57 protein-coding genes and 1 tRNA gene (1 of these 58 running past the window's edge) are annotated in these 57,327 nt (G+C 49.4%); 48 read left to right on the top strand and 10 right to left on the bottom strand.

From position 1 onward, the window contains the following. On the bottom strand, positions 1–299 hold the 5' portion of the coding sequence (locus tag HMPREF1534_RS02850) for a helix-turn-helix domain-containing protein (RefSeq protein ID WP_005944000.1). Its footprint begins 124 nt before the window's first position; only the first 299 of its 423 coding nucleotides appear in the window; the start codon lies at positions 297–299; the stop codon falls past the left edge of the window. Between the two features lie 147 nt (positions 300–446). Between HMPREF1534_RS02850 and HMPREF1534_RS02855 the strand changes: the two genes are divergently transcribed. The 19 genes from HMPREF1534_RS02855 (at position 447) to HMPREF1534_RS02930 (ending at position 9,150) form a co-directional block, all read left to right on the top strand. Next, on the top strand, positions 447–653 hold the full coding sequence (locus HMPREF1534_RS02855) for a hypothetical protein (protein WP_005943997.1): 207 nt from the start codon (positions 447–449) through the stop codon (positions 651–653). A gap of 6 nt (positions 654–659) precedes the next feature. Continuing rightward, positions 660–860: a hypothetical protein gene (locus HMPREF1534_RS02860; RefSeq protein ID WP_005943994.1), complete on the top strand. Its 201-nt coding sequence runs from the start codon at positions 660–662 to the stop codon at positions 858–860. A gap of 12 nt (positions 861–872) precedes the next feature. Beyond that, a complete protein-coding gene (locus HMPREF1534_RS02865) occupies positions 873–1,067 on the top strand; it encodes a hypothetical protein (protein ID WP_005943991.1) in 195 nt (64 codons plus the stop codon). Between the two features lie 7 nt (positions 1,068–1,074). Further along, positions 1,075–1,157 (top strand) — tRNA-OTHER (locus HMPREF1534_RS0119280). Positions 1,158–1,185: 28 nt separating this feature from the next. Continuing rightward, complete coding sequence (locus tag HMPREF1534_RS02870) at positions 1,186–1,386, top strand: hypothetical protein (protein WP_005943989.1); 201 nt, start codon at positions 1,186–1,188, stop codon at positions 1,384–1,386. Next, the gene (locus tag HMPREF1534_RS20060) at positions 1,376–1,597 is read left to right on the top strand and encodes a hypothetical protein (RefSeq protein ID WP_005943987.1); all 222 of its coding nucleotides are present in this window, start codon (positions 1,376–1,378) and stop codon (positions 1,595–1,597) included. Before HMPREF1534_RS02870 ends, HMPREF1534_RS20060 begins: the two co-directional genes overlap by 11 nt. Before the next feature lie 15 nt (positions 1,598–1,612). Further along, positions 1,613–3,670: a hypothetical protein gene (locus HMPREF1534_RS02875; RefSeq protein WP_005943985.1), complete on the top strand. Its 2,058-nt coding sequence runs from the start codon at positions 1,613–1,615 to the stop codon at positions 3,668–3,670. Positions 3,671–3,700: 30 nt separating this feature from the next. Continuing rightward, positions 3,701–4,570, top strand: a complete 870-nt coding sequence (locus tag HMPREF1534_RS02880; protein ID WP_005943983.1) for an AAA family ATPase — start codon at positions 3,701–3,703, stop codon at positions 4,568–4,570. 36 nt (positions 4,571–4,606) lie between these two features. Next, a complete protein-coding gene (locus HMPREF1534_RS02885; RefSeq protein WP_005943982.1) occupies positions 4,607–4,963 on the top strand; it encodes a hypothetical protein in 357 nt (118 codons plus the stop codon). 2 nt (positions 4,964–4,965) lie between these two features. Further along, a complete protein-coding gene (locus tag HMPREF1534_RS02890; protein ID WP_005943980.1) occupies positions 4,966–5,613 on the top strand; it encodes an ATP-binding protein in 648 nt (215 codons plus the stop codon). A 21-nt stretch (positions 5,614–5,634) separates the two neighbouring features. Continuing rightward, entirely contained in the window at positions 5,635–5,871 is a 237-nt protein-coding gene (locus tag HMPREF1534_RS02895) for a hypothetical protein (protein ID WP_005943978.1), read from the top strand. A 5-nt stretch (positions 5,872–5,876) separates the two neighbouring features. Beyond that, positions 5,877–6,155: a hypothetical protein gene (locus HMPREF1534_RS02900; protein ID WP_005943976.1), complete on the top strand. Its 279-nt coding sequence runs from the start codon at positions 5,877–5,879 to the stop codon at positions 6,153–6,155. Positions 6,156–6,185: 30 nt separating this feature from the next. Beyond that, positions 6,186–6,479 carry a hypothetical protein gene (locus HMPREF1534_RS02905; RefSeq protein ID WP_005943974.1) on the top strand — a complete coding sequence of 98 codons (294 nt, stop codon included), beginning with the start codon at positions 6,186–6,188 and terminating at the stop codon, positions 6,477–6,479. A 32-nt stretch (positions 6,480–6,511) separates the two neighbouring features. Continuing rightward, entirely contained in the window at positions 6,512–7,024 is a 513-nt protein-coding gene (locus HMPREF1534_RS02910) for a hypothetical protein (protein ID WP_004325654.1), read from the top strand. A 20-nt stretch (positions 7,025–7,044) separates the two neighbouring features. Further along, entirely contained in the window at positions 7,045–7,254 is a 210-nt protein-coding gene (locus HMPREF1534_RS20055; protein WP_005943970.1) for a hypothetical protein, read from the top strand. Positions 7,255–7,439: 185 nt separating this feature from the next. Beyond that, entirely contained in the window at positions 7,440–7,883 is a 444-nt protein-coding gene (locus HMPREF1534_RS02915) for a hypothetical protein (RefSeq protein WP_005943963.1), read from the top strand. A gap of 21 nt (positions 7,884–7,904) precedes the next feature. Continuing rightward, the gene (locus HMPREF1534_RS02920) at positions 7,905–8,555 is read left to right on the top strand and encodes a DUF3164 family protein (protein ID WP_005943960.1); all 651 of its coding nucleotides are present in this window, start codon (positions 7,905–7,907) and stop codon (positions 8,553–8,555) included. Between the two features lie 35 nt (positions 8,556–8,590). Next, positions 8,591–8,773 (top strand): hypothetical protein, encoded by a 183-nt coding sequence (locus HMPREF1534_RS20810; RefSeq protein ID WP_005846328.1) that lies wholly within the window; start codon positions 8,591–8,593, stop codon positions 8,771–8,773. 107 nt (positions 8,774–8,880) lie between these two features. After that, positions 8,881–9,150, top strand: a complete 270-nt coding sequence (locus HMPREF1534_RS02930) for a hypothetical protein (protein ID WP_007750722.1) — start codon at positions 8,881–8,883, stop codon at positions 9,148–9,150. Here the strand turns inward: HMPREF1534_RS02930 and HMPREF1534_RS02935 are convergent. Both HMPREF1534_RS02935 and HMPREF1534_RS02940 read right to left on the bottom strand, forming a co-directional pair. Next, entirely contained in the window at positions 9,137–9,610 is a 474-nt protein-coding gene (locus HMPREF1534_RS02935) for a hypothetical protein (RefSeq protein WP_005943954.1), read from the bottom strand. The genes HMPREF1534_RS02930 and HMPREF1534_RS02935 overlap by 14 nt on opposite strands. Before the next feature lie 4 nt (positions 9,611–9,614). Next, positions 9,615–10,247: a hypothetical protein gene (locus HMPREF1534_RS02940; RefSeq protein ID WP_005943951.1), complete on the bottom strand. Its 633-nt coding sequence runs from the start codon at positions 10,245–10,247 to the stop codon at positions 9,615–9,617. Positions 10,248–10,334: 87 nt separating this feature from the next. Between HMPREF1534_RS02940 and HMPREF1534_RS02945 the strand changes: the two genes are divergently transcribed. Then, entirely contained in the window at positions 10,335–10,550 is a 216-nt protein-coding gene (locus HMPREF1534_RS02945; RefSeq protein ID WP_225683884.1) for a hypothetical protein, read from the top strand. On the opposite strand, the gene HMPREF1534_RS02950 is transcribed toward HMPREF1534_RS02945, so the two are convergent. From HMPREF1534_RS02950 to HMPREF1534_RS02970, 5 genes are read right to left on the bottom strand one after another with little or no spacing between them, the layout of a single operon-like run. Further along, complete coding sequence (locus tag HMPREF1534_RS02950) at positions 10,533–11,948, bottom strand: toxin glutamine deamidase domain-containing protein (protein WP_025066775.1); 1,416 nt, start codon at positions 11,946–11,948, stop codon at positions 10,533–10,535. The two genes, HMPREF1534_RS02945 and HMPREF1534_RS02950, sit on opposite strands and share 18 nt — an antisense overlap. A 17-nt stretch (positions 11,949–11,965) precedes the next feature. Then, positions 11,966–13,354 carry a phage portal protein family protein gene (locus HMPREF1534_RS02955; protein ID WP_005943942.1) on the bottom strand — a complete coding sequence of 463 codons (1,389 nt, stop codon included), beginning with the start codon at positions 13,352–13,354 and terminating at the stop codon, positions 11,966–11,968. A gap of 1 nt (position 13,355) precedes the next feature. After that, positions 13,356–13,781 (bottom strand): phage protein Gp36 family protein, encoded by a 426-nt coding sequence (locus HMPREF1534_RS02960; protein ID WP_005943940.1) that lies wholly within the window; start codon positions 13,779–13,781, stop codon positions 13,356–13,358. An 18-nt stretch (positions 13,782–13,799) separates the two neighbouring features. Continuing rightward, on the bottom strand, positions 13,800–15,368 hold the full coding sequence (locus tag HMPREF1534_RS02965; RefSeq protein ID WP_005943938.1) for a hypothetical protein: 1,569 nt from the start codon (positions 15,366–15,368) through the stop codon (positions 13,800–13,802). Between the two features lies 1 nt (position 15,369). Then, positions 15,370–15,816, bottom strand: coding sequence for a hypothetical protein (locus tag HMPREF1534_RS02970; protein ID WP_004327418.1), 447 nt, complete (start codon positions 15,814–15,816; stop codon positions 15,370–15,372). A 198-nt stretch (positions 15,817–16,014) separates the two neighbouring features. Between HMPREF1534_RS02970 and HMPREF1534_RS02975 the strand changes: the two genes are divergently transcribed. The 19 genes from HMPREF1534_RS02975 to HMPREF1534_RS03060 all read left to right on the top strand — a co-directional run bounded on the left by HMPREF1534_RS02975 (position 16,015) and on the right by HMPREF1534_RS03060 (position 41,331). Continuing rightward, complete coding sequence (locus HMPREF1534_RS02975) at positions 16,015–17,052, top strand: head maturation protease, ClpP-related (protein WP_005943936.1); 1,038 nt, start codon at positions 16,015–16,017, stop codon at positions 17,050–17,052. A gap of 10 nt (positions 17,053–17,062) precedes the next feature. After that, positions 17,063–18,286: a BACON domain-containing protein gene (locus tag HMPREF1534_RS02980; protein ID WP_005943934.1), complete on the top strand. Its 1,224-nt coding sequence runs from the start codon at positions 17,063–17,065 to the stop codon at positions 18,284–18,286. Next, a complete protein-coding gene (locus HMPREF1534_RS02985; RefSeq protein WP_004327421.1) occupies positions 18,286–18,750 on the top strand; it encodes an N-acetylmuramoyl-L-alanine amidase in 465 nt (154 codons plus the stop codon). Before HMPREF1534_RS02980 ends, HMPREF1534_RS02985 begins: the two co-directional genes overlap by 1 nt. Before the next feature lie 12 nt (positions 18,751–18,762). Then, positions 18,763–19,149 (top strand): hypothetical protein, encoded by a 387-nt coding sequence (locus HMPREF1534_RS02990; protein WP_005943932.1) that lies wholly within the window; start codon positions 18,763–18,765, stop codon positions 19,147–19,149. Between the two features lie 27 nt (positions 19,150–19,176). Then, positions 19,177–19,656, top strand: a complete 480-nt coding sequence (locus HMPREF1534_RS02995; protein ID WP_005846354.1) for a hypothetical protein — start codon at positions 19,177–19,179, stop codon at positions 19,654–19,656. Then, complete coding sequence (locus HMPREF1534_RS03000; RefSeq protein ID WP_025066778.1) at positions 19,622–19,945, top strand: hypothetical protein; 324 nt, start codon at positions 19,622–19,624, stop codon at positions 19,943–19,945. Before HMPREF1534_RS02995 ends, HMPREF1534_RS03000 begins: the two co-directional genes overlap by 35 nt. An 11-nt stretch (positions 19,946–19,956) precedes the next feature. After that, entirely contained in the window at positions 19,957–20,517 is a 561-nt protein-coding gene (locus HMPREF1534_RS03005; protein ID WP_005943929.1) for a hypothetical protein, read from the top strand. A gap of 3 nt (positions 20,518–20,520) precedes the next feature. After that, positions 20,521–21,012 (top strand): hypothetical protein, encoded by a 492-nt coding sequence (locus HMPREF1534_RS03010; protein ID WP_004327425.1) that lies wholly within the window; start codon positions 20,521–20,523, stop codon positions 21,010–21,012. Positions 21,013–21,050: 38 nt separating this feature from the next. Then, complete coding sequence (locus tag HMPREF1534_RS21075) at positions 21,051–21,251, top strand: hypothetical protein (protein ID WP_007750682.1); 201 nt, start codon at positions 21,051–21,053, stop codon at positions 21,249–21,251. Then, on the top strand, positions 21,252–25,643 hold the full coding sequence (locus HMPREF1534_RS03015) for a tape measure protein (protein ID WP_005943926.1): 4,392 nt from the start codon (positions 21,252–21,254) through the stop codon (positions 25,641–25,643). It begins immediately after the preceding gene. Between the two features lies 1 nt (position 25,644). After that, a complete protein-coding gene (locus tag HMPREF1534_RS03020; RefSeq protein ID WP_004326780.1) occupies positions 25,645–26,109 on the top strand; it encodes a hypothetical protein in 465 nt (154 codons plus the stop codon). A gap of 46 nt (positions 26,110–26,155) precedes the next feature. Continuing rightward, complete coding sequence (locus HMPREF1534_RS03025; RefSeq protein ID WP_005943923.1) at positions 26,156–29,890, top strand: hypothetical protein; 3,735 nt, start codon at positions 26,156–26,158, stop codon at positions 29,888–29,890. 11 nt (positions 29,891–29,901) lie between these two features. Beyond that, on the top strand, positions 29,902–30,207 hold the full coding sequence (locus HMPREF1534_RS03030; RefSeq protein ID WP_005943920.1) for a hypothetical protein: 306 nt from the start codon (positions 29,902–29,904) through the stop codon (positions 30,205–30,207). A gap of 13 nt (positions 30,208–30,220) precedes the next feature. Further along, positions 30,221–36,940 carry a leucine-rich repeat domain-containing protein gene (locus tag HMPREF1534_RS03035; protein WP_005943917.1) on the top strand — a complete coding sequence of 2,240 codons (6,720 nt, stop codon included), beginning with the start codon at positions 30,221–30,223 and terminating at the stop codon, positions 36,938–36,940. A 515-nt stretch (positions 36,941–37,455) separates the two neighbouring features. Continuing rightward, positions 37,456–38,760, top strand: a complete 1,305-nt coding sequence (locus HMPREF1534_RS03040) for a reverse transcriptase domain-containing protein (RefSeq protein WP_005943911.1) — start codon at positions 37,456–37,458, stop codon at positions 38,758–38,760. Then, positions 38,757–39,242 carry a DUF4376 domain-containing protein gene (locus tag HMPREF1534_RS03045; protein ID WP_005943907.1) on the top strand — a complete coding sequence of 162 codons (486 nt, stop codon included), beginning with the start codon at positions 38,757–38,759 and terminating at the stop codon, positions 39,240–39,242. Before HMPREF1534_RS03040 ends, HMPREF1534_RS03045 begins: the two co-directional genes overlap by 4 nt. A gap of 179 nt (positions 39,243–39,421) precedes the next feature. After that, the gene (locus tag HMPREF1534_RS03050; protein ID WP_004326021.1) at positions 39,422–39,664 is read left to right on the top strand and encodes a hypothetical protein; all 243 of its coding nucleotides are present in this window, start codon (positions 39,422–39,424) and stop codon (positions 39,662–39,664) included. Positions 39,665–39,736: 72 nt separating this feature from the next. Further along, entirely contained in the window at positions 39,737–40,381 is a 645-nt protein-coding gene (locus HMPREF1534_RS03055; protein ID WP_004326020.1) for a thymidylate synthase, read from the top strand. A 95-nt stretch (positions 40,382–40,476) separates the two neighbouring features. Next, positions 40,477–41,331, top strand: coding sequence for a DNA adenine methylase (locus HMPREF1534_RS03060; RefSeq protein WP_005943904.1), 855 nt, complete (start codon positions 40,477–40,479; stop codon positions 41,329–41,331). A gap of 181 nt (positions 41,332–41,512) precedes the next feature. On the opposite strand, the gene HMPREF1534_RS03065 is transcribed toward HMPREF1534_RS03060, so the two are convergent. Both HMPREF1534_RS03065 and HMPREF1534_RS03070 read right to left on the bottom strand, forming a co-directional pair. Then, positions 41,513–44,023 carry a ligand-binding sensor domain-containing protein gene (locus HMPREF1534_RS03065; RefSeq protein WP_005943901.1) on the bottom strand — a complete coding sequence of 837 codons (2,511 nt, stop codon included), beginning with the start codon at positions 44,021–44,023 and terminating at the stop codon, positions 41,513–41,515. A gap of 398 nt (positions 44,024–44,421) precedes the next feature. Next, positions 44,422–45,027 carry a DUF5033 domain-containing protein gene (locus tag HMPREF1534_RS03070; protein WP_005943898.1) on the bottom strand — a complete coding sequence of 202 codons (606 nt, stop codon included), beginning with the start codon at positions 45,025–45,027 and terminating at the stop codon, positions 44,422–44,424. 422 nt (positions 45,028–45,449) lie between these two features. Between HMPREF1534_RS03070 and HMPREF1534_RS03075 the strand changes: the two genes are divergently transcribed. The 9 genes from HMPREF1534_RS03075 to HMPREF1534_RS03115 all read left to right on the top strand — a co-directional run bounded on the left by HMPREF1534_RS03075 (position 45,450) and on the right by HMPREF1534_RS03115 (position 57,307). After that, positions 45,450–46,019, top strand: a complete 570-nt coding sequence (locus HMPREF1534_RS03075; RefSeq protein ID WP_025066779.1) for a DUF3575 domain-containing protein — start codon at positions 45,450–45,452, stop codon at positions 46,017–46,019. Between the two features lie 13 nt (positions 46,020–46,032). Continuing rightward, positions 46,033–47,496 (top strand): OmpA family protein, encoded by a 1,464-nt coding sequence (locus HMPREF1534_RS03080; RefSeq protein WP_005943892.1) that lies wholly within the window; start codon positions 46,033–46,035, stop codon positions 47,494–47,496. 811 nt (positions 47,497–48,307) lie between these two features. After that, complete coding sequence (locus HMPREF1534_RS03085) at positions 48,308–49,204, top strand: Rpn family recombination-promoting nuclease/putative transposase (protein WP_005943890.1); 897 nt, start codon at positions 48,308–48,310, stop codon at positions 49,202–49,204. Positions 49,205–49,651: 447 nt separating this feature from the next. Beyond that, positions 49,652–51,370 (top strand): fimbria major subunit, encoded by a 1,719-nt coding sequence (locus HMPREF1534_RS03090; RefSeq protein WP_005943887.1) that lies wholly within the window; start codon positions 49,652–49,654, stop codon positions 51,368–51,370. A gap of 98 nt (positions 51,371–51,468) precedes the next feature. Then, the gene (locus tag HMPREF1534_RS03095; RefSeq protein WP_005943885.1) at positions 51,469–52,530 is read left to right on the top strand and encodes a FimB/Mfa2 family fimbrial subunit; all 1,062 of its coding nucleotides are present in this window, start codon (positions 51,469–51,471) and stop codon (positions 52,528–52,530) included. A gap of 30 nt (positions 52,531–52,560) precedes the next feature. Beyond that, on the top strand, positions 52,561–53,655 hold the full coding sequence (locus tag HMPREF1534_RS03100) for a FimB/Mfa2 family fimbrial subunit (RefSeq protein WP_005943883.1): 1,095 nt from the start codon (positions 52,561–52,563) through the stop codon (positions 53,653–53,655). Between the two features lie 17 nt (positions 53,656–53,672). Next, positions 53,673–56,678: a fimbrial protein gene (locus tag HMPREF1534_RS03105; protein WP_005943881.1), complete on the top strand. Its 3,006-nt coding sequence runs from the start codon at positions 53,673–53,675 to the stop codon at positions 56,676–56,678. Between the two features lie 24 nt (positions 56,679–56,702). Continuing rightward, positions 56,703–56,972 carry a hypothetical protein gene (locus tag HMPREF1534_RS03110; RefSeq protein ID WP_005943879.1) on the top strand — a complete coding sequence of 90 codons (270 nt, stop codon included), beginning with the start codon at positions 56,703–56,705 and terminating at the stop codon, positions 56,970–56,972. Positions 56,973–56,986: 14 nt separating this feature from the next. Next, positions 56,987–57,307 (top strand): hypothetical protein, encoded by a 321-nt coding sequence (locus HMPREF1534_RS03115; RefSeq protein WP_005943877.1) that lies wholly within the window; start codon positions 56,987–56,989, stop codon positions 57,305–57,307. Positions 57,308–57,327 lie beyond the last annotated feature (20 nt).

The raw sequence follows: 57,327 nt of genomic DNA, 5'->3' as shown, positions 1-57,327 counted from the left end.
TCTTTATCTGCTATAATTGCTAATAATTTGTCTTCTATTCCCGTACTTTCTTTTTGTGGCAGGGTAGTTTTATTATTAAAAGTGGCAGTTTGTATGTTAATCATCTCTCCCCTACCAGTCAAAAGCCATTCTGATGATATATTTTCGCATTTTGCAAAAAGAAGATCGTAGTCAAGTGTATCCCGCGACAGCCACGAGCTTATAGTTGAGGGAGCAACCCCTATTAACTTTGCAAAAACAGAGGGTTTTCCGTCACTGTAATGCTTTATAATAGCCTCTAATCTTTCTTTTTTATTCATTGTTTTTATATTTTGCGAAATTATTTCGCAGATTGTTTTGCAATTCGCGAAAGATGATTTATATTTGCCACGTGTTCAAAGTGTGAACACCGCCCCAAAGCTACAAAAAAGGCTTGAGGTGACAATGAGAAATATAAAAAGAAGAAAATGAAAGCATTGAAAGTGACTGTTGACTGGGCAGAAATGGACCTATTTGCTGCCACCCTTAAAGAGTTGAATGATGACGAAAATATTTTCGCCTACCAGATTGATACGTTGACCGGTATCGTGGTCTGCGAGAACGAGTGCGGGTTGGCTTATTGCCGTTCCTGTTTTGATTACCGGGTTGCCCCAACTATAGAAGAGGTTAAATAGAAAGTTATGAAACGGTACTATTTTGAATTGACAGACCGGAATTATAATGACCTGGGAGCCTTTATTCCGGATGGATACAATAAGGAAGTGGCTGTTAGGCGGGCGAAGAAGTGGATGGCAGAAAACAGTATCGTTTTAGCCACTTTGGTTGTGAGTAGTCTGAGAACGAGTAATGTGTTGGATGTGATTGATATTGATATACTTTAAAACGAAGATGCAATGGAAGCAAAATTTAAAAAGGGACAAAGTGTAAGAATCACCAAGAGAAACGGTGAAGTTATTGATGGCGTAATCCGCGACTGGGACTATAACATTTGTACTTTCGGTCGTGAATATAATGTCGATTATACGAAAGATGGCCAGGTCTGGACAGTGATATGTGTTCCGGAGGATGCCATACAAGAACTTCGATAGATTTTCCGGGCGGTTAGTTCAGTTGGTAGAACACGCCAAACTCCTGCAAGGGAGAGGCCATGGTCCGCGGTTCGAGTCCGCGACCGCTCGCTACAATAATTTAATTTATCAGCGAATTATGAAAGAACGAATAGTCGTAGAATACAGCGAGGTGGGTAAAATAGCCGGTTTGCTGGGTTGTTCCCGGGAAATGGTTTCCCACTCCCTTGCGTTCCGCAAGAATAGTAAGTTGGCCCGTTCTATCCGTAAGCTCGCCATTGAGCGCGGTGGAACTAAGGTAGGTGGTAACCCTCAAAAGAAGGACAGCGATGAAAAGTGAGTTGATTGCATTGTTCGGTGACCAGTTGCGCTGGTTTATGCAGCTGAGTTGTAAGCAGCGCCTTTGCGTGCTTTATTTCTGTCTGAGTTTCGGGATCCTGCTTTCCCTGGTCTTTGAGCACCCGTTGATGGAGCTTGCCGTCGTGCTGAACTTCGGGGTTTCAGCGAGACTGATAAAAAGGCATGTCCCTTTGAATAATTTGGAGGAGTGATAATCGAACAGGGAGATGGAATACTACAAGAAAACATTGTGTGTAAGCTATCAGGAACTGACTTGTGGGGATGATCCGGTGATTACCAGGGGTGCCCTTGACAAACAGTTACAACGTGGTACCATTGAACGCTCCCATCGTGGTGGTGGAGAAGGTTCCCGTGCACAAATCATCTATTCCTCCCTTCCCGATAAATACCAGAAACGTTTTGTTGCCAAGTACGGTGACCCTGAACAGAAAATGATACGTGAAATGATTTTGAGCAAAGTGAAAAAAGACGAGAATGCGGAGCGGTTCTTCGAGGAGTACCGCTATGACAAGAACGGCGAGGAAGTTCCCCTTCCCGAACGGATCCAGGCTGAGTATGTATGGAATGCCTCCGTGCTTAACGCGCTGATCAGTGAGCTGGACACGCTTCGCCCGAAACGCAACATGCTGGGCAGCAGCCGTAATGTATGGGAAACGTTGCTTCTTAGGGTTGAGGAATGGCGTGAGGAGTATGCGCATACCCTTCCGGGCAGCGAGGGCCGCCTGAAGAGCCTTATGAAGCAATACAGGCCGCAGAACTACGCGATACTGGTCAGCGGTAAATATGGTAACAGGAACACGCTGAAGATCGAAGAGGAAGCCGGACGTTACCTCGTGGCGCTGAAACGGAGCCGCGTCCCTGTCTATACCGACATGCAGATTTTCGAGGAATACAATCGTGTTGCTCCGGAACGTGGCTGGAAACCCCTGAAAAGTGCCCGCAGCCTGCGTGAATGGCTTAACAGCCCCCGTATCGAGCCTTTGTGGTATGATGCGGTCTATGGGGAGATGAAGGCGCACCAGCGTTATGGCCGTAAGCACAAGACCGAGCTTCCCTGCCGCCGCGACAGCCTGTGGTACGGTGACGGTACGAAGCTGAACCTCTACTACAGGGATGAACACGGCAATGTCCGCACCATCGGCGTGTACGAGGTCATGGATGCCTATAGCGAGGTGCTGTTGGGCTTCCATATCAGCGAGAACGAGAATTACGAAGCGCAGTACCATGCTTACCGCATGGCACTCCAAACCAGCGGGCACAAGCCTTACGAGCTGGTCCATGACAACCAAGGCGGTCATAAGAAACTGGAGCGCTTGTCAGACGGTCTACTGTCAAAGATCAGCCATATCCACCGGCCGACCGCTCCCTACAGCGGTCAGTCGAAAACAATTGAGTCGGCTTTCGGCCGTTTCCAGAGCCAGGTCCTGCATAAGGACTGGCGGTTTACTGGGCAGAACATCACCACCAAAAAGGCATCCAGCCGCCCGAACCTTGAGTTCATCGAGGCTAACAAGGACAAACTTTATACCCTTGCCGAGCTGAAGGAGAAATATGTCGAGGCACGCCGGGAGTGGAACGAGATGAAGCATCCGGCCACCGGCATTTCCCGGATCGAAATGTACAACACCAGCGTGAACGAGGAGACGGAAGCGGTGACGGCACGTGACATGGTCGATATCTTCTGGGTGATGACTTCCCGCCCGAGCACGTTCACTTCTTCCGGTATCGAGGTCACGATCGGCGGAAAGCCCCGTACCTATGAGGTCTATTCCTCCCCGGGCGTTCCGGATCATGAATGGCGCCGCCGGAATACCTACAAGCAGTTCTATGTCAAGTATGACCCGTATGATTTCGGCAGCGTCCGGCTGTACTGGAAGGACAAGGGCGGCGAGTTCCGCTTTGAGCGTGTCGCCGAGCCCTACATGGTCATCCACCGTGCCATCCAGGAGCAGGGGGAAGGCGAGGCCGCCTTCATCCGCCGGGAACAGGAGGCCAACATACAGGACCGTGTGGAACGTCAGGTGGTCGCCAAGGAAATAGAGTACGAGCACGGAGTGGCCCCCGAACAGCACGGTCTGAACACTCCGAAACTGAAAGGTATCACGGCCGAGGTACAGCGGCAGATAGACCGTCGTACAAAGAAATACAGCCAGCCTCCGGAAGAAATCGCCCTGGGGCGTTCCACCAAAGTGATCAGCAATATAAGCTGGGACCAGCTCGGTCGCCGCGAGGTGGACAAACGGAAAATAGTCGGAAAATTTTAAAGAAAATTGATTATAAAAATAGGATTGATTATGGAAATTACAATGAAAGAAAAGAATGCCATTAGCGAGCGTCTTCGCGCTTACGTGGCCAAATACCCGAGCCAGACGAAAGCTGCGGGCAGTTTGAAAGGTGTCAGTGTGGGCACTGTCAGCAATATTCTGAACGGCCGTTTCGAGAACATCAGCGATGAGATGTTCCGTAACGTGGCCTCCCAGGTCGGAGGTATGGGCACACCCGGCTGGCAGATCGTTGAGACGGGCGCATACCAGGAGATTACCGAGGTGCTTTCCGACGCGCAGCGCTGGCGCAACGTCCGCTGGGTGACCGGCGAGGCCGGCTGCGGCAAGAGTACTACCGCTCGGGTGTACCTTCAGGACCACAAGGAGGTTTTTTATATCCTTTGCTCCGAAGACATGAAGAAGGGTGACTTTGTCCGTGAGATTGCCCGCACAGTCGGGATCCGAACCGAAGGCTGTAATATCCGCGAGGTCTGGGGGCTTATCTTGGATGACATCATTCAGATGGACGCGCCCCTGCTCGTGTTTGATGAAGCCGACAAGCTGACCGAACCGGTGTTCCACTACTTTATTAGCCTGTACAACAAACTGGAGGAGAAATGCGGTGTCGTTTTCCTGAGTACCGATTATATAGTCAAGCGTATCAGTAACGGGTTGAAGTACCAGAAACCCGGTTATAAGGAATTTTTCAGCCGTATCGGACGCAAGTTTTTCACGTTGGAACCGACGGACCAGAACGATGTCTATACCATTTGTACGGCAAACGGGCTGACTTCCCGGCAGGATATTGATATCGTGATGAAGGAGGCTGCCGCTTGCGATTATGACCTTCGTCGTGTGAAGGATTCCATCCACAAGGTGAAGCGCATGAGTGATTTGTAACCCGTTCAAATATCGTTCAAACGTAATTTTAAGGATATGGAAAATAAATTTGAATACCTGAGGATAGACGGTCGTGGCCAGCTTCCTGTTCCTTGGAGTGACTATCCTGTTCTGACAGAGTACGAGACTGTGCCCGTTTACCGGAACGGTCGCGATTACCTGGATGTTCTTGTGGGGCAGCAGGACGGCTGGTGGACTTCCGGTGTGCACATGCAAGTGAACAATTCCGGCGGCGGCTTCAATCCGGGACGCAAATGGGGACAGTTTTCAACCCGTAATAATGCCCTTCTGTGGGCGCTCGGCTGGATGCTCTGCCAGAGGAAGATGCAGGGTGCCGCCCGCCAGACCGTTCTTGACAAAATTGACGATATCCGGCAACTTAAACTTTTCTGACTATGGAAGAGGGAAAAAAGGATAATAAGAGGGCCGGTATAAAACGCGCATTGAGTGTAAAGGACATCCTCAGCAAAAAGTATGAGGTGTTCCCCTTCGAGGGGAAGTGGAAGGAAGCCTTCGATACCCCGGAACGTACCGGAGTGTGGTTTATCTGGGGTAACAGCGGTAACGGAAAGACTTCTTTTGTGATGCAGTTGTGCAAGGAGTTGTGCAAGTACGATCGTATCGCAATCGATTCCCTGGAAGAGGGTACGCGCCTGACGGTCCAGAACAACCTGAGGCGCTTTGGTATGGCGGGAGTGAGCCGTCAGCTGGCTTTCATCAAGGAGGATATCCCGACGCTTAGGGAGCGCCTGCGTCGTCACAAGAGCTATAATATCATTGTAATTGATAGTTTCCAGTACACACGGATGACCTACGGTGACTATATCCAACTGAAAGAGGAGTTTCCGGACAAACTGTTCATCATCATCAGCCACGCGCGTGGCAAGAACCCCAAAGGTGACGCCGCCACGAGTGTGATGTATGATGCCGACCTGAAGATATGGGTGGAGGGTTATGTGGCGTACAGTAAAGGGCGGTACCGCGGTTCCACCAGCAAATATGTAATTTGGGAGCTGGGGGCTTTGGAGAATGGCAGTAAATAAGATAATTAAAAAGACGACGCGATGAGTAAGATCGAGAAACAATTGGATATCTGCCCACCTGCTTATATGGGTAAGGGTATGAACCGTGAGAACTTTGTCAGTACCGGTCACAAGTGCGGTTACTGCAAGGGCAACGGTTGGTTCTGGGGAACGGAAGAAGGCAGCCGTGAGGATGTGCGGAAACCCTGTCCGGTTTGTGAAGGCAGCGGTGAACTGGATGCGATTATAACAGTGGATTGGAAACCAACAAATAAATAATCATCATGGGAAAGAAGAAAGTAATAGAAAATTGTGTAGGTACCGTTACCGTTTCCACCAGAATCCAGAACGGTGCCATAACGACCACTTACCAGTTCAAAGCGGGTTTTGCCGCTCATGGCTGGACTGATAAAAGGGCTAAGGACGTTGTCCGGCAAATGAAGTCCGGTGTGAAAAATATGATTTTCGCGGATAAAGAACATTTCGGTATCACTGATACGTCCAAAGTGACATTTTACGGTGGTGTCAAAGTTCTTGAGTGCGATTATATTCTTGAAAAATAACATATTATCAACCATTAAAATTTAACTAAAATGATTACAGAAAAACAGAAAGAGGCAGTAAAGGAACTTTGTCAGTACGTAGACAACTTTTGTAAGGAAAACGATCTTAGCGCTTTTATGAGCGTTGCGGCCAGTGAGGATCATCCGGATAGGCTTGAGCAGGTTGCGGGTTCAATCGTGACCGGCAAGGGTAACCATGTTATAGGTTCCATATCCGGAACCGTTAAGGCTGACGAACGTGTCTGCATGTTGCTGTCCATGGCGCTGATGCAGGCTCAGGTAAGAAAGGCGGATATCAATATTGTCCAGTATTGGGGAAATTAGAATATGAACTGATGAATGTAGTATAAATAGCTATGAGTGAGAATAACAACAAGCAGAAACGTAAACGTGTCTGTCCGCATTGCGGCCGAAAGTTGTGGATGCGTGAGTTCTATCCGTTGAAGAATGGGGGACGGAGTTCCTGGTGTCATGAATGTGTGCTGGCGTACAAGCGTGAACAGTACCGCAAGCACCGGAAGGTTGCTGACGGTACTTTCATGCACCGGACACTGGGACGGCTCGTCGAGCATAAGGGATATTCCACCCGTATCTTTTGGAACGGTAATATGCTTTCCATCATGCGTCGCCACTATCACAATACCCTCAACCGGGAGCTGGCTGAAATGCTCGGTGTTTCCGAACGCAGCGTCACCCGGAAGGCCCGAGAGATGGGACTGGAAAAGGACAAAGGTTTTGTAGCCTCCCTTAGCCGGGAACATTTGTTGCTGGCAAACGCGAGAAGCAAGGAACTGGGATATCCGGGCGGCTTCACCAAGGGGATGAAGTTTCGGGGAAACCAGTATACCGGGAGAATAAGAGTTGAATAACATACAGCACGGTCAATATTATGAGTAAAAAAATAGTAATTGTGGTCACCGCAGTTGGTGTCCGTAAAGTAGTGGAAAAATGGCTCTGTGAGGATATGACTTGCGAGCTGGTTGTGTCACGTAACGCACGCCATGAGTGTTGTGTGGAAGTCATCTATGATAGCGGAAACCCTTCGGTCTTGCGTACCCTTTTGCAGTCTGCCGTGGGTGAAATAATAGAGTTGTGCTGATGTGGTATGAATAGTTTGAGTTAATGAAAATCTGAATAGAATGGGCATACTTGAATTTTTCGACCAGTATAAGTGTACAAAAAATGAAAAAGAGCATCTTCTTGATTATTTGTGTACTATCAGAGTAAAGAGAGTGATTAAGGAAATCAATGACCTTAAAATAAACAAAAAAAAACAGCATAGCCATGCAGATAGATATCAACAGCCGCAAGCAGTTAAATAAACCCGAGAGTTATGCGGTGTTTTATAGTCTTTTGAACCGCCTTCCGACATCTGACCGCGATGCTTTGAAGGAAAGCGTAGTTTCCCAGTACACGGACGGACGTACCACGAGTCTGCGCGACATGACACTAAAGGAATACAGTGCGGCCATAGCCGGGATGCGTAAGCTGGTGCCGCCCACTCACCAGGAAGAACTCCGGAAGATTCTCCGCCAGAAGCGTTCCGCGGTACTGCACCAGATGCAACTACTGGGCATTGATACGGCCGACTGGGACAAGGTGAACGCTTTCTGTTTGGACAGCCGTATCGCCGGCATGGAGTTCCGAGAACTTGGCTGTGAGGCGTTGGACACGTTACAGGTGAAGCTGCGTGCCATCCGTCGCAAACGTGAGAATAAACAACAGTAACAACCATTTAATTTTTTAGTTATGGACTTGAAAGAACAATTAAAAAGCCTGTCCGCCCAGGACAGAAAAGAACTGCTGAAACAGCTCCAGCAGGAAGAGAAGGAAAACAAGCGCAACCGTCGCGATGCCTACGAAGGGCTTCGTGCGCAGTTCATACTTGAAGTGAAGAACAGGCTGTTTCCGGTTGTGGATGACGTGAAGGCCTTCCGTGACTGGGTAGAGAAAGAAGCCGCCTCTTTCCGTGACCTGATGCGTGACTATGGGCAGCTCCGCAAGGATGACCAGGCGAGTTTCACCATCGTGGACGGTGACATGAAGCTGGAAGTGAGGAGTAACAAGGTGAAGAGCTTCGACGAGCGCGCCAACCTCGCCGCCGAGCGTCTGGTGGATTACCTGAAGCGTTACGCCATGAGCCGGGAGCTCGGTACCGACGATCCGATGTACCAGCTCGGTATGACCATGATCGAGCGTAACCGTCAGGGTGATCTGGACTACAAGTCGGTGAGCAAGCTGTATGAGCTGGAGGACCGTTTCGACAGTGAATACACGGAGATCATGGACCTCTTCCGTGAGAGCAATGTGGTGTACAAGACTGCGGTGAACTACTATTTTCATAAACGTGACGAGAACGGTGTCTGGCGCCGTATCGAGCCTTCATTCTGCCGGTTGTAGTTATGGAAAAGACGAAGAACATCGCGCCGCACGTCATGGCCTGCAAGCGTTGTGAAGGCAAGGGACGTATCTTTTACCTGGACCAGGGAGGAGCTCCTTTATCCGCAAAATGTCCGGTCTGTAATGGCAGCGGACGGGTGAAGGTACAGAGCAAGGTGATCACCCGCATCGAGCCGTTTGTCCCGGGTGAGGATGACACCGAACTGATGACCATGTGATTTTGTTCACACTCTAAACAGAAAAACGCCGCATTCATACACGATGCGGCGTTTTTTTATTAACATCCCCGGTTAAATGCCTAATTTTGCAGCATATACCTGAACTTATGGCCAAAGGACGAGACAAAAACCTGATAGAACTCCGTGATGAAGCCCTGTGCCGCCGTTACTATTACTGGACGGAGGTGCAGCGCCTACGTTTTGATGATGCCCTGAAAGTGTTGTCCCGCCAGGAGTTTTTCATTTCCGAAGAACGGATCATGTCCATTATCCGGCGCAAGTGCCGGGAGCTGAAGGACCTGGAGGTGAAGCCCGTCCCGAAAGTGAAGAAGCCCCGCCTGACAGCCGTCCAGCTCTCGCTCTTTACGGGAGAATAAACCTTGCCGCGCCTTCCTGCATGGCCGACTCGTCATGCAGCGTGAAGGAATAAACCGTCTCGTACACCTTGATGTTTCCCGGCAGCGAATAGTCCCGGCTCTTTACCCTGACCAGCGGGCTGGTCTCTTCCGTGCACTGGAACTCCTGCAAGGCCTTGTACAGCTCTTTGGCCTTCAGCTGCCGTTCCCTTACCTTGTTATAGGTTCCGGAGGTGTAGTGGGTGTCATCGTAGCAGTCAATGGCCAGTCGTATGGTGATGAGTGACTCGCTTTTCTGTACCCCGTAACCGAGATCATTCCAGTCCGATTCGGCGTTCCCGACGAGCACGCAGGGGAAGGTTACCGGATAGTGGTCCTCCTCCGCCCCGGCTTCAAGCTGTCCATAGTCCTCGTCAATGTATGACAGTTCAGGCATCTTTTCGGCGATGCGTTCCATGATCGCGATAAAAATTTCTTCCATGTTGTTATAAGTTTAAAATAATTCTGATTTCATTCTCCATTTTCCGGTCTATCTTTTCGGACAGTTCCCGGCTTTCTCCGATAAACTGGCGTTGCGGTATTTTTATCCGGAGCTTTTTCTTTTTGGTCAGCGCCAGCCTTTTCCATTTCAGCGCTTCCTGATTTTCCTGTGGTTCATTGTTTGCGGCAGAACCCTTCTTTTTGCCTTTTCTTTTGCCCGTGGCGGCTTTTTTAGCCTTGCCTGAAGCCTGGTAATACTTTGCCCATGCAAAACGCCGCATTTGGGGCGTAACAGTCGGATGAACTTCTCCTCCCCAGTTATTGACTGGCGCATAGACGAGTTCGTTTGCCACCCTCACCCGGTATTCTCCCGGCATGTATTTGACGGAGCTGAAGAGATGGTTCCTTCCGGAGAGCAGCGTCCCGTAGTTCCCTGCCGCATCGGTCCGTCCCGAGGACAGCCTTTTCGCTTTCGGCCACGGGTGTAATCCTCCGTTTACGAAACCTTCCCGGCGGAAGTTGTCCTGGAAATGGTCTTTTGCCATTCGTCCAGCGATAACCGGCATCTTCCGTTTCATTAGCCCATCCAGTTCTTTCCGTTTGGCTTTTATCAGTTTTGAATATTCTTTTATGTCCATGAATGACTGAATTAAAAAATAATTTTATACTTTTGCAGCAAGGCGTTTTTTATGTGCCTTTTTTGCGTTATGGAAATACCTAAACAAGTGTCGGAATTAGCAAACAGTAGCGGTTACAACTCCGTTGTCTTATCAGCCAGTTCCCCTGAAGGAAGCATCTATTCCGTGGGCTGTGTTGACGGGGATGGTTTTGAGTTGCCTGTCGGTCTTCCCGCCTTTATTCTGTTCGACGGCCAGTCCTGCCGTCTGGTGGACGGTGAGGAGGGGCTGGCACTTTCTTCCCGTTTATTTGGTGATGAATAGTCCCATGATTTTGGGATTTACCAGTTTGTTGTCTATTCTTATCACTCCCACACGGCCCGCTTTCATGCTCTGTATGTAATTGCTTGCATCATCCTTTCCGGTTTGCGGGTCGAAGAACCTTGTCTTTCCTTCAGTCACCTCCGCGCAGAACACGTGTGCGGAGCCGCCTTTCCAGGCACAATATATCTCGTATATTCCATCCTCTCTGAATTTTTCCCTGAAGTATTCCTTCAGTCGGTTTGCATTCATTACTTGATATCCCTTTCTGACCTGCCATTTATAGGTATAGTCATAATCCGGCTTTGTTCCGTCCCGGTTCAGGAAACGTTCTTCCCATGTGATACCTTGTTTTGCCATTTCATTGTATGCGCTTTGTCTGATGTTGGGGTTTGCCTCGATGTCAAACCCCAACCTTCTGAGCATGTGTGTCACGGTGCAGGTCTGGCAATTCACGCGGTATCCTTCCTCTTTTCCGAATTTCGGGTTCTCCTTTCCCTTGTTCGCCTGTTCGTATGTCATCGGCTTGCCTTTGGTAACGCCGAGTGCCTTTTCTATCTTGAGATTGTTGCGGGCGATGTCGGTTTTTTCCTCCAGCGTCAGGTTGTCCGGCATTTCGGCTATCATTTCGTTGATGCGCCTGGTCAGTGCGTCCACGGCTTTTTTTGCTCCCGGATGCGCTTCAGTAACGTAGGGGTGTTTGTCTGAAAACAGTTTGCCGTCTTTTCCCGGATTGTTTTCCAGACCGTCATGTGCCTTGTTCTGCCCGTTTTCGTCCGGTACCGCTGTCGGCGCTTCATCCGTTGATGAGAGCGTGCACTTGCAGTTCCATCTGTCCCCGGGCCTGTGCACGTTCCAGAACGGATCATCTATTGGACGTATGGTCCCCCAGAAAATCCTGTGGTCGCTTCCCGGATGTATGGATGTGGAAGGCATCCATTTGAGATTCGGCAATACGTCCTTTTCCCTTTCGAACTGCCTCCAGTCCGCGGCCTGGTGTGCCCGTATGACGGCCGTGTCGTATTCTGTACGCAGCCAATGGACCATCTGATGGTCGGCTATGGGCATGGCTTCCTTTACCCACTGTTCAAACGGCTTTAAACTTCCGTTTTTGTCCAGCAGCAGCGCTGCCATGTCGTTCTGTGCCCTGTGTACCTTGAAAGCTGCGAACACGGCGTTGTTCATTCGGATTTCCCGGTAGAAGTCATAATCCGGATCGTCGGGCTTTCGTGTCCCAAACCCCTTGTCCGCTGCCTCGTTTATTGTTTTCCATGTGGCTTCGAACAGGTTCTCCTCGATTTCCGTCAGGGGGTGGAAGTCTTTACTATAGATGTTCTTCAGGGCTTTCTTCAGTACCTCTTCATCGAACGAGAATAAAGTTTCCACCTGTTTGTCCTCCATTCTGTAGAGGTCGTTCATCACCATTCTAAAGCTGCCCCGTCTCTCCCCGGGGCTTTCCCGAAAAAACGTTTCAGCCAGTTGTACGCGTTTTTAAGGGCATTTTTCTTTTCTTTGGGTGTTCCTTTACCGTGCTTTTCCAGTTCCGGTTCTTCTTCCGGATCCGGTTTATCCTCTTCCGTCTTTTCAGTCTCTCGGGCCTTCGCCGCCTCGATTTCCGCCGCTTTCTCCTCCTGGCGTTTCTTCAGTTCGTCATAGTTTGCCGGTTTCTCGATCCCGAATTCCTCGTAGAGATAGTCGTCACCCACCGGCAGGTTGAAGTTCGTGCGCAGTTGTGTGAGGATGGACATCTTTTTCTCCGGTTCGATAAGCTTCTTTTCCGGATAGCAGAACTCCCCGCCTGTGGTGTCTATTCCGAGCATTGCGAATATGTCGGCCATGTCATAGTTGAGCACGTCGAGGATGTCCTGCCTGTCGGAGAGCGTCACTTTCTCCTCCACATCCTTGTGTACGGTTCCCAGTGCCTGTGTGCCCTTGTCGGAGGCTTCGGTGGTGAGCGTGTTTCCGAGGAACAGCTTTGAGATTTCGTTGTTGCAGCGCTCGCAGAGCTTGTCGTAGAGGTCCGCGCTCCCTGTCTTGTTCGCGGCTTCCACGAGCTTGAGCACCGTATCCTCCGCGTGCACGAAAACCGACAGGCTTCCGGTGCTGTCCGCATCGTTCAGCGCCCTCTGCCGTGCCTCGTCGTCATCCGTGGGATACGTGTACTCCCTGATGGGCGCTCCGAACACTTCCGCGAACTGTGCCCAGTCCGCCACGTCGTTACGTTTGTATATCACCCAGATAGCTGCTTTCACCAGCAGCCCGGGATCGTCGGGTGAACCGATGAACAACAGGTCCGGGTACTCGTCCCAGGACGTCCCGGTGGTGTCCGTCTGGTGCCGCAGTATGAGCCTGCGCACGGGATCGACGTGTTTGCGCGGTATCAGGTCGTAGTTCACCCATTCCCCCTTTCGGTAGAACTGCACGAGTGAGAACCCCCAGAATTTGGCGTCCAGGATGTCCCCTATGAACTTCCGGAACCATGGGGACCTGATCTGCTTGTTCACCTTCTCGTCCGGTTTCCCGTTCCTGCGGAATTCTATGGAAGATGCCAGTGCGGCATTCTTCCGTTTCTCTATGACACTTGTCAGGTGCGTGTCCATGAGTATGTCGCTGAACAGGTCGTACAGCCTGAAGCGTCTGGAGTAGTCCACATTCTCGAAAGCCCTTACCGCGAGCATGTAGTCCGCTATGTCTATACCGAACCTTCTGGGCTGTGTCAGTATGATGGTTGCGGGTCCTTTCTGCCCGGGCCTCGGCAGGTTCCCGCTTTGGGTTATCTTTCCGGCCCCTTTCTTTCTTTTGCTCATATTACCAATGGTTTACACGTTTACGGTTGCTTTTGATAAGGAAATTTGATTTTGCCGTCCTCGTCTCTTCGGACAGCAGGGGCAGGCCGTCCACCGATATCTCCTCGGCCGCCACGGCTTTCAGCCATTCGACCGCCCTTTCGTGGCGTTCCTTCCGCAGCGGTGACAGGTTCCTCGGGTTATGTATGCAGAAGATGTGGTACACGGCTATGTCGATGGCCATCATCAGGACAAGCTGGTTGCGTTTGTCACCGGTTGCCGTGAATATTTTGTCACAGTCGTAACGTCTGGAAAGGTAGCAGCGCATCTCGGCGACGGCGCGGTCCTCACATATCTCCACGACAGCGTCATCCTCCCTTGTCAGTGCGTCCAGAATCTCTCGGTGTATGCTCGCGTCGTAGTCTGAAAGTTCGATAAATTTGCTCATAATGATAGGTATTGAAGTTTACACTCTGTACTTGTTTTGTGACCGCGTGCTTTTCCTTGTGACAATGACGGGCTTTTCCGACTGTCTGGCCTTGCGGTCTATAATTCTGTTTCCCCCCTCCACGCAGTCGGGTCCGTCTGCCGGATAGGTCAGTTGGAGGTTGAACAGCTTGAACTGTTCCGCCATCCGTTTCATGTGCGGGTTGTCCTTTTCGGCCTCGTTGAGTACCAGGTTCCCCTCCCGGTTGAGCGGTTCCAGGTTCGCCTCGATACGTGTGGCCTTGTCGGTTTTCTTCTCCTCGTCCCCGGTGATGTACAGTGATATTTTCCTTTCCCTGCGTATCCGCCGCACGATGGGCTGGAATACCTGCTGGAAAAAAGGATCCTGTAATTTGTTGTTCTCCATGTAACAGTACACGGTGGTTTTTCCACCCACAAACTCCAGCAGCTTGATGTACCACTCTACAAATTCCGCGTTCAGCCCCCTGTCCAGGAACGTTTTTATCAGATAGAGCCTTCCCGCGAGTTTCCCGAGCAGGCACACCGTTTTGGTGGAACTTTTTTTCGTCTTGTTCTCTCCCGGTGCGGGGTCCCCGTATATCACCAGGAACTTGAACCTGGAAAGTGCCGGCACTTTCCCGTAGGTGATTTCCGCGAACACGCCGCCGTCCACCACCGGGTTGTTGAAGAACTCTTTCTGTGCCGCCGCCGCGCTCACCAGTGAAAGGAAGAGGTCTATATCCTCCTCGGAGTTCTTTTCGGGCCATACGGATAGCCCGTCCTTTCCCCGGATGTTGATGATATCCACGTGCCCGATTCCTTTCGCCTTCAGTTCGGTGCCCTTTTCGATGGCCCTTTTGATGCAGCAGTCCAGCGCGATGATGTTCCCGTTGAACAGGATGCGGTAGTTTCCCGATACGGACATGGTCGGTATCAGCGCCTCCTCCAGCCATTTCCATTTGGTTTTGATGCGTTCCGGGTTTCGACACTCCTCGTCGGTGTCTATATCGTCCACCAGGATGAAGTCCGGGCGGAAGTTCTTGTTACGTGTACCGCGCGGTGACTGCCCGGCTCCAATGGCGCGGAAGGAGCACCCGCACATGCAGGTGAATTCCCCGGTTTCCCACGCTCCCGGTTTTTTCTGCTGTCCGTAGTCCTGTATGATCCGCTGGTTCTCCTCGAAGTTCGCCATGAACGGCAGCAGTAGCCTTTCCGCATTGTCAGCCGAGTTGGAGATCAGCAGCACGTTGCGTATCTTTTTTGTCAGTGCCAGTTTGGATATCTCCATCATGGAGCGTGCGGATTTCGCCAGCTCGCGTGACCAGGCCCTTACCTCGTACCAGCGGTTGTTCCTCATCAGCCGCCCGGTGGCTTTCCTGTGGAAGGCGGCGGACTCGCAGGTGCAATACATGGCGAAGTAGTATTTGAACCACTCCTCGTCGTTCTTCTCCAGCCTTTCCCGCCTCTGCCTGATTTCCGTTTCCGTGTCCGTGGGGTTGATGTCCGAATGTTCTCGGACGGATGCCACCAGCTCGTTCCAGCTGTCCAGCGCGAGCCTGTCCTGTGTTGTGAGTATTTTCTTTGCCATGTCAGGATAATTTTGATTTGACAAACGCGTCCAGAAGCGGGGTGATCTCCTTCGCCTGCGTGGAATCGTAGGTCCGCACCCATTTGAGCAGGTCGGAGAACACGGAGATGATGTCCGCCAGCCCCACTTCTGTTTCCAGTTTCTTGATGGCGTTCGACAGTTTGGAAATGGTGTCCGCTTCCGCGGCGTTCGGGAACCGTTCCCCTTCCGGTTTTCCCATGATGGCGTTGTTGAGTTCCGCCAGCTGCCGGTACAGGTTCTTCAGCTGCTCCTCCCGTGTGATGGTTATGGAAGCCTTCAACTGCTCCCAGTTTCCTTTGCCTATCCAGTTGTTCACAGTCACCCGTGAAACCCCCACACGCTCGGCTATTTCCGCCTGCGTAAGCGTCTCGCGGGTGTAGAGCGTTTTCGCCCATGCCTTTTTCTGCTCGTTTGTAAGTTCGGCCATATTACCTCCTTTTTTTACGTGCAAAATTGATAAGGAAAAGGAGCGAAAAAAAACGCGCTCCGCATGATGACATTTTAAAGCGTCATGGCAATCCTTTAAAGTCTCCATGATGAAAACGCGGTTTGAAAAAGGCCTTTAATCCCCCTAATTTCGCACCGTAAACTTTTGCAGGGAAGGACCTGCCAAAACGATAGTGACATGAGTAGATTTTTCAATATGATACCCGGAACCGATGCCTGTTGCATCCTTCTTTACGGTGACATCGGTGAGTACGATGATAACGTGCGCAGCGGTGATATTGCCCGTGAACTTCTGGAAGCGGAAGCCCTGACCGGGAAGGTGGACGTGCGTATCAACAGCAACGGCGGTGAGGTTTATTCGGGCATCGCCATTTTCAATGCCTTGAAGAACAGCAAGGCCGACATTACCATCTACGTGGACGGCATCGCCGCCAGCATGGCCTCCGTCATCGCCCTTTGCGGCAAGCCCGTCCGGATGAGCCGTTATGCCCGTCTGATGCTTCACAGTGTCCAGGGCGGCTGTTACGGCAACAAGGATGAGATGAAGGACTGCATCCGTGAGATCGAGGCGCTTGAGGATACCCTTTGCGAGATGTATGCCACCCGTATGGGCAAGGACAAGGAGGAAATCCGCGCGATGTATTTTGACGGCAAGGATCACTGGCTGCGTGCCGACGAGGCGCTGGCGCTGGGGCTTATCGACGGTATTTATGACGCTGACCCGGTACCGGAGGACAGTACCCCCGAACAGGTATTTCAAATATTCAATAACCGGCTGCACAAGCCACAAAACGAGAATAGCATGAATTTAGACGAACTCAAGAGACGTCCGCGGTTCAAGAACTGTGCGACGGATGACGATTTCCTGCGTGAAATCGGACTGCTGGAAACAGAGGCTGGCAAAGTCCCGGCCCTTGATGCCGAGGTCACCCGCCTGAAGGGCGAACTGAAGGTGTTCCAGGACAAGGCGGATGCGGATGACGCTGCCGCGCGTAAGAAACTGCTTGATGATGCGGAACAGGACGGCCGTATCGATGCCGCCACCCGCCCCATCTATGAGAACCTTCTGGCAAAAGACCGGGAGAACGGGGAAAAGGCATTGGAGAAGCTTTTCCCAAAACGTAGTGTCATGACTGACCTTCGTGTGAATCCGACGGGTGAAAGCCCCTGGAACAAGCGCATGAGCGAGATTAAGGACAAGTTGAACCATAAATAAAACATTTGCCATGGCAATAGTAGTAAGAAACACGAATTACAACGGCGAGGTACTGGAGAAAATACTGGTCCTGGCCACCACCGGGAATGACCTTGTAGAAAAAGGTCTGATCATGGTGATCCCCGGTGTGGAGAAAAAAATCAGCCTGCCGCGTATCAAGACCGGCAAGATGCTCCAGAAGCGTAAGGAGAACCCGACTTTGGAAGACTCGAAAGGCAATTTCAATTACTCGGAGAAATCACTGGATCCGGAGGACTTCATGGCGTTCACGACTTTCAATCCCCGCGCCTTCGAGCATGTTTGGCGCAAGTGGCAGCCGAAGGGCAACCTCGTGTTTGCCGAACTTCCCCCCGAAGCGCAGAACACGCTTCTGGATGAACTTAGCAAGAGTGTGAAGTTCGAGCTGGGCTGGCATTACCTGAACGGCGAGTTCGGTTCGGACGACGACCACCTTTTCAACGGTATCCTGACCCAGGCGGCTAAAGATCCGGATGTGATCGTGGTTCCGGCTCCTTCCGATACTTCCATGATCGGCAAGTTGAAGGCTGTCCGCAAGGCTATTCCAAAAGCCCTGCGTGAGAATCCGAACCTGCGTATCCTGATGAGTATTGACGACTTCGACAAGTACGATGACGAGCTGACCGAACGCGAGTACAAGAACACGAGCGAGACGGACATCAACAAGAAGCGTTACAAGGGTATCACCATCGAGACGCTGAATTCCTGGCCTGATGGCCTTATCGTAGCCACGCTCTGCTCGATGAGCGCTGACGGCAACCTTTTTGCCGGTGTGAACCTCCAGGACGACGAGGAGGTGATCCAGATTGACAAGTGGATGAACTCCAGCGAGCTGTACTTCTTCAAGCTGCTGATGAAGGCCGACACGGAAATCGCCTTCGGCGAGGAGTTCGTGGTGCTTGACACCCGTGAGACTCCGGTGTTCAAGGCAGTGGAACGCAGCATTTCTGCCGATCCGGCCGCTCTTTCCTTCAAGGCCGCCGGTGAGAGCAAGGAGGTGAAGGTCACTGCCTCCGGTGATTACAGCGTGGTTTCCATTCCTGCCGGTTTCACGGCAGTCGGTACCGATGGCTCTCTGACGGTCACCGCCGGTGTGAACAGTAGCGGCAAGGCGGTATCCGGCACACTTGTACTGGGCCTGGACGCCGATCCGGAGAAGAAGGTGGAGATAGCACTGTCCCAGGCGGCCGTTGATGAAGAGGAAGGCGGTGAGTGATGGGAAAGCTGAAGTATCTTGTCATCCATTGCACGGCCACTCCTGAAGGGCGTGAGGTAAGCGGTGCGGAGATTCGCGCCTGGCATACGAACCCCGTCTCAAAGGGCGGCCGCGGCTGGAAGCAGGTCGGATATACCGACCTGTTCCATCTGAACGGCGGAGTGGAACGCCTGGTGAACAATAACGAGGACGCGAATGTGGACCCGTGGGAAGTGACCAACGGCGTGGCCGGTTACAATTCCGTGAGCCGCCATATCGTCTATGCCGGCGGGTGTGCAAAGGATGGTAAAACGCCTGCAGACACCCGTACCTCCTGGCAAAAAAAGGCGCTTGAGAAGTACGTGAAGGATTTCCACCGTCGTTTTCCCGATGTGAGAATCGTCGGTCACAATGAACTGGCGGCCAAAGCCTGCCCCAGTTTTGATGTACAGAGATGGCTTAAACAAATAGGTATAACTCAATAAATCAACAACAACATGAAAAGATTTCTTTTATTCTTTGTGCTGATACTCGGATTCGTGTCAGCAACTTTTGCCCAGACCGGTACAGTACCGGAAGTCGATTATAGCGCGATGATCACCACCTTTGCCGGTTTTGTCGGTGGCGTGGTGTTGCTCACGGAAGGGATCAAGGCTCTGTTTCCAAAAATGCAGGGCTTGGCGACACAGATTGTCAACTGGTGTGTGGGCATTGTGGCCGCCATGCTTTTATGGTGGCTGGATGCGGGCTTTGTCGCTGATGCCACGTGGTATATCGCGTTGTGTTATGGGTTCGGTGCGTCCCTTGTGTCCAATGGTGTTGCCGATACGGGCTTTGTCCAGTGGCTCATCGGACTGTTTGCGGGTAAGGATGTCGGCAAATAGGCTTTGACCTGAAAGACCAGTGTGCGTATGGACTTCAGTGCAGTCATGAATCTGGTGCTGGGCGGTGGTCTGGTAGCCACGATAATAGCCATCATCACCCTGAAATCAACGGTCAGGGAAGCGAGGGCGAAAGCGGAGAAGGCTACCGCCGAAGCCGAGACGGTACGGATTGACAACACCGAACATGCCACCCGTATCCTGATCGAGAATATTGTAGAACCCTTAAAAGAGGAACTGAATGAAAACAGGAAAGCTTTGCAGGCGACCCGGCGTGAAATGGCACGTCTCCGGAAAGCCATTGATACTGCCAACAGTTGCAGGCATCATGATGATTGTCCTGTTCTTTACGGGATGCGCGAGTACTCGAAAGAGCAGGACGGAGGTGAACCGGAACAGCAGCCTGTCGTCAAGCGCCGACAACGTGTCAAACGTGAGGCGGGGGCTGTTGATGGCGGGGATTCCGAAATCGGCGGTGAGCCTGACGATCCCTCCGGACAGCCTCCGTAAACTTCCCTCCGGTTCGTCCTACCATTCCAGGAACGGGCAGGCGGGCCTGACGGTGAAGAGCGATGCGGCCGGCAATATCATAGCGGAGGCATCCTGCGACAGCCTCCAGCGGCTGGTACTGTGTTATGAGGAGGAACTGACCCGTATCCGTAATGAGACACATGAGGACTCATTCACAGTTGAAACGGAATTTGAACGTCGCTTTAGTCCCGTTAAAATAGCGCTGGCCGCTTTTATAACCGGATGTGTTGCCGGCATAGTATTAACTTTCAAAATCAAGAAACAATGAATAAGAATTTCATGTACGGCGTCGGTGCCGTGAAATACAAGGACTTTGTGGTGGGTTACATAGAGAAGAATTCGTTTGACATGGGCGGGCAGAAACCCGAATCCGCCAAAATCGAGGCGGAGCAGGTGCCGGGAACCCCGGTGCTTATCATTCCCCAGTCGAATGGCAGCATCGCCCCCACGTTCAACGTTATCCAGCTGAACTACGAAAACCTGCATAGCTTGCTGGGTGGTACCATGCACTACAAGGAAGAGGACTCGGAAAAGAAAACCCCGATTGGTTGGACGGCCCCGACGGCAGCCGTGTTGCTGACCGGTCCGTGGGAAATAGCCCTTGTTTCGGGGCAGAGCATCCTGATTCCCAATGGCACGCTACTTTCCAATCTCGGCGGCAAGCTGACCCTGACAGAAACGGCGAAAATCGAATGCACGCTGGAAGTGGCCATGCCGGAAGACGGCTCCCAGCCCTATGGCGTATTCAATACGGATTCTATCCCGGAAGAGTGGAAACAGTATAAACTGCCTTCTGCTGAATCTGCCGCTGCTGCTTCCACTAACCCGGCCGAGGAGTAGCGTATGGACGAAGCTGTCATCAAGCAGATCCAGCGTGAGGGTGCGGACGCGCTGCTGGATATCGGTGTGAGCGTCCCGCTGAAAGCGTTTCATATCCCTTTCAGGAAATCCCCGCTGGAGCTGCGCGTGACCATGAGGCGGCCTTATATGTCCGGTCAGATTCTTTTTGCCCGGACATATTTGTCGATGGGGATCACCAGTGAGGAGATGTGGGGGTTCAGCAAGGAGGAGGAAATGCAGTTTCTGGCCTCTCACGGCAAGGCGGTGAGCCGTATGGTGGCCTATACCCTTTGTCGTGGTCCTTTCAGCCGCCGCGTGCTTTTGCGCCCGGTGGCATGGCTCATAAGGAACTTCATGGAACAGCGTTATCTGGTGGGTGCGATCAAGCGTTTTGTCAGCCTGATGGGTACCGACCCTTTTATACCTATTATCAGATCAGCCGAGCGGACGAATCCGATGAGCTTGAGACTGAGCCAAAGAAAGAAGGGGAGTTAAAGAGCCGTTATGAAGGCTCCCATAGCCCTTTCGGTTTTGTGTGGCAGATTGCCAGTGCCACCGGCTGGAGCGTGGACTATATACTGAACAAGGTGAATTACCAGACCCTGATCATGATGCTTAGTGACGCTCCCCGGTATATCCGTGACAAGTCTGGATCTTCCGGTCCTGCGGATGAGCGGAGCGCCGAGGATGAAGCGGATGGAATAGTAGGATTTTTTCAAAGCAAGCTAAAATAGATGAAACCGGTACAAATAGAATTCCTTATGGTGGACCATTTGAGCGCCCGTCTTGACAAGGCCGTGGGCAAGATCGAGCGGATGTCCCAGCAGGCATCGTCCGCCAACAGACAGATCCGGGAACTTGACAGGAGCGGTTCCCTGTTGAACAACACCGTCGGCAAGCTGGCAGCCGCCTTTACTATCAAGGAGCTGGTGTCGAACATCACCAAGGTACGCGGCGAGTTCCAGCAGCTGGAGGTGTCGTTTCAGACCATGCTCGGCAGTGCGGAGAAGGCCGACACCCTGATGCAGCAGTTGGTACATACGGCCGCGACCACTCCTTTCGGCCTGGAGGATGTCGCGCAGGGTGCCAAGCAGCTTCTTGCCTACGGGTTTGAAGCGGAGAAAGTGAACGAGACGCTGATCCGCTTGGGTGACATCGCTGCCGGACTTTCCATCCCTTTGAACGATCTGGTCTATCTTTACGGCACCACCATGTCCCAGGGACGGCTTTATACACAGGACCTGAACCAGTTCACCGGCCGGGGCATCCCTATGATCGCCGAACTGGCCAAGCAGTTCGGCGTGGCTGAAAGCAAGGTGAAGGAGCTTGTGGAGGAAGGCAAGGTCGGTTTTCCCGAAGTGCAGAAGGTCATAGAGAGCCTGACGGACGAGGGCGGAAAATTCGGTGGTCTGATGGAGGCACAATCCAAAACGATAACCGGACAGATCTCCAATATAGAGGATGCCGTTTCAATGATGTTCAATGAAATCGGGCAGCAGTCGGAAGGTGTCATCAACACCACGCTTTCCGGTGTTTCCTACATGGTGGAGCATTACGAACGTTTCGGCCGTATCCTGCTCGGGCTTGTCGGCACGTATGGTGTGTACCGGACCGCCGTCATGACAGTCACGGCCGTGAAAGGCTGGGCGGTGGCTGCGGAGGCGTTGCATTACAACTGGCTCCTGCTGGTTGAGAAAGCGCAGAAGATGCTCAACCGGACCATGCTTTCCAATCCCTATGTGCTGGTTGCGACCCTGCTTGCCGGTGTTGCCGTGGCACTGATCTCCATGAAGACGGAAACCGAACGTTTGCAGGAATCCGAGGAAAGGTATCAGCAGCAGAAGCAGAAAACCATAGAGGCCGAGGAAGAGCACAGGCGCAAAATAGAGGAGCTGTGTTCCATTGCCGGGGATGAAGCCGTGTCCACGGATGCCCGGCGTGAGGCGCTAAACAAGCTGGAACAGAAATATCCGGATATATTCTCCAAATACGACACCGAGTATGAGAAACTGAAGAATATCAAGAAAATCAAGGAAGAGATAGCCCGATTGGAAGCCGGTGAGTCCATATCCAATCCCGCCAATGAATTGAAACGTGTGGATGACAGGATAAAAGAACTTGAAGGCAAGACCCGGTTGGCAACCGAATATTACCAGGACAGCTACGGGCGGCAAAGAGCCCGATATGTCCAGAAATCCGCACGTTCAAGGGATGAGGAGGCAGAGCTTCAGAATCTGTACGGAAAACGCAAGAGCCTGAACGGACAAATCCGCAAGGACGAGGTAAATGCCTATTTCGAAAACCTGACCGGTGTGAGTAACGAGACCCTTGCACAGCAGATAAAGCAGCGTAGAACCCTGCTTGCCCGGATGTCTGTCCAGGAGAAGGAATACGGAAAGATTACGCAGGGTGACGAAAATCTTACCGGAACTTATTCCCGTGACGAACTGAAGTATCAGCTGAACAAACTGGTTTCGGAACAAAACCGGCGTAACCTGCCCACGGATTCAAGCACTGACTGGGTGGCTGCGGCAAAAGAGAAATACCAGGACGCGCTCAAGGCTTATAACGCCTTTCTTCAGGAAACGTCCAACAGCCTTTCCCGTGAGGAGTTTGAGAAGAAGGCGAAAGAACTGAAGGATGCCGTCGATACCGCCAAAAAGGAGTACGACAAGGTCAAGCCCGGTGAGGATAAGGATTCCGAGGCCGAACGGAAGAAGGCGGACAAGGCGGAGAAGGAAGCCCAACGCCGCAAACAGGTTTCTGAAAAGCTGGGCCAGGAACTCGTCGGGCTGCAAAGGAAGAATGACGAGGCGGAGATTGAGATGATGACCGAGGGGCTGGAGAAGAAGCTGCGCCAGATAGACAATGAATACCAGGCACGCAAGGATGAAATAGCCAAGCAGGAAGCCGGTTGGAAACGTGACAACGCGAAAGCGGGGCAGTCCGGTTCGCTGTCGGAAGATCAGCAGTCCGAAATAGACAAGGCCCGTGAGTTGAACGAGTCCGGCCGACAGAAAAAAATAGCGGAAGCTTATCGGGAAGAGTTCGGAGTGATGCAGGAATATTTGCAGGCCTACGGCACCTTCCAGCAGAAGAAACTCGCCATCGCGACCGAATATGCGGAAAAGATACAAAAGACGACATCCGGCAGCGAGAAGCTCTCTCTCGGTGTTGAACGTGACAGCAAACTTGCCGGCATCGAAGTGCAGGAACTGAAAGCCCGTATTGACTGGGGTACTGTCTTCGGTGAATTCGGCGGGATGTTTTCCGATATGATAAAGCCTGTATTGGCGGATGCCAGAAAATACATGCTCACTGACGAGTTCCGAAATGCCGACCATGCCAGTCAGGACGCGCTTGTCTCTGCCGTCCAGCAGATGGAGAGGGCTTTGGGCGGTTCCGGCAAGGTCAGTTTCAAGAAACTGGGTGCCGAGGTTACTGCCTACCAGAAAGCCCTTTCAGACCTGAAGGAGGCACAGGCGGTGTATGCGGACACCTATACGGCGCTCATTGCCGCCCAGAAATCATACATTGAGGCGCAACAGTCCGGAACCGAACAGGAGAAGGAGTCCGCCCGGCAAGCCCTGGAAACGGCGCAGGCTAATGCCGATGCCGCGAGTGAGAATATAAACGCCTTGCAGGAAACGGCTGACAGTGCCCGGCAGTCCCTCTCGAATACTGCCTCCGGTCTGAAGACCAGTATGGAGAATGTGAGGGACGGATTGCAGCAGATTGCCTCCGGCAGTATCAGCGGGGCGTATAATGGCCTGATCACACTCGGCAAAGGTGCCAAGGAAGTGGACGGCAAACTGGGCGAGGCTTTCGGAAAGGTTTCCGAAACACTTGAGGATGTGCCTGTTGTCGGCTGGATTGTAAGTATTATAGACCTTTTCAAGGATGGTTTGAGTGTGGTCATCGGTGGCCTGCTCGACGCGGTGTTCAATGCCGTGAGCGGTATTCTTGACGATGTGCTTTCCGGTGATCTTTTTGTGACTATCGGAAAATCGCTGCTTTCCGGTGTGGGCAAGATATTCGACGCATTGACCTGGGGCGGATTTTCCTCCTGGACGACTTCAAGCAATGCCAAAGAGGTCCAGGAAACCATCGACCGGCTGACCGAGCGTAACGAGACCTTGCAGACGGCTATCGAGGACCTGACGGAGGAGATCAAGGCGAGCAAGGGTACAAAGTCCGTGGCCGCCTACCGGGATGCCTACAGGCTCCAGCAGGAGACGAACTCGAACTATCTGGACATGGCCATGTCGCAGGCCGGCTATCACGGTTCGCATCACAGCTGGAATTATTACTGGGGCGGTTTCTCACAGGAACAGATTGACCGTTTGAGCGGTCAGATCGGGCGTAGCTGGAACGGTGACATCTGGAACCTAAGTCCGGAGGAGATGAAGAAGTTGCGCAGTAACGTGGACATGTGGACGCAGATCCAGGATACCGGCAAGGGCGGATATGGAGGTCGTCTGACCGAGAAGCTGGATGACTACATCGACCAGGCGGGCAAGCTGGAGGAACTTACCGACCAGCTGTATGAAGGTCTCACCGGTATTTCCTTTGACAGCATGTACAGCAGTTTCGTGGATAACCTGATGGATATGAAGTATGATGCCGCAGCCGCGGCGGAGGACATATCCGAGTATTTCATGCGTGCGATGCTGTCAAACAAGATCGGTGAGCTGTATTCCGACAAGCTGAAAGGCTGGTGGGAGAAATTCGGCAAGGCGATGGAAGACAATGACCTTACAGAAGCCGAGCGTAAGGCTCTCCAGGACGAGTACATGAAGTATGTCGAGGAAGCCGTCGCTCTTCGTGACAATCTTGCCGCGGCCACCGGGTACGATAACTCGGGCGGTACGAGCCAGAGCGCCAAAACCGGCGGTTTTTCAGCCATGACACAGGACCAGGGTACAAAACTGGACGGCATGTTCACCAGCGGGTTGCAACATTGGTCGAGCATCGATGAGAAGATGGAGAGCGTCATCGACAAGATGAACACCGCCGAGGGGCATCTTGCCCGTATCGAGGAGAACACCGGCACGAGCGCGTCGCACCTTGGCAAAATAGAGGAAGAGATTCGTAAAATCAATCGTGACGGAGTAAAATGCAAATGATATGGAAAAGATATTAGGCGGTCTGGTACTTGTCAACGGTACCGACATCTGGAGCACATACGGGGTGTTCCTCGTTGAGGACAAGCGCGGCGGGATGGATAACCTGACCGCCATCCTGACCCCGAGCAAGACGAAAACGGATACGGCCGTGAATATCCGGGAGGAGGACGGGGAGAAATATTCCTCCGTGCTGACGCCCAGGAATGAGGCCCGTGACGTGACGCTTCATTTCGCCCTGTTTGGCAAAACGCAGGCCGGCTGGCTGAAGAAGTATTTCGAGTTCATCAATTTCCTGAAGAAAGGCCGTGACGGGTGGCTTGAGATTTCCTTTCCCCAACTTGCCCTGACTCTCCGTGTGAAATATACGGATTGCAGCAAGTTCCAGCCTCTGACCTATCTCTGGAAGGAAGGCGTGCACGCCGGCAAGTTCAAGGTGAAGTTCCGGGAACCTGTCCCGGTCATATAAATGTGATTCAAACCCTATTCAAACGACGTTTAAATAAGATACAGACATGCTGACCATCTATGACAGCAACGGCAACAGACGGACCGATATAGAGGCGGGTGACAGCTCCACCCAGGTGAAGGAGGTACAGGGTGACAATGTCCTGACACTCTCTTTCACGCATTACGAATATATCGCCCTGGACGTGAATGACCGGGTGGACTTTGAGGGTGAGCGCTACTGGCTGACCGAACGGTACGCCCCGAAGCAGAAGAGCGGCCAGGAGTGGGTATATGATTTGAAGTTTTACGGCATCGAGAGCCTGGTGAGACGTTTTCTTGTGCTGGAGACCACCGACGGGAACACCGAGCCTGTGTTCACGCTGACAGCGACTCCGCGTGAACACGTGGCCATGATCGTGAAGTGTATCAATGACGGAATGAACCACACCACCGACTGGAAAGTGGGGCGGGTGGACGGTACGGACCTTATCGTCATCGATTACGAGGGGAAGTACTGCAACGAAGCCCTGAAAGAGATAGCCGAAGCGGTCGGCGGGCAGGCTGAATGGTGGGTGGAAGGCCAGACCGTGAACGTGTGCCGGTGTGAGCATGGCGAGGAAATAACGCTGGGCTACGGGAAGGGACTGACCGGAATCGAACGCGACACGACGGGTACCGACAATTTTTATACCCGGTTGTTCCCGGTAGGCAGCACGCGGAACATAGATCCGTCAAAATACGGGCATAGCCGCCTGATGCTTCCGGGGGGCAGGCAATATGTCGAGATACATACGGAGGAGTACGGCATCTATGACCGTTACGAGCAAGACGCCTTCAGCGGCATTTATCCCCGCAGGATCGGGGCTGTCAGCAGTGTGCGCAGCGAAGATGTGAAAGATGACGACGGCAACCCTTTCACGGTCTATTATTTCAGGGACGACAGCCTGAACTTCGATCCGAACGATTACGAGCTGCCCGACGAGACCAAACGTGTATCGTTCCAGGACGGTGACCTTTCCGGACTGGGGCAGGGTGAGGACCACTGTTTCGAGGTGAATTTCAACAGTGCCACCCGTGAGTTCGAGATTATTACGATATGGCCCTATGATGATGACACGCAACTCCCCGGCGGCAAACTTGTCCCGAAATCCGGTGACCGTTATATTCTCTGGAATATCCGTATGCCGGACGAATATTACCCGCTTGCCGAGGAGGAGTTTCTTACGGCGGTGGAACAGTTCAATACCGAACACTGGCAGGATCTTGCCGTTTACAAGGCCCCGACTGACCATGTGTGGATTGAGGAGAACGGTGTTTCCCTGTCCGTAGGCCGCCGTGTGAGACTTGAAAGCGAGGAGTATTTCCCCGAAACCGGTTATCGCAGCAGCCGTATCACGAAAATTACCCGGAAGGTGAACCAACCCGGGGAGATGGACATCGAGATCAGCGATGCCCTGCATAGTGGTGCGTTTGAACGGGTGAATGACAGTATCGGGGAACTGAAAAACTATACGAAGTCAAAGGCGGAGGGTACCGCGCTTCCTGACATTATCCGTAGCTGGGACAAGACACTGCCTACGGACAACAATCTTTTTTCTGCGCGGAGAAGCCAGGCGGAACACATCAGCAAAAAAAAGAATGACCGTGCAAAGGGGAAGATCACCTTCGAAGCGGGAGCCTCTTTCGGACAGGAGGATAATGCGGGTATTGATGACAAGGGCAATGCCGAGTTGCTGACCCTTGTCGTGCGTGAGCTTCTTCGCAGTCCGAAATTCGTGGACGGTCTTTTCGGTGAGGGCTGGCGGCTCTGGATGGAGGACGCTTTGTCCCATCTGACCATCGACAAGCTGACGGTACGCCAGGTCATGGTAGTATTGGAGCTGCTTATCGAGAAGGTACGCAGCGTCGGCGGCCAGCTTTGTGTCAGTGCCGCCAACGGGAAAATAAAGACCGCTGTTCTTGAGGGCGGTTACTGGAGGATCACCTTCGAGCAGGAGAACACTTTCGTGGCCCATGACCTCATGCGCTGCCAGACCTTCAGCGGCGGGAATTTGAAAAGCTATTGGGTTGAGGTGACCGGCGTGGAGGGTGGTTCCATCATCGTGGGCGAGGACGAGTTCGGCGCTTCCCTTCCGGAGGCTGGTGACGAGTGCGTGCTGATGGGCAACACGGAGAATCCGTTGCGCCAGAACCTGATCCTGATCTCCGCCACCGAGGACGGGCAGCCCCGTGTGGACGTGATGGACGTGGTGAAGGCGAAGAACTTCACCGGCTGCCTGCGTGCCCGTCTGGGCAACCTTGACGGTATCAGTGACGACTGGTTCCCTTCAGACAACCAGCCTCACGGTGATGGCCTGTACAGCGACAACGCCTACCTGCGTGGTACGTTCCTTCTGGTAACGGGCGAGGATATCAAGACGAAGTTCGAGATAGTCGAGGGGAAAATCGTCAGTTCCGTCACCGCCCTGCGGAATGACTTCGCCACCGAGCGCGGCTACCTGAATAACCCCGCCTTTGATGACGGCCTTATGAAGTGGAACACGGAGAACGAGACCGTGTTCTTCCTTGTGGGCAACCGGTGGATCTGGGCGAACGGTAACGTCTTGACGAGGAAGGGTGACAGCGCGAGCGTGACCGAGGATGACGGCCGTACGGTTGTCCGGATTCGTAACAAGTACATCCTCCAGAAACGTGAGAACCTGAAAAGTATTCCCTCCATGCCTGAAAATGACAGTGGGGAGAAGGAAGCCGTCCCGGTGTTCCTGACTTTCTTTTACCGCTGTGCCAAGGCCGGCACGCTGCGTGTGGAGTTTGTGGGTGTGGATAAGACAGGCTTTGCCAATTTCAACAGCATGGAGGTGGAGGAAGAACTGTCCGCGACCGACGGGTACGTACAGTACACCTGTAGCGGACTCTGGAACGGTACAGGTGATTTTAAATTGAGTTTTACCGGTGATATTTACCTGTATATGCTCATATTGAGCACCGACCGTGTGGAATCCCTGACACACCGTTATAAAACCCTTTTCGAGCAGTCGGAGCGTCTGGTAAAGATTTCGGCGGCGGTGTTCGACAAAGACGAGAACCTGCTGGAAGAGACCGGCCTGATGGTTACTTCCAAATATTCCGGGTTGTATGCCATTGACGGTGATGGAAATTTGAAATCCCTTGTAGGTGTTGGGGGTGACGGCGTAAAAATCAAGGGCGATAATATCACTTTGGAGGGGCTTGTTACGGCTAATGATAATTTCAAGATTCTGGAAGACGGTAGTATTGAGACGCGCAACGCCAAGATTTACGGTACAGTGTATGCCTATGAGGGTAAAATCGGCGGTTTTACGATTGATTCCGGACGGTTGTACTGGAAAGCCGGTGATTATTTCGGCAATGATTCCCGCAGTCTGAAACTTGGTGTCTCACAAACGGACATGGAGGGTATTGTGGATGTGTCCTTTAATGCCGCCACGCAGGGACGGTTCGGTGTCAAGGCCGTAGGCTCGAATCTGGGTGGTGCCGCTATCTATGCCTCCAGCAAGTCCTCTGGTCAGAGCTATCCTATCAGTGCCAATACTTATGCCGGCTATTTTGACGGTGGTGTGCATGTGAACGGGGCGGTGTATTGTGGTGATATCCTGTCGAACAATTACGGTACGGGATGGAGCCTGGCCAGCGATGGGACATACAGTTACCGAAAGGGTGTTTCAGGTACCTTCCAGTGGGCTGTAAAGAGTGATTTTATAACTTATAACTATACCCTTGAGGTTGTTAATGGAATTGTCGTTAAGATGACATATATCTAAAAATAAAGGATATGAAAGTAAATTTTAATGTGTATTTTAAGGATTTCGACGGTAGCGTGCTGTTGATTGATAAGAAACCCCAGTGTATGGGAGTCATAGTCTCCCAGTGCCTGTTCAACGGTACCGGTTTCCGTCCGAGCGGTAATATTCAGACGGATAATGAAAAGAAATTACATGCTTACAGTCTTTGCATGAGGATTATGGGTTCCGATGCGGATGTGGATCTGACATCGGAGGATGCGGTTTTGATAAAGGAAGCTGTTACCGGTCTTACTCCGGGCTGTTATTCCCAAATAGTGAAACAGATAGAAGGGTAATGGAGGATTAGCCATGACAAATGCGGAAAAACAGGAGATCCTGAACGCTATCAAGGCCGAGAGCCAGAGCGTTGATGAACTTGTGGAGGTCAGCTCCCTTGACAATATCAAAAGTCTCCCCGCCCTTCGCGGCAGTGAGCTGGTGAGTGCTCCGCTTACCCTTTTGCGTAAACCGGCCGATGATGCCGCTGCCACGGCGAATGCGTCTGCCACGAAAGCGGATAATGCTGCGGCTTTGGCGAATAAAGCTGCGGGTATGGCGTCTGATGCGGCCGGTACCGCCAATCAGGCTGCTGAAACTGCAAATTCCGCCGCGGCAGCGGCATCCGCGGCTGCGAAACAGGCGGAGGATGCCGCCGCCGGTGTGAACGACGGTTTGGTCGGTGGCATGACGGCCGTCCCTGATGAGGAGAACGACACGGTGAAACTCACCCTGCTGGGGAAGACCGGGACGGAGATTGCCTCCGTTGATATTCCCGGTGGTACGGGTGGTGGCGGTAACACGTATAATGTGACGGCGGAAGTCCCTTTGGAGAGCGGTTATTATGTCCTTTCCTCCGCGATCGGTGCCGTGGATGAGAAATACCGTTACAAGGGCCGTTGCATCACCTATGAAGTCTCGCAGGGCAAATGGGAGACCAAACAGTTCGTGGGGACAAGTCTGTCGAGCTGGGAGCAGGAGGCGAGCTGGGAGGACTTCGGCGGTGCCGGAACGATGAAGAGCCTGACGGTGAACGGCGAGAAGAAAGTTCCCGACAGCGAGGGCAACGTGGATCTGACCATCGACAAGCTGGAAGTGGACGAGAGCCTGGATGCTGACAGTACCAATCCCGTCCAGAACAAGACCGTCGCCGCCAAATTCCAGGAGGTGGAAGCCGGTACCGTGTTCGGCATGAGCGCGGAAGTGAGCGACGACGAGAGCAGTGTCCGCCTTGCGCTGACCAACAAGAGCGGGGCGGAGATCGCGAGCGTTGACATCCCGGCCGGCAGCGGTGGCGGCGGTGAGTCCTCCACCACCAAGATCGTGCTGCTTGCCGAGACCGACAAGAAAACCGTGAAGGAAGGCGGAGCGGTGAAACTTACCTATACCTATGACCACCAGGTTGCCGGCGGTGATGACAAGGGTAGCAGTACCGGACAGAAAGCGACCGTCACCATCCAGGTGAAGCGCGGGACGACCACCACTTATTCCTCCTCGCTGAAGGAAGTGAGCAAGGGTACCTATACCCTTGACCTGACCAAATACCTGCTGGTGGGCACGAGCGATATCTACGTCATTGCCGAGACTACCGATCCCACCACGGGTAAGGCGCAGAAGAAGCAGGCGTACGTGAGCGTGAAGAGCGTCACCCTGTCCCTTTCCTGCGGTTACAACCTGGCGGCCACCATCCAGAACGGCGGTTACGGTACCTATGATTCCGCGAGTATACCCTACGCCGTGAGCGGTACCGGCACGAAAACCGTCAGCCTGTACGTGGACGGTGTACAGCAGAACGCGCATACGGTCACCCGCAGCGGCACGACGAACGGCAGTTTCGAGGTTTCCATGACCGGCCTGTCCGTGGGGCGGCATACCGCCCAGCTGGTGGCCGAGATGGAAACTGACGACCTCACGCTGAAAAGCGAGAGCATCCATATCGACCTGCTGAAGGCCGGAACCGGCGCGCCCTTCATCGGTTTGAAGCTCATTCATGCCGACGGGCATGTCCTCGGACGGGACGAGCATCTGGAGCCGGTCCTTGAAGCCGGCCGCTACGAGAAGCTCACTTTCGACTGGGTGGCCTATGATCCCGACCGTGTGCCCGCTGAAGTGGAGTTCTGGAAAAACGGCGTCAAGAGCAGTACCGTGAGCGCTTCCCGCAGCATGATGACCTACAGTAACCGGTTTACCGAGGAAGGCACGCAGACGCTTGTCCTGAAAGCCGGTCCGACCGGGTACACTTTGCGCATCGACGTGGGTGAGAGCGGTATCGATATCAGCGAGGCCACCTACGGCCTAGCGGTCAAGCTTGACGCGGCGGGTCGCAGCAACGGGGAGAGTAACCCCGGAACATGGGAGTCGAACGGCGTGGAGACCACGTTCGAGGGTTTTGACTGGAGCAGCAACGGCTGGACGGGTGAGGCGCTGAAGCTGACCAACGGTGCGAAAGCCGTCATCGGCTACCGGCCCTTTGCCACCGATGTGAAAAGTACGGGGCTGACCATTGAACTGACCCTCCGGGTAAGCAATCCCACTGACAGCGATACCGCAGTTGTGGACTGTCTCGACAGTGGCAAGGGGCTTTATATCACCCCTTCGGAAGCGAGTTTCAAGACCGGTGAGAAAGTGTCCTATACCAACGAGGACGACGAGCTGGTGGAGCGTGAGATCAAGCTGGGCACGAATTATGTGGAAGACCGGTGGATCAAGGTGGCCCTCATGGTGGGTACCCGCAATGAGAGCCGTCTGATGGAGCTTTATGTGGACGGCAACCGTACCGGTGCCGACATCTACGACAACGCCTTCAGCTTCCGCCAGGACAATCCGAAATATATCACCATTGACAGCGCCGGGGCGGACGTGGAGGTAAAGAGCGTGCGTATCTATACCCGCCGGTTGAGTGACGACGAGGAACTGGAGAACCGGATGGTGGACAGTGTGGACGGTGAGGAGATGATCGCGCTGTACGAAGAGAACGATATCCTGGGTGATACCGACACTGTGGATATGGACAAGCTGCGTGCCAAGGGCAAGGGGGTGCTGCGTATCGTGCGCCAGAACAAGCTCGATGACGTGTATGCCGAGAACAACAAGAAGACGGACTTTTCGGCTGATATCTTCTATTACTCCCCTTTCGGATCCGAATACGACTTCGTGCTTCGTGACTGTTATATCCGTATTCAGGGTACCAGTTCCACGAAATATCCGAGCAAGAACATCCGTATCTATATCAGCAAGGGCGGCACGAACCTTAGCTTCACCGTTGGCGGCAAGGAGCAGGCGGAAAAGAAATATCCCGTCCGTCCCGGTGGCATCGCCATGAACCTGATCTGTCTGAAGAGTGATTATTCCGACTCGTCCATGTCGCTGAACACAGGCGGTGCCAAACTGTTCAACGACGTGCTGAAGGAGATGGGGCTTCTCACCCCTCCGCAGCGTTACCAGTACGAGACGGGCGGCAGCGATTTGAACGCGGTCACCGTGCGTACCGCTATCGACGGTGTGCCTATCGACATGTTTGTGGCGGCTGCGGAGGACGGCGAGAACGACTATGTGGGGCAGTACAACTTCAACAACGAGAAAAGCAAGAGCGGCGACCTGTTCGGCCTTAGTGGCGTGGAGGGTTACGATCCTGCCTGTCCCCTCACTCTGGAAATGCTGAACAATACCGAGGCCATGTGCCTTTTCAAGACCACAAGTGACGCTCATCTGGAGGAGGTGTTTGATGCCGGTGCCGAGACCAACGTTCCGGATGATGTGAAATGGGCGGGCCTTGACGAGTCGCAGCGTACGGCCGTGAAACGGTTGTACGCATGGATACGCTCGTGTGTTCCGGACGGTGCGACGAGCGCCGACCTCTCCACTTTTAAGAGCGAGAAGTTCAGGGACGAGATAAGTGACTATTTCGACAAGGCTTTCCTGCTGACGTATTACCTCTGGACGGACTATTTCCTTGCCGTTGACCAGCGTGCGAAGAACATGATGCTGCGCACGTGGGACGGCCTGATATGGTACATCACCTACTACGACGGTGATACCCAGATGGGAAAACGCAACGACTGTTTCCTGGTGTATGACTACACCACCGACCGCGACACTTATGATGCCGAGGCCGGGAAATATGCCTTTGAAGGCCGTGACAGCTGGCTTTGGAACCTCGTTCTGGCCAACCTGGACGCTGACCTGAAGACACAGGCGCAGGCTCTTCGCGGTGTACTTACCACCAGCCGTGTCCTGGACATGCTGAACGTGGAGCAGGCGGGCAACTGGTGCGACCGTGCCTATAACAAGAGCGGCGAGCTGAAGTACATCCTGCCCGCCACGCAGGAGATGTACGGCAAGGTGTGGCCGTTCATCTACGCCCTTCAGGGCAGTAACCGTGCGCACCGTGAATATTTCGTGCGTAATCGTTTCGCCCTTCTGGATGCCAAGTACGGCACGAGCAATTTCACCAGTGACAACATCGACCTCTATCTGGCACGTACGGCTGCTGACACCCCCGACGTGCTGAAGATTACGGCCAACGAGGTTTATGCTTTCGGCTACGGTACGAACAACAGTCCGAATATAGGGAATACCGGCATCATCAAGAAAGATGCGGCTGCGAGCCTTTCCATCACCGGTGCCTATACGGTGAACGATCCCTTGAGGGTTTATGGCGCGAGCCGTATGAAGGTGCTGGATATGAGCGGGGCCGCCGACCACCTGAAAAACGCTTTCGACCTGGGCAAATGTACCGTGCTGCGCGAACTGAACCTTCAAAGTTCCGGCAACGGCAGTACCGGCTGGTGGTTGAACATCGGCAACTGCAAGCAGCTACGTAAACTCAACCTTCGTAACCAGGCACAGGCGAAAACCGGGGGAAGTACCAGTACCGAGCTGGATTTGAGTGCGCAGACCAAGCTGGAAGAACTTGAGACCCGCGGTACGCAGGTGCAGAGCGTGGTGCTAGCCAAGGGTTCTCCCGTGACGCTGCTCCACCTTCCCGGTACACTGACCAGCCTCCGTCTGGAATATCTGGGCAGACTGACCACCGGCGGGCTGACATTGGAAAGCTACAGCAAGGTGAAGACCTTCATCTTTGACAGTTGTCCAGGTATTGACTGGGAAACCCTGCTGGGCCGTTGCACGGGTGTGGAACGTATCAGAGTAACCGGTATTGACCGCGAGGATGACGGTACGTGGCTGAATAAGTTTGTCGGGATGGGCGGTGTGGATTCCGATGGCAATACTACGGACACGTGCGCTTTGGTGGGTACGGTACAGCTCACGCGCTACATTGATGACGATACGTACAGCGCTCTGAAGGCGCACTTCCCGGAACTGAATATCCGGCAGCCGGAATACACGATGATCGAGTTCGACGACGAGGTATCGGATGACGCGAACGTGAGCAACCTTGACAACGGTACCGGCTACAAGTATGACAACGCGTATGAGGTGAGCGGTCATATTTCCGCCATCCTGAAGCAGCGTCACCGTGTACTTGCTAAAGTGACTAAAAAAGCGACGACGCGGGGTGTGAACATGGCGAACGTTGATACCACGGTGAACAACCTGGACGGTGAGATGACCTACTACCCGCTGGACGACACGGACAGCAACAAGTACGCCGACGGCACGGCTGCCAGACTGGACGGCACTGAAGGTGACTGGATGATGTACGAGCCCTTCTTCTGGAGCAAGGGTATCAATGATTACCTGAACGGCAAGCATTACTCCTGTTACAGCAGTAACGGTTCGGATAACATGCCTTCCGTTCCGGATGCTGACGTCCTTACGCTTGACGACATTAAGGGCACGAGTGGCGGTTATCTTTCCGGTCGTAAGATCATGAGCGGAAAGGATACGCTTTCGAACAGCTACAGTACTGACAGTACGTATTCGGTATGCAAGGTGAACGTGGACGGTTACAAGCGTGTGCGTTTCCCGAGCGTTCCCGGTACAAGCCTTGTCGGAAGCATTTTCACAGACGATTCCGGCACGGTCATCAGTTCAATCGTCGTCCCTACCTTGAGCAACAAGTTCGAGGCCGGTATGTACCTGATTGCCGATGTTCCGGAGGGTGCCACTGCTCTTCACTTCTCCATTCTGAACACGGCAGAGTTCGATAAGGTTGTCCTTTCTAACAGTGACAGGATCGAGGATATGGAACCCGAATGGGTGCCTAATGACGAGCACTTGTGTGCCGTTGTGGGCAGCAGTGTTGTCGGTTCCAAACTTCGCGCCTGCATTACCGGCGGGAGCACTACGGCGAGCATGACCTGGGCTGATTTTCACTATTACAGTGTCCAGCGCGGTATGCAGCAGATTGATGCCCTTATGCACTCGCGCATCGCGAATCTTTTCTACGCGAAGTACGGTCGTCGTGACAGCCAGGAACAATGCGGCGCGGGCTCTCACACGAACAACCGTACTACGGGTGGTACTGCCAGCCGCGGGATGACGGACACGATCGGCTACGAGGAAGCCTCCTCAATCAACCCTAATGTGACGAACAGCCTGATAGAAAACTCCGTCCACCAGTATGCGTGGTACCGTGAGAAGGATGACTACGGCGGGGCCACGGTTACGCAGGTGAATAATATTTGCTGCCTTGGCTACGAGGACATCTATGGTCATAAATATGACATGATGGACGGCGTGGACCTCCCTAATGACACGGGCAATTCCGGGAAGTGGCGCATCTGGATGCCTGACGGCAGTACCCGCCTGGTTAAGGGTTCCGTGAGCTCCGGTATCTGGATTACCGCCGTGGCGCATGGCAAATATATGGACGTGATTCCGGTGGGTTCCGTTTCGGGTTCCTCCTCGACAAATTACTGCGACATCTACTACATATCCACTGCCTCCGGCCGTGTGGTCTATCGTGGCTACAGCTACGCGGTCCCGGATGGCGGTGTTTCGATGTCGTATGCGAACTCCGATTCCTCGGATGCGAGCACGAACATCGGTTCTCGTCTGGCCTTCCGCGGCCGGCTCGTTAAGGCGTCGAGCGCCGTGGCGTTTAAAGCGATAAGCGAGGTTGCATGATCGGCCGCGTAAAGCGTCAAAGCGGGAGCGAAGCGACAAAACGTCCGGTGTTCCCCGAGCAGGGGAACGCCGTTCATTACGGGCGTCAGCCCGTCGAAAAATATTTTTTGACGTCAGGTTTTGTATCTGTTTGTTAAATAATAATTTGAAAATAGTACTTTTGCATTTGAAAGGTGGCGCCTCCCCATAGGCCGTGTGGTCTATCGTGGCAACAACAACGCGAACCCGAATGGCGGTGTTTCGATGTCGAATGCGAACAACGATTCCTCGAATACGAACACGAACATCGGTTCTCGTCTGAACAACAATCGAAAGGAAATTTTAATCGGCGTACAACACCGGGGACTTGTCCCCACCGTGGTGCCGAGGGGGGCAAGCCGCAGTAACAGCGGTCCGCAAGGGCCGGAAAACTGAAAAATAAAGTGTCGGGTAGGGTTTGGTAGGCCGGAAACGGTTCGAAGAAGCCGGGCCCGGGGGATTGAAGGCCCCGTATTAAAAGCAATAAACAGTAATTTATGCGCAGGGTTGGGTATATCATCGAGGAGATCGTGGAGCCTTCCAACATGGAGGCTTCCTTCCGGCAGGTCCTTCGCGGCAGCAAGCGTAAACGCAGCCGCCAGGGGGGCTATCTGCTCGCGCATAAGCCCGAGGTGTTGGAGGAGCTGGCCGCGCAGATCGCATCCGGTACTTTCCGCGTGAAGGACTACCGTGAACGCGAGATCATCGAGGGCGGCAAGCTGCGCCGCATCCAGGTGATCCCGATGAAGGACCGCATCGCCGTGCATGCCATCATGGCGGTGGTGGACCGCCATCTGCGGAAACGTTTCATCCGTACCACCTCCGCCAGTATCAAGAGACGGGGTATGCACGACCTCCTGGCGTATGTCCGCCGTGACATGGCCGAGGACCCTGATGGTACGCGTTACTGTTACAAGTTTGACATCACCAAATTCTACGAGAGCGTGAAGCAGGATTTTGTGATGTATTGCGTCAGCCGGGTGTTCAAGGACGCAAAGCTCGTGACCATGCTGGAGAGCTTTGTCCGCCTGATGCCTGAAGGTCTGAGTATCGGCCTGCGCAGCTCGCAGGGGCTGGGCAATTTGCTTTTGTCTGTGTATCTGGACCATTATCTGAAGGACAGGTATGCCGTGCGTCATTTCTACCGCTATTGTGATGACGGCGTCGTACTGGGTAAAACGAAAGCGGAACTGTGGAAGATTCGTGATGCCGTCCACGGGCGCATGGAGTGTGCCGGTCTCCTGGTGAAGGGGAACGAGCGCGTGTTCCCGCCGGGCGAGGGCATCGACTTTCTGGGGTATGTGACTTTCGGTGCGGACCATGTCCGCATTCGCAAGCGCATCAAGCAGAAGTTCGCCCGAAAAATGCACGAGGTAAAATCGAGAAGGAGGAGGCGTGAGCTGATAGCGTCGTTCTACGGGATGGCCAAGCACGCCGACTGTCATACGTTGTTTAAAAAATTAACAGGCAAAGACATGAGATCATTTAAAGACTTGAACGTTTCCTACAAGCCGGAGGACGGCAAGAAACGTTTTCCCGGGGTGGTGGTAAGCATCCGGGAACTGGTAAACTTACCGATTATTGTGAAGGACTTTGAGACGGGCATCAAGACCGAACAGGGCGAGGACCGCTGTATCGTGGCCATTGAGATGAACGGCGAACCGAAAAAGTTCTTTACCAACAGCGAGGAGATGAAGAACATCCTCTTGCAAGTGAAGGAAATGCCGGACGGCTTCCCGTTCGAAACCACCATCAAGACGGAAACCTTCGGCAAAGGTCGAACTAAATACATATTTACATGAAACGGGTAGAAGGAACATCCGGGATAAGACTGATCGAGTGCGTGAGCCCGGCACGCAACAGATGGCGCATCCGCTGGGATGTGCAGGAACGTGAAGACGGATCCGCTTCCTATATGGAGGAAAGCTTTGTCGGCAGACCTCACATGGATACTATAAAGTCCGTCATTACAGACTGGTATAATGAGCAAATTGACCGTGAGATACTTTCCGGTTTTCTCTATGAAGGTATGCCGGTATGGCTGTCAAGTGAAAACCAGTTCAATTATAAGGCAGCGTATGATCTGGCCGTACAGACTGGTGGTGCTACGCTTCCCGTGACATTCAAGTTCGGTACGGATGAGGTTCCCCAATATCGGGAGTTCGTCACACTGGAGGAACTGACCGATTTCTACACGAAAGCCATGAAGCATGTTCAGGACACGCTGTCTGACGGCTGGAGGAAGAAAGACGCTTTTGATCCGGAGAAGTACCGGGTGGAATAAATCCTTCGGGGGAGGATAAGAAAAAAGCCCCCGGCCTGTTAAAAAGTAACGCCAATCACTTTTATAAACATGAAACGCCAAACCGCGCGACCGGGGGCAAATACCCTCTGTCACGGTTTGACGTTTTTTTTGTTGTCTAAAAAATGATTGGCGATGCAAAGATATAATTTTTTTGTTGTATGAAAGTGATTGAGATATTAAACTTTAACCGGGAGCTGTTGAAAAGGCTTCAGGCGGCCGGCATCCGTCTGGAAGATGCCCGGTATATCGACCTGTACGCGGACTATACCCGCCTACTCGATCAAGGTGAAAAAGTCTCGTATGCTGTGGCCGTATTGTCCGAAAAGTATTCGGTGAGCGAACGCAAGGTTTATGCCTTGGTGAAACGGTTCCAGAGCGACTGCAAGACGCTTGCAGTGTGAACGGGTTGTTTTATGCCGTAGGGAGTGCCGTTTCCCCTTATCTTTAGGGTGTTTCAAATTTAGAAGGAGGAAATGGCTATGAACAAGTATTACCGTATCCTGGACAAGATTCTTGCCACGGGAAAGACACAGACCAACAAGAAGGGAAACATACAGTACCTTCTGAACGAGCAGCTCTCGCTGACACCGGCGGACCTGCTCGACATATTCGAGGGGCATAATATCGCCCGTAAGAAGCTCCGCAGCGAGTTGCAGTTATTTATGCAGGGTGAGCGCAACGTGGAGAAGTACCGGGAGGCCGGCATCAACTGGTGGGACTATTGCGGCTCCATCCTGGTGAACAGTTACCCGACCTATTTCGAGAAGCTGCCCCCGTTGATAGCGAAAATTAACCGGGAGAGGCGCAACAGCAAGAACTACGTGCTTTTCCTGGGCGAAACCGGTGCCGAGAGCAACCAGGCACCCTGTTTGAGTCTGGTACAGTTCCAGTTAGATGGCGGTGAACTGGTTCTATCCGCCTACCAGCGTAGCAGTGACGCGAACCTCGGGCTGCCTTCCGATATTTACCACCTGTACCTGATGGCGCGGCAGATAGAACTTCCCTTGAAGTCGATCACTCTCTACCTGGGCAATGTACATATCTACGAGAATAATATCCCGGGCACCCGTGCGCTGATCGCCGGTGACGAGACGGTCCGCTTCGGGTTGAACGTGTAGTTTGCTGTATATGTCTTGCAGCGGGAACAGTTCATGTTCCCCGCTGTTTTTCGTTTATTCTGGGGACCTTTGCGGCCGTTTTAAAGCAGAATGAAATGAAAAAGATGTATTTGTCCGCCCCGCTTCCTTTCGTGGGGCAGAAACGCATGTTTGCGAGGGAATTTATCAAGGTGCTGGGACAGTTCCCGGACAGCACCGTGTTTGTGGACCTGTTTGGTGGCTCGGGCCTGCTGTCACATATTACCAAATGTGTCAGGTCTGATGCCACCGTTGTGTATAATGACTTCGACAACTACCGCTGCCGACTTGTAAATATCCCGGCCACTAATGTGCTGTTATCCGATTTGCGTCGGATAGCTGAAGGGGAACCCAGAAACAAACGTATAACCGGGGAGATTCGCGATAAAATGTTTGCCCGTATTGAGAGGGAAGAAAAAGAGCACGGCTACGTGGATTATATCACGGTTTCCGCATCCTTGTTGTTCGCCATGAAATATGTGACCAGTTTGGAAGGAATGAAGAAAGAAGCCATTTACAATAGGATTCGGCAGACAGACTATCCCGAAGCAAAGGATTATCTGGAAGGACTGACTATAACCAGCGAAGACTACAAGGAAGTATTCAAACGTTACAAAGATGTTCCGGGTGTGGTGTTCCTGGTTGATCCGCCGTACCTCTCCACCGAGGTGGGTACTTACAAGATGTTCTGGCGTCTGGCTGACTATCTGGATGTACTAACCGTTCTGAAAGGGCATTCGTTCGTGTATTTCACTTCGAACAAGTCTTCCATTTTAGAACTGTGCGACTGGATGGACCGAAACCCATTTGTCGGCAGCCCATTCAAGGAATGCAGGAAAGTGGAGTTTAGTGCAAGCGTAAACTATCAAGCTAAATATACAGACATGATGCTGTACACGAAGCCGGATGAGGTGTCAGGTATAGCAGCCTAACATTGCATAAAGATAGTGAATTATTTTGAATCTGCAATGGCTTTTAAATGATATTTTAAAGCCATTTAAAGAGGGTTCAAGTGAAAGAAAAACGGTGGGCTTTGATCATGCTGAATAGGACCGCGCTCACCTTTTTTCTTGTACGTGTCGTTTTTGTACTTTTTGAAACGCATCGTTTTTGTTAAGCGGCACGTCTGGTTTTTCCGGATTTATTTTCCAGACGTTCTTTCATTCGCACTTCTTTTTCTTTATACATCTGTCGTTTCAGTGCTTTGCTGTTAAAGTAGAGCCAAGTCAGGAATATGCTTCCCATAATGATAAGTATGTAGCCGGTAATTGCCCATCCGGTGGTGGCCCAATACTTACCTACAGTGATGGCAATATGGGTGATTTGTTCATTTCCTTCCATCGGATAGGAAGGCTTTATTTCGAGTACGTAGTCTCCCGGCTCAATGTTACTCAACCTCACTTGGTCATAATCACCGAAATGCCATTTTCTATCATTGGGCAGCAGGCGATATTCCACTTTATTGGAGGAAGTGCTGTAACGCAAGTCGCTCAAATAAAACACGAGATTGTTATTGTTGTAGTTCAAGGTCAGTCGGTCTATTAAATGTGCCGGTTTGTCCAAAATAACTTGTCCGTTTATTTTTTCGCCTATTTCCACCTTATTATAATTTACATTGATGTCAGCGATATAATATTTATGCTTGCTGGAAGTTTCTTTCAGCATCCGGGGATCAAAGTAAAGCAGCCCCGTAGAGTTTACCCACAATAATTTTCCGTTGTTCAGCCGGCAAACCTGATAGTAGTTTTCCGGAAAAGCATATAAGTAGAAAGAGTTATTTTTATTGTTGATTGTTATAATGCCCGAGTTGGTGCCCAGCCATGTATTGCCGTTTCTGTCGTCTATCATGCAATCGATGTGTCCGTTGGGTAGGTCTTGGTTAAGAAGCATGGTAGACACAACGTTTTTTTCTTTTCCGTCTATTTGTATAATCTTGTTGGCGTATGATACGAATAGTTGGTTGTAGTTATTCATATAGATAGTCATAACTTTACCCGGAGTCAGACTGCTCTTTTGTTCGTATCCTCCGTTCAGTGTCACTTTTTTGCCTTCTCGGGTTGCCTGAAACAGTCCTTTTTCTGTTCCCAGCCACATGGTGCCGTCTCCATCCTCACAAATGGCGGTTATTTTCTCAATTTCTTTTGTATAAGGCATATATGCCAAACAGCTTTTGCCCTGATAGTCGTATACTATCAATGCATTTTCCGTTGCAATCCATAAGTCGTTGCGCGAGTTGAGGAAAAGTATTTTAATGGCAGAAACTTGGTTTTCTGTTGCTTCCGGTTGGGGATGAAAGGAGACTGTTTCATTGGTAGTGGGATTCATCAGGAGAATATTTCCTTTTTCATCTCCAAACCACAGGTGTCCGTTTTTGTCTTTGAACAAGCAGTAATTGCCGTTCTTTTCCGCTTTTGCCCATGGTACGAACTGTATATTTGGCGAGAGGTTTTTTGTCTGACTTTTATATATCCCCTTGTTGTCGGTGGCCAGCCATATAAATCCGTTGCTGTCTTCTGCTATTCCATTGAGAGATCTTATGTCGTTATCCAGTTGGATGCGGTTTACATTATCTCCCAGCAGATTTAATTTCAGCAGTCCTCTTCCGAAGGTGCCGACCCATAACACTTGGTTCTGTTTATCGAGATAAATGCGGGTAATTCTGTTTTTGATGATAGGTTCGTAATAACTGTCATTTTCAATCAGGTCGATGGTTTTAAAGGGAGCTTTCAGATAATCTTTATTTTCAAATTTTATCAAAGCCAACGAGGTGCCTGATGCCATTACAAACGTTGTGTCATCTGCTTGTATAATATCGCGGATACATGCATCCTGCACTATGGGGGTGCTTTTGTTCAGTTTGCGTGTAGCTTTTGTGGTTGTGTCATAGCAGATTACTCCGTTGTTGTGGTTGCAAATCCATAAGTAGTTATTATATATATGTATATTGCAAATATCTTCTGCATTAGTAATTCCTAGTTCGGCGCAGTCCAAAGATTCACTTTTCTTTTCTGTCAGATTATAGAGTATAAGTTTGTTTTCGCGGGTAAGTATATAGAGGTTATTGTCGCAACCATAGAATTTGAATGGAATCCCCTTTATATTCGGCAGTAGATTAGGTGTAATGCTTACTTCGTCTGTCTCATATTCGGTTTTCAGTTCTGCCACTCCTTGTGAGGTGATGGCATATATTTTGTCTTTTGTCACACATAAGTCCAAAATGTCTGTCAGCACTTCCGGGGTGGACGATAAAAGTGACATGTAGCATCCTTTCATTTTGTTGAAACACGATAACCTGTTCATGTTCGCTATCCGTGACCAAAGCATTTTGTCGGAAGTCTCATAAATGCCGGTAATGGAATATGGTTCTTTGTCTGCCGAATTGTAGTTGTGGAAGTGTATTCCATCGTATCGGCTCAGGCCGACATCTGTTCCCAACCATAAAAATCCGTCTTTGTCCTGATGGATTTCGGTCAAGGTATTATTGCTTAATCCCTCTTGTTTAGTCAATAATTGGATTCCTGTCTGTCGGAAAAAACTTTGTGCCTTGGTTATTTCCATACCCATCAGCAGGACAATTATAAGTAGTCCCGTAACCGGTGTTGTTAATGTTCCGCTTCTTTTCATATTCCCCTTCATTCATTTAAATATAGTGCACTTAACAATGCTATGTATTCATATCATGTTTCTTAGACTATTTTAAGGATAACTGCAAAAATAGGCTTTTATTATGTTATAATCAACGTTTTAGGTTAGAAACTTTTTAAAAAGTCGGATAAGTCAGAGGGTATACATCTGTCTTGATAGGGGGTATATCATTCATTGTTTTATTTATTTGCTGTTAATCAATATATTATGATTGAATGAAATACCATTGAAGTGCCATACGTTAAATAATAATTCAAAAGAAAGGAAGTGAAGAACCCATGTACACCTATTACATACACAGCTTCTTCCTTCCCTTCATAAAGCTTAATATCACCTCACAATCTTTTCAGCCCTGATTGATTTATAGAATCTGATACCTATAGTTTATAAGTGAATGAAGCGTCATGGCTTTTCGGGTTATAAGTGCCCCGGATGCTGACAGGAATCTGCATATATTTGATTCCGTTGTCTGCCACCTTCATATAAATATAGCTTTCCGATTGGAATATGAAGTTGCCTTCACTGTTGTCGCTGGCCAAACTGAATCCTTTCACATACCATTTCATGAGTGAAGAACTGCATTCAGCATTATATCCGTTGTAATATAAGTCACCGTCGGCATAGCCGGTAAGGTTGAGCTGAATTGTAAAGGTGTACTTACCATTGATTGTCTGGCTGGTAATCACTTTCAGTAAAGTCTGATTGCCTTTATCGGCAGCCAATATATTATGTTCTTCTTTCGCATTGGTATGTTTGCGAAGGTTCGATAAGATTTCATCTGCCTCCTTTAAACTGATAGCAGGTAAATCGTTTAGATTTAAATTGTCAGAATTGTTTTCCTCGTATGTAACACTTCTGGCGCCATACGTTCTTTCCAAAAAATACGTTGAACTTGAGTTGTCAACGGGGTCACTACTTTCTGCTGTGCAGGATGCCAAACTCATCATGATGAGTGTAGCAATCAATAAATGAATTGCCTTCATAGAACTATTTTTTTATACGTTTGAATGATTGACCCATTATCATTCGCCTCAAAAGTAGGTATTATTTTCAAATAAACAAATTATTTCAAAGATTTTTTGAAGAAAATACCCTCTTCCTGTGAATAAAATGCCTCTGATTGAATGGAACGGGGGTATTTTGAGTGTGAAACGGTGGATTATTCATAATGAATGAAACACAGGTATGTGATGAAGAAAACACCATCGGTGTTTCTTTCGTCCCAATAAATAATTCTTCGTGAACAATTCCCCGATACTTTATTCCGATGAGGGGTAAATTGATTTTCGGACTACCTTGCATTTTGCTGAAACTACCTCTTAATAAAGACTGATTCGCCAACTTCCTGTTAAAAAAATAGAGTTTATCTTTGCAACAGTAGAAAACAACTTTAGGTGAAATGAATATGGTAATAAGAAGAACTTTATTTGTATTGATGTGTCTGTTGGCTTCTTCCTTATATATGTATGGACAGATAGCCGTTAAGACCAATGTGGCGATGGATGCAGTTGCTATACCGAATTTGGGGGTAGAAGTAGGTTTGAGCAAGAAGCTGACTCTGGATGTGCCCATGTACTACAATCCATGGAAATATAGTGATAGCAAAATGCTGAAACTGGCAATGCTTCAACCCGAACTCCGCTATTGGCTTTGTGATAAATTCAACGGTCACTTCTTTGGCGCTCATTTGATGGGAGGTGCTTATCATACCACCGGCATCGATTTGCCTTTTTCACCTTTTGATGATTTAAAAGACTTTCGCTATAAGGGTCAGTTCTATGGCGGCGGTATCAGTTACGGTTACCAGTTTGTGTTGGGACGTCATTGGAATCTGGGAGCAACCATCGGCATCGGTTATGCTTATGTGCGCTATAAGAAATATGAGTGTGAAGAATGCGGTGACATGGTAGAGAAATCCCATAAGAATTATTTCGGCCCTACCAAGGCTGCCCTCAACCTTATTTATATATTCTAAAAACAAACGGATTATGAAACTGATACGCTATATCCTTTTAACATTGTTGCTGCCGGTATTTCCGGCAGGTGCGCAGAATCTGTGCGGCAGCCGGGTTCAGGTTGCAAATCCTTCTATCCTGATAGGTGACAACGGCCGGGTGATGATAGGAATGGATGTTACCCTTCCGGCCGATATGCAACTCTCTTCCAACCGTGTGGCTACACTTACTCCGGTGTTGAAGACTCGGGACAACAGTTATAACAAGGTGTTGCCTGCCATCCGGGTATATGGTCGCACGCGTAGTATTGTGCAGCAGCGTGAGCATAAAACTCCTGTGGATGCCTTCTCGGTGTTGCGCCGCAAGAACGGAACATCACAGACGGTGAATTACTCGGTGCGTATTCCTTACGAAAAATGGATGAACGGTGCAGAGCTTGAACTGCTTGCCGATGTGCGTGGTTGTGCCGACTGCCAAAAAGAAGAAAGCAATGCTTTCATTATTCGTGCCGATTTGGAACGTTACATCATGCAGCCGACTGTTGCTTTTGTTTCTCCGGCTGTCGAAGCTGTCAAGAACCGTGCCGAAGAAGGTCGTGCCTATCTTGACTTCCCGGTGAACCAGACAAAGATTTATCCCGAATACCGCCGCAATCCTTCCGAACTCGAAAAGATTAAGGCAACGGTAGATGTGGTGAAGAACGATGCCAATACGCAGATTACCGAGATAGACATCACCGGCTATGCATCTCCCGAAGGTCGTTACGCCTCCAACGCTCGTTTGGCTCAAGGCCGTGCTGAAGCATTGAAAAAATATGTGATGGACTCTTACGGTTTCAAGTCAGACCTGTTCCGGGTGAATTCTGTAGCCGAAGACTGGGATGGCCTGCGTGACTATGTGGCAAAGAGCAATTTGCCGCGCAAAGACGAAATACTGTTCATAATAGATAAGGATGAAAATGATTTGGATCTCAAGGAAGGACGCATCAAGGCGCTGGATGGTGGCAAGATTTATGCTTCACTGTTGCAGGACTGCTATCCGGGCTTGCGTCATTCGGACTACACGGTGCGCTATGTGGTGCGCGGATTCAATGTAGAAGAAGCAAAACAAATCATAAAGACACGTCCTCAGCAGTTGAGCTTGCAGGAAATGTATCTGGTGGCTCAGACTTATGCCAAAGGCAGTAAGGAATTCAACGAAGTGTTCGATGTGGCAGTGCGCATGTTCCCTGATGACCCAACAGCGAATATAAACGCTGCCGCCATCGAACTCCAACGAGGTGACTTGCAACAGGCAGCCCGTTATCTGGATAAGGCTGATGCACAAGCGAGTGCAACGCTGAACAACAGAGGCGTGCTGAATCTGTTGCAGGGAGACCTCGACCAAGCTGAGATTAATTTCAAGAAGGCACAGAGCCTGGGTTCTGCCGAAGCCGGTGCCAACCTGAAAGAAGTCTCTAAAAAAAGAAAAGATAATGCTATATTTGGAAACAGATGAACAACAAGTGAACAAACAGTACAATAAAAGATGTTAGAAGAAACTTGCTCTTTGTGAAAAGCGTAAGGTAAAATCCGGGACAGCAGAGGTTGTACCGGATTTTGAATTTTATAAGAAACAGAAGCAGCCCTGCTTATTCTGATATTGAGACAAAACTTGCAGATTCATCCCCGTGTCAGAGCCCTCTTTTTACACGTACGTCTGCATGAGGATATACATACGTAAGCGTGAGGCTATGCGGACGTACGTACAGACCTACGCATACGTACGTACAGGCTTACGCGTACTAACGTGAAATGATGCACTTCCCAAAAGACAAGGACGTTTTTTTAAAAGACCAAGAGCTTTTTAAAAAAGATAACGAGCTTTTTAAAAAAGACCTTAGTCTTTTTTACCTCTGCCCGGACTTTGTGCACCGTTACCTTCCATGAAGGTACACATGTACACTTTTTGAGGAAAAACGCTTAAAATGTCCTATTTTACATCACCCCGGGAAACTCATAAAATGAAAGGTATGTAGTTGACAATTAGTATATTATACGGAGGCGTATTTCAAAATGTGGTGAGAGTATGAGAGCATAGGTGAGAGCAAATGTTTTTTACTATCACCATATAACACATTTATAATTAACTTGTTACGCGTAAGGTGAGAGTATGAGAGATAAACGGCTCAAACTTTCCGGAGAGAAAGGCTGATGCGTACAGCTTTTCGCTTAATATGTATTTATTCTTAAAAAAAACAAGGCTTTTCAGGGTTCCTTTTCTATATAAATTGCTATCTTTGTATGTTGTAGAAACACATTAAAACATAATGGGAAAGTTTATCAATCCGTTCACCGATTACGGCTTCAAGAAAATATTCGGCCAGGAAGTATCCAAGGAGTTGCTAATCGAGTTCTTAAATGATTTGTTGGAGGGCGAACGGGTGATAACCGACCTTACCTTTCTGAACAATGAGCAGTTGCCTGAGTATCCGGGAGACCGTATTGCTATTTACGACATTTACTGCACTACGGACACTGGTGAGAAAATAATTGTGGAGATGCAAAACCGCTCCCAGGTTTATTTCAAGGAACGTGCTCTGTATTACCTTTCTCATGCCATTGTTCGTCAGGGTGTGAAGGGAGAGAGTTGGAAGTTCGATATAAAAGCGGTGTATGGAGTATTTTTCATTAATTTTCTCTTGGATGAGAACCAGAAGTTGCGCACCGATGTTATATTGACAGACCGTGATACCGGAAAGTTGTTTTCGGACAAACTGAGACAAATCTTTATTGCATTACCCCTGTTTAATAAGACAGAAGCAGAGTGCGAAACAGATTTTGAACGTTGGATATTTGTATTAAATAACATGGAAACATTGAACCGTATGCCTTTTAAAGCTCAGAAAGCCGTATTTGAGAAATTGGAAGAGATTGTCGATGTTCATTCTCTCTCCGAAGAAGACCGCGTGCGCTATGAAAACAGTGTAAATGCTTATCGTGACTATTTGGCTACCATCGACTATGCCGCCAAGAAGGGTGTTGAGGAAGGGTTTGAAGACGGTCTGCAGAAAGGCATCCAAGAAGGCATCCAAGAAGGCATCCGGAAAGGGCAACAAGAAAAAGCTCTTGAAATCGCCCGCAGTATGAAAGCCATGGGAATGACTTCAGAACAAATAATGAAGGTCACCGGCCTTTCTCTTGCTGAGATTGAATCTCTCTTATAGGAAGGAATACATAAAGAATATATTTTCACTAAAGAGGCACTTCACTTGAGACAGCCTCTTTTTTTGTCTTCTCCCTCTCCCGACCCTGATACTTTTCGCTTAGGGCATCGGCAAATCCTGCTCCGGGTACTGAACGTTTTACCTGGTGGTAGGTAATTCCCTGAATAATTTAACAATTGAAAAAAGACGACTCGGCAAACTTTCTTCCCATAGAAAATAATTAGAAAAAAGATAGTGGGTATTTTGTGCATCGCAATGTGCATATCATTCAAAATTGAATTAAATGCCCTTGAAATCACACTTTAAATGCATTTTTCCGAATTTGCCAATCTATTTTGCCGAAAACACCAATTAAGACTAACTTTAAAATGCCCTTATCTTTGTAATATCGAAAATCGAGGAATGAAATTTACAAAATAATAATTTATGGATTTAAAAATTAGAGTTATGAAGATTAAGGGTTTATTATTCGGACTGTTTGCATGCGCTGCATTGGCTGCATGTACAAACGATGATATTGTGGAGAACAATGGTAAGGGCGAACAAGAAAAAGTGAAGGCTAATTTGACATTGGTAATTGGTGCTGCTACTAATTCATCACGTGCGGCAGATAATGAAGCAGGTGATGCAATAGATCCCGGTACAGGTGGTGAATCCGGTGTAACTGATGCTGTGGTGCTGCTGCACAAAGAGGATAAGGAGTTTGCTTTCTTTTTGACTAGTGAGCAATTGAATCAACAAGGAAGTGGTTCAAGTATTACTTATGAGCCTCAACTGACAGTTGCTGAATCAGGCAATTATGGTGTTATTGTGATTTTGAACCCATGTCAGGAAATCAAAACTGCAATAAATTCGTTTATTGGCAATGGTACTCTTCCTTCAGGCAAAGAATCTATGTATGACTATATTACTAGCTATGAAGTAAAAGCCACTACCGGTGATAATCCTACTTCTGTTATTGCCACCGACAATAAATTTATGATGGTTAATAAAGTAGCGGTTGCAGCGAATGTAGTTTCAAATCAAGCAGGTACCCCCTCCACTACTTCTGTTGATGTAGAGCGTGTTGTTTCCAAGATTACTTATATGCCTACTCAAGATAACAATTTGTATAAGGTGGAAGATGTAACTGCCAAATATACAGTTACGACAGCTAGCGGTTGGCGTGTTGAAGATAACATTGCTACCTATATGACCGGTATGGCTTGTGGTACATTGAATGGAAAAAATATTTATGAACATAAGGGTGTTTATTATGAAGAAAATGGTACATATAGTGGTTCAGCAGAGCACAAAGGTGAAACATTATATAAAAAAATGACAGGGGTAGATCAGGAGCAAATCAAATGGGAAACAACACAGACAACCGGTTCTAGAAACTGGTATGTTAAGTTGGATAAAGTTGCATTGGTTAATCTTTCTAATTCTGTTTATGCAGTAAGACATCTGGCTACTGAAAGTAATTGGGATCCTAGTTTCTTTGGTACATTGTCTTCAAGCAATTACTTGATGGATCCTAACACTGTAGCAAAAAATAATGGTGGAACAGAATATGCTGACTATTTCTATAATGTAGCAAATGCTGTGAAACAAGTGCAGGTAACTAATATAAGCGATGAAGAAACGGATGCTTTTAAATCATACTTTAAGGGCCTGCCTACCGTAGCAGATGAAGATAAAGTAGGAACCACTTTGGCTTACTGTTTTGAGAATATCGTAAAGAAGGCGAACCAGAATGGAAATTATGTAACAGGTGTGATCTTCCGCGGTCAGATTTGCAATGAAGACGGTACTTCTTACAATAATAACGTATATAAATATAAAGGAAAATATTATTTGAGCCTTGCGGAAGCAGCTGCTAATAATGGTAAATCTGTAACTGAAGTTGAGGCAGACACAGATAACTTAATTACCTACGAAAGCGGTCATTGTTACTATTGTTCTAAAGACATTTTCCATCATGAAGGAAGCGGAACTATGGAGAGAGCCATTATGCGTAACAATGCTTATGTGCTGAAAGTAACAGGTTTTAAAACGATTGGTAGTGCAGAAATCGTATTCCCGACAGATGACGAGCAAGGTGAAGATACAGACAAGAACTTCTACCTGAAGTTAACCTCAACAATTCTTCCTTGGCAAGTACGTTTCAACAACATCGAATTTTAATCCGAACATAAACTCTCTAAATAAAAGTGGAGGAGCCTGCCTCCTCCACTTCTTTTTCAGAAATCACTTTTCTAACATTCCATTAAAACAAAAAAAGCATGAAAACAGTAAAAACATTCGCTCGACAATTCTCTTTTGGCCTGATGATGGCCGTGACATTGGGAAGTGCCGTTGTGTCGTGCGACAGCATACTCGATGAAGATGATGTAGATTGCTCTGTAGAGTATAGAGTGAAATTCAAATATGACTATAACATGAAGTATGCCGATGCTTTTTCTCGCGAAGTAAGCAGTGTAGCTCTTTATGCTTTTGATGACAACGGCAAACTTGTTTATCAGAAAACAGAGGCGGGGGATGTCTTGGCAGCCGATGGCTACTCGATGGCGGTCGATATGGAGCCGGGCGATTACCACCTCATTACATGGGCAGGTTTGAGCAACGAGGCTTCATTCTCTGTTCCTTTGATTACGCAGGGAGTGTCTTCACTCGAAGAACTTCAATGTAAAATGGACCGCATCTACTCTCGCGCAGCCGACGGAAGCGCTGTGGTGAGCAGTAAACTTTCTTCGCTGTGGCACGGCGAAGTGACCAAGCAGTCGTTCACTCGTGCGGCAACTCAACAAGTGGTGACTGTGCCTTTGGTGAAAAACACCAATACCATCCGCGTTATCCTCCAGCAAATGGACGGCGTAACGGTAGATGTAGATAAATTTGAATTTACGATTACGGACGATAACGGTTTGATGAACTACGACAACAAACTGATTTCGGACGAAACTCTGACATATTATCCTTACTATCGTGCACAGGGCGGTACGGTGGTAGGCAAGTCGGCACGCGCCGAAGGTGACGGTGCGGCTGCCGAAGACGACAACATCAGCGTGGCGATAGCCCAAATCACAGTAGGCCGATTGGTGGAAGAAAACAATCCTAAGCTGACTATCACCAACACCGAAACCGGCGAAACGGTTCTCTCCATCCCCTTGGTGAAATACCTGTTGCTCACCGAAGCCGAAGGTCATGACATGACCAATCAGGAGTATCTCGACCGTCAGGACGAGTACAACATGACTTTCTTCTTGGACGAAAGCATGAAATGGATCAATACCCGCATCGTTATCAATGACTGGGTGGTTCGTTTCAATGATATGAATATGTAATGTGCAACGCATAACAAAAAACAATGAATTATGAAGAAATGGTACTCATATATAATATTAGCCCTCGTTTGTATCGGGTTTGCTTCGTGTCAGGATAGCGACATGATGCCCCAACTGCAAACAGACGGTCGGGTGAGCGTGCACTTGCAGATTGCGTTGCCGGGGGGAGACTCGGCGCAACGAGGGGCAACGGCACGGGACTTTACGGATGGCGGTACGGATGATACAACTTCGGACCAGAAGGCATTGAGTGATGATGATGTATTCGTTTTGGTGTTTCAGAACGGGTCGTTGATAGACCAAGTGAAAGGATTGAGGTTTGATGCAGTCACCGGTGGTACAAATCCTTCCAACAGAACGTTGACCGGTACATTTGTTCAGCCTGAGACTGATGGAAATCTGGAATTGGTGGTTCTTACCAACTTGGTTCAGAATCAATTAGTTGATATTACTAATTCTTCGACATTATTAGGCATTCAGGCATTTTTTGATGGAAAGGAAGGCTCCTCGCCTTCAGCAATTTATGAAAGTCTGATTTATCAATATGGTTCTTCTGAATGGAATATACAGAACCGTCGCATCCCGATGTGGGGGACTACGGGAACTTTTTCATTAAACAGAGCCAATGAGTTAAAGAAGAATTGTAACTTGCACCGTGCGGTGGCAAAGTTGGGCTTCTTGATTAATGCTGCCGATGCAGAGAATGAAGGACAAGGCATTGACGGTTTCATGATTACAGGCATTAGTATCAAAGGAATGATGGATAAAGGATATTGTGTGTCACAGGCAGCGATGAGTAATGACCATTATACAATTCCTTATGTGCCTGCGGCTGCTGGAACTCAGACTATAACTTACTCTGATCTTGATGTGACTACGAGTTATAAAGACCGGATTTATTTGCCGGAGCAAGTTATTGGAGAGAATCCTCTTACGATAGCAGTGAGCTATACTTATAAAGGTAAAGCTAAAACGAAGGAAATTAAGTTTGATGAAAATGTGATTCGTAATCATTCATACCTTTACAATATCACCGCGGTGACACCTGATGATTTTGACGTCACCATATCGTATGCTGTTGAGGAATGGAAATCTGAAACAATTAATGTTCCGACATTTAAATAATTAAAAGAGACTGAATTATGAAAAGATATAAATCATTATTATCGCTGAAATGGGTAGCAGCTTTGCTGTTGGTCGTTGGCTTTGTCTCTTGTGCCGATGAAGAGATTATATCTGGGAAAACAGATGTAATAGAAGGAATTGAAACAGAAATTAATCTTGCTTTTACTTCTGCCACTCCTTCGGTACAGACGAGAGGAGCGCTAGACGTGAAACAAGAATATAAAGTTTATAATTTGTATGTCTTTGTGTTCGATAAAGCAGGTAGAAAGGAATATGGACATCTGTTTGAGTTAAATGCAACTAATTCTGATGATCAATTCTTTGATGTGCATGAAAAGGAGAATAGTGGGGATGCTACTACTTCGGGAAAAATAAAGATGAAGATATCTTCGGGTGAAAAGCGTATATACGCCGTGGCTAATGTACCTGCCGGAGACTCTCATGCATCATTACTGAATGATTTAGAAGGGATTGATGATATTGAGGGATTAGAAAATAATGTGGTTATCTCTACGAAGATAGTCGATCGTCCCAATGATAGGTTGGTGATGAGTGGATGGGTGAAAAATAGCTTACAATCGGGCACTGACCCTGAAGGATATTGTGTCATTAATCCATCGGGAACAAATAATATTTCAACAATCAAGTTGGTACGGGTGGACGCTCGTGTTACGTTTAATATATCTTTAGATAAACAGAGTGACCGTACTAATATTATTGAGAAATCATTTACTCCTTTAAAGTTTATAGTGAAGAATGTACCGACCAAAGCCTATTTATATGGTAAAGCGGACAACGAATTGGTTTCGGATTGTGAATATTTCTCTTCTAATAATGGGGAGTTTGCTAATTTTGAGACAAAAGATGAAAATGGAGTTTCTTCTTTCACCTTCTATATGATGGAAAACAAACAAAGCACAACCGGGCTTGCCGATTATGACCAGCGTGAAAAAGAGAAGAAAAAACCATTGAATGATGGATATGAGTACGCTCCCGCTACTGCCACTTTGGTAGAAATGACAGGTAGCTATTATGAAAAATATACAGATAGAGACGGTTCTATTAAAGAAAGGCATGCCGATGTGAAGTATACTGTGCATTTGGGGTATGTGAAGGGAGATGCTAATGACTTTAGATGCCAGCGCAATACTACATATATTTATAATGTTTATGTTCAAACTGTGGATAAAATACGTTTGGAAGTAACTTCTTATAATGATGGACAAGGTACAACTCAGGAAGAGCAGCCGGGAGCAGAGGGTGATATAATCGAAACGGATAAGTTTTATCAGTTTGATTCACACTTTGACCATACTATGGTTGTTTTTAAAAAGTCTGATATTGAGGGTAGGGCAGGCTTTAGAGTAAAGACTCCTTTTGATGACGGATATTATTTTATAGAAGATGAGTCCGGTATGGTGCCTGCGAATGCTCGACCTGTATCAGAGGCTAAAGACTATAAATGGGTGAAATTCATTCGTCATGAAAAGAATAGGACTAATAGGAGATACTATTATAAAACTGATAGTTATGCCAATCATGTACCTTCTAAGGCTATCACGATAGATGAGCTGTTAAAAGAGTTGCATACTACTAATGAAACAGTAGGAGCTAGTAGTGTATATGACACGAAGGGGCAAGCTGTTTATACAATGTATATTGATGAATTCTATTATCCATGTGACCCGAGAAACGGGTATTATGGGGAGCGCGATGGGAATGGGAACTTGACCGCTCAGGCTAAAGCGAAAGAGGGGACAGACTTTTGGAAACAATTTGTAAATCAACCTAATAGAGAAGTGCATATATTGTGCAATACTCAGTTCAGCGAAGACAGAGAAAGTAGCTTGACTACATCTGCCGTCATGGTAAGCCAACGCTCAATAAAAACATTCTATAATGAAAAGGCAGGAAGTGATTTGAAGACGGCATGGGGGTTGGAGACTGTGAATGAAACAGGGAAAATTGATAAACCGGATAGTAATCCTTGGAGTACATCCAATTCGGCTAAAAACGGACTTTGGAATTTCTTTCAGCAAAGTAATAATTTTAGGACGAGTAGTTGGAGTAATTATATTTCTTATTCTGTTAAAGAGGATAAGAATGGTATTCATGATTACATGAGTACTTCGTTAAATAAAAAAGATAAGTTGCTGTATGCTTGTCTACAGCGTAATAGGGATGATAATGGCAATGGTAGGATTGATGCGGATGAGGTAAAATGGTATCCGGCAGCTATTGACCAATATACCGATATTTGGGTAGGTAGGGCAGCATTGCCTATTGAAACTTATTTGTATTCGAATGAGATACCGACTTCTCAAGGATACCGCCGTTATCTGAGTAGTGATGGAAAGGAACTTTATGCAGAGGAGGGATCTTCTATCGGTAGTTTTGGATTTGTTTATGCAAACTCAATTTGGTCAACAAATGATAAAATTGAGAAGAAGTATGATTATCGTTGTTTGCGTAATTTGGGAAGAAAAACTAATAAGCCTAGTTCTGCAGAAGATAAGTCTCAGCATTACGTAACACAGAATGGAAATACGTTAACTCTTACTTATATGAAGTCTGAATCATTAAGAAGCGGTGATAATTATATGAAAAGCGAGATTACCTCTCATGACGAGAGCTCTAATTTGAACCGCCCTTATACGGCTTTTGAATTTAGAACAGAACTTGTATATAAAGATAGGAATGATGAAAAATGGTCGTGGAAGGAGATAAATACTTTGATTAATAATAATCCTACAGATTCGCCTTGTGCAAAATTTAATAGGGGATTAGGTGCGGATGAACCTAAATGGCGTTTGCCTAATCAACGTGAGTTGTCGTTGATGACCAGTAACTATGGTAGCTGGTCCGGTCAATCTTATGTACAATCAAGAACAGGGTCTAGTCTTCCTGTAAAAAGGAAGGATAATAACGGATACAGTGGAGGATATGCAGACAATAAGCCTTTTGTAACATTGGCTACTAATGAATTTAAGGGTCCTGTACGTTGTGTGCGTGATGTGAAATAATGTTTCGCTTAAAAAATTGATACTATGGATATGTTTGAAATCATGGATAGAGAATCATCAAGTCGCTCGGAAGTGTACTTGTATGAAGAGAATGGAAAATGGTATGCATACGACCGTTCGGCAAGCCTGCTCAAAAAGTTGGCTGCCGGGACTGTCAAGCTCAGGAACCATGTATGCTCCTTCTATGGTGTTATGCTGGAGAAAGTGGAGGTAGACCTTAATCTGCTGCTTAACAAGAGTTGGTTTGTTGCTCTATGCTCTGATTCGGAAATGCTGTTGCTTAAAAACGATTAAAAAGGGAATTGCTTATGTGTGAGGTCGTAAAAGTATTGGAAAGAGAGTTGGAAAACTCCGGTTTGATATATGTTTATCAGGAAGGAGGGGAAGGGAAATGGTATGTTTACGAGCGGTCTGCATATTTCCTCAGCCGGATGATGGAAGGAGTTGTATTGGAACGATATGTCATGGATAATACTTTATGGCTTGTTCGTGCGGAAGTGGATGTTGACTGCATACCTCATGATACGATTCTCAGTTACAGCAATAAAGAGTATGTGCTGAAGTATGCACCTCAAAACGGGTTTCAGGAATGGCTATCGGGAATTGAAGGAGTGATGATGCCTCACTAAATTTAGTTAGGATAAATAGA

Source organism: Phocaeicola massiliensis B84634 = Timone 84634 = DSM 17679 = JCM 13223, from assembly GCF_000382445.1.
Classification (GTDB): Bacteria; Bacteroidota; Bacteroidia; order Bacteroidales; family Bacteroidaceae; genus Phocaeicola; species Phocaeicola massiliensis.
The sequence above is the reverse complement of the archived record's forward strand: the minus strand, read 5'-3'. Positions and strand labels throughout refer to the sequence as shown.

What these genes read in the sequence shown, in the direction of transcription:
- HMPREF1534_RS02855 (WP_005943997.1), top strand. Translation starts at nt 447, where the DNA reads ATGAAAGCATTGAAAGTGACTGTTGACTGGGCAGAAATGGACCTATTT.
- HMPREF1534_RS02860 (WP_005943994.1), top strand. Translation starts at nt 660, where the DNA reads ATGAAACGGTACTATTTTGAATTGACAGACCGGAATTATAATGACCTG.
- HMPREF1534_RS02865 (WP_005943991.1), top strand. Translation starts at nt 873, where the DNA reads ATGGAAGCAAAATTTAAAAAGGGACAAAGTGTAAGAATCACCAAGAGA.
- HMPREF1534_RS02870 (WP_005943989.1), top strand. Translation starts at nt 1,186, where the DNA reads ATGAAAGAACGAATAGTCGTAGAATACAGCGAGGTGGGTAAAATAGCC.
- HMPREF1534_RS20060 (WP_005943987.1), top strand. Translation starts at nt 1,376, where the DNA reads ATGAAAAGTGAGTTGATTGCATTGTTCGGTGACCAGTTGCGCTGGTTT.
- HMPREF1534_RS02875 (WP_005943985.1), top strand. Translation starts at nt 1,613, where the DNA reads ATGGAATACTACAAGAAAACATTGTGTGTAAGCTATCAGGAACTGACT.
- HMPREF1534_RS02880 (WP_005943983.1), top strand. Translation starts at nt 3,701, where the DNA reads ATGGAAATTACAATGAAAGAAAAGAATGCCATTAGCGAGCGTCTTCGC.
- HMPREF1534_RS02885 (WP_005943982.1), top strand. Translation starts at nt 4,607, where the DNA reads ATGGAAAATAAATTTGAATACCTGAGGATAGACGGTCGTGGCCAGCTT.
- HMPREF1534_RS02890 (WP_005943980.1), top strand. Translation starts at nt 4,966, where the DNA reads ATGGAAGAGGGAAAAAAGGATAATAAGAGGGCCGGTATAAAACGCGCA.
- HMPREF1534_RS02895 (WP_005943978.1), top strand. Translation starts at nt 5,635, where the DNA reads ATGAGTAAGATCGAGAAACAATTGGATATCTGCCCACCTGCTTATATG.
- HMPREF1534_RS02900 (WP_005943976.1), top strand. Translation starts at nt 5,877, where the DNA reads ATGGGAAAGAAGAAAGTAATAGAAAATTGTGTAGGTACCGTTACCGTT.
- HMPREF1534_RS02905 (WP_005943974.1), top strand. Translation starts at nt 6,186, where the DNA reads ATGATTACAGAAAAACAGAAAGAGGCAGTAAAGGAACTTTGTCAGTAC.
- HMPREF1534_RS02910 (WP_004325654.1), top strand. Translation starts at nt 6,512, where the DNA reads ATGAGTGAGAATAACAACAAGCAGAAACGTAAACGTGTCTGTCCGCAT.
- HMPREF1534_RS20055 (WP_005943970.1), top strand. Translation starts at nt 7,045, where the DNA reads ATGAGTAAAAAAATAGTAATTGTGGTCACCGCAGTTGGTGTCCGTAAA.
- HMPREF1534_RS02915 (WP_005943963.1), top strand. Translation starts at nt 7,440, where the DNA reads ATGCAGATAGATATCAACAGCCGCAAGCAGTTAAATAAACCCGAGAGT.
- HMPREF1534_RS02920 (WP_005943960.1), top strand. Translation starts at nt 7,905, where the DNA reads ATGGACTTGAAAGAACAATTAAAAAGCCTGTCCGCCCAGGACAGAAAA.
- HMPREF1534_RS20810 (WP_005846328.1), top strand. Translation starts at nt 8,591, where the DNA reads ATGGCCTGCAAGCGTTGTGAAGGCAAGGGACGTATCTTTTACCTGGAC.
- HMPREF1534_RS02930 (WP_007750722.1), top strand. Translation starts at nt 8,881, where the DNA reads ATGGCCAAAGGACGAGACAAAAACCTGATAGAACTCCGTGATGAAGCC.
- HMPREF1534_RS02935 (WP_005943954.1), bottom strand. Translation starts at nt 9,610, where the DNA reads ATGGAAGAAATTTTTATCGCGATCATGGAACGCATCGCCGAAAAGATG.
- HMPREF1534_RS02940 (WP_005943951.1), bottom strand. Translation starts at nt 10,247, where the DNA reads ATGGACATAAAAGAATATTCAAAACTGATAAAAGCCAAACGGAAAGAA.
- HMPREF1534_RS02950 (WP_025066775.1), bottom strand. Translation starts at nt 11,948, where the DNA reads ATGGAGGACAAACAGGTGGAAACTTTATTCTCGTTCGATGAAGAGGTA.
- HMPREF1534_RS02955 (WP_005943942.1), bottom strand. Translation starts at nt 13,354, where the DNA reads ATGAGCAAAAGAAAGAAAGGGGCCGGAAAGATAACCCAAAGCGGGAAC.
- HMPREF1534_RS02960 (WP_005943940.1), bottom strand. Translation starts at nt 13,781, where the DNA reads ATGAGCAAATTTATCGAACTTTCAGACTACGACGCGAGCATACACCGA.
- HMPREF1534_RS02965 (WP_005943938.1), bottom strand. Translation starts at nt 15,368, where the DNA reads ATGGCAAAGAAAATACTCACAACACAGGACAGGCTCGCGCTGGACAGC.
- HMPREF1534_RS02970 (WP_004327418.1), bottom strand. Translation starts at nt 15,816, where the DNA reads ATGGCCGAACTTACAAACGAGCAGAAAAAGGCATGGGCGAAAACGCTC.
- HMPREF1534_RS02975 (WP_005943936.1), top strand. Translation starts at nt 16,015, where the DNA reads ATGAGTAGATTTTTCAATATGATACCCGGAACCGATGCCTGTTGCATC.
- HMPREF1534_RS02980 (WP_005943934.1), top strand. Translation starts at nt 17,063, where the DNA reads ATGGCAATAGTAGTAAGAAACACGAATTACAACGGCGAGGTACTGGAG.
- HMPREF1534_RS02985 (WP_004327421.1), top strand. Translation starts at nt 18,286, where the DNA reads ATGGGAAAGCTGAAGTATCTTGTCATCCATTGCACGGCCACTCCTGAA.
- HMPREF1534_RS02990 (WP_005943932.1), top strand. Translation starts at nt 18,763, where the DNA reads ATGAAAAGATTTCTTTTATTCTTTGTGCTGATACTCGGATTCGTGTCA.
- HMPREF1534_RS02995 (WP_005846354.1), top strand. Translation starts at nt 19,177, where the DNA reads ATGGACTTCAGTGCAGTCATGAATCTGGTGCTGGGCGGTGGTCTGGTA.
- HMPREF1534_RS03005 (WP_005943929.1), top strand. Translation starts at nt 19,957, where the DNA reads ATGTACGGCGTCGGTGCCGTGAAATACAAGGACTTTGTGGTGGGTTAC.
- HMPREF1534_RS03010 (WP_004327425.1), top strand. Translation starts at nt 20,521, where the DNA reads ATGGACGAAGCTGTCATCAAGCAGATCCAGCGTGAGGGTGCGGACGCG.
- HMPREF1534_RS03015 (WP_005943926.1), top strand. Translation starts at nt 21,252, where the DNA reads ATGAAACCGGTACAAATAGAATTCCTTATGGTGGACCATTTGAGCGCC.
- HMPREF1534_RS03020 (WP_004326780.1), top strand. Translation starts at nt 25,645, where the DNA reads ATGGAAAAGATATTAGGCGGTCTGGTACTTGTCAACGGTACCGACATC.
- HMPREF1534_RS03025 (WP_005943923.1), top strand. Translation starts at nt 26,156, where the DNA reads ATGCTGACCATCTATGACAGCAACGGCAACAGACGGACCGATATAGAG.
- HMPREF1534_RS03030 (WP_005943920.1), top strand. Translation starts at nt 29,902, where the DNA reads ATGAAAGTAAATTTTAATGTGTATTTTAAGGATTTCGACGGTAGCGTG.
- HMPREF1534_RS03035 (WP_005943917.1), top strand. Translation starts at nt 30,221, where the DNA reads ATGACAAATGCGGAAAAACAGGAGATCCTGAACGCTATCAAGGCCGAG.
- HMPREF1534_RS03040 (WP_005943911.1), top strand. Translation starts at nt 37,456, where the DNA reads ATGCGCAGGGTTGGGTATATCATCGAGGAGATCGTGGAGCCTTCCAAC.
- HMPREF1534_RS03045 (WP_005943907.1), top strand. Translation starts at nt 38,757, where the DNA reads ATGAAACGGGTAGAAGGAACATCCGGGATAAGACTGATCGAGTGCGTG.
- HMPREF1534_RS03050 (WP_004326021.1), top strand. Translation starts at nt 39,422, where the DNA reads ATGAAAGTGATTGAGATATTAAACTTTAACCGGGAGCTGTTGAAAAGG.
- HMPREF1534_RS03055 (WP_004326020.1), top strand. Translation starts at nt 39,737, where the DNA reads ATGGCTATGAACAAGTATTACCGTATCCTGGACAAGATTCTTGCCACG.
- HMPREF1534_RS03060 (WP_005943904.1), top strand. Translation starts at nt 40,477, where the DNA reads ATGAAAAAGATGTATTTGTCCGCCCCGCTTCCTTTCGTGGGGCAGAAA.
- HMPREF1534_RS03065 (WP_005943901.1), bottom strand. Translation starts at nt 44,023, where the DNA reads ATGAAAAGAAGCGGAACATTAACAACACCGGTTACGGGACTACTTATA.
- HMPREF1534_RS03070 (WP_005943898.1), bottom strand. Translation starts at nt 45,027, where the DNA reads ATGAAGGCAATTCATTTATTGATTGCTACACTCATCATGATGAGTTTG.
- HMPREF1534_RS03075 (WP_025066779.1), top strand. Translation starts at nt 45,450, where the DNA reads ATGGTAATAAGAAGAACTTTATTTGTATTGATGTGTCTGTTGGCTTCT.
- HMPREF1534_RS03080 (WP_005943892.1), top strand. Translation starts at nt 46,033, where the DNA reads ATGAAACTGATACGCTATATCCTTTTAACATTGTTGCTGCCGGTATTT.
- HMPREF1534_RS03085 (WP_005943890.1), top strand. Translation starts at nt 48,308, where the DNA reads ATGGGAAAGTTTATCAATCCGTTCACCGATTACGGCTTCAAGAAAATA.
- HMPREF1534_RS03090 (WP_005943887.1), top strand. Translation starts at nt 49,652, where the DNA reads ATGAAGATTAAGGGTTTATTATTCGGACTGTTTGCATGCGCTGCATTG.
- HMPREF1534_RS03095 (WP_005943885.1), top strand. Translation starts at nt 51,469, where the DNA reads ATGAAAACAGTAAAAACATTCGCTCGACAATTCTCTTTTGGCCTGATG.
- HMPREF1534_RS03100 (WP_005943883.1), top strand. Translation starts at nt 52,561, where the DNA reads ATGAAGAAATGGTACTCATATATAATATTAGCCCTCGTTTGTATCGGG.
- HMPREF1534_RS03105 (WP_005943881.1), top strand. Translation starts at nt 53,673, where the DNA reads ATGAAAAGATATAAATCATTATTATCGCTGAAATGGGTAGCAGCTTTG.
- HMPREF1534_RS03110 (WP_005943879.1), top strand. Translation starts at nt 56,703, where the DNA reads ATGGATATGTTTGAAATCATGGATAGAGAATCATCAAGTCGCTCGGAA.
- HMPREF1534_RS03115 (WP_005943877.1), top strand. Translation starts at nt 56,987, where the DNA reads ATGTGTGAGGTCGTAAAAGTATTGGAAAGAGAGTTGGAAAACTCCGGT.